The sequence below is a fragment of the Pseudoduganella sp. SL102 genome, from assembly GCF_027856995.1.
GTDB lineage: Bacteria > Pseudomonadota > Gammaproteobacteria > Burkholderiales > Burkholderiaceae_D > Rugamonas > Rugamonas albidiflava.
The window spans coordinates 115,343-173,013 of record NZ_CP115554.1; the positions used below are offsets into that span (position 1 = coordinate 115,343).

General features: G+C 62.8%; 41 protein-coding genes (1 of these 41 cut by a window edge). 14 read left to right on the plus strand and 27 right to left on the minus strand.

Annotation, left to right across the window (positions count from 1 at the left end; genetic code table 11):
* Positions 1-102 precede the first annotated feature (102 nt).
* Positions 103-588 carry a cyclic nucleotide-binding domain-containing protein gene (locus OU994_RS00490; RefSeq protein WP_131148672.1) on the plus strand — a complete coding sequence of 162 codons (486 nt, stop codon included), beginning with the start codon at positions 103-105 and terminating at the stop codon, positions 586-588.
* Complete coding sequence (locus OU994_RS00495) at positions 588-1,703, plus strand: AI-2E family transporter (protein ID WP_281609189.1); 1,116 nt, start codon at positions 588-590, stop codon at positions 1,701-1,703. The genes OU994_RS00490 and OU994_RS00495 overlap by 1 nt, the downstream gene beginning before the upstream one ends.
* A 252-nt stretch (positions 1,704-1,955) precedes the next feature.
* Here the strand turns inward: OU994_RS00495 and ahpF are convergent, their stop codons facing one another.
* From ahpF to OU994_RS00575, 16 genes are all read right to left on the minus strand, one after another.
* Positions 1,956-3,548 (minus strand): alkyl hydroperoxide reductase subunit F, encoded by a 1,593-nt coding sequence (gene ahpF, locus OU994_RS00500; protein ID WP_131148670.1) that lies wholly within the window; start codon positions 3,546-3,548, stop codon positions 1,956-1,958.
* Positions 3,549-3,614: 66 nt separating this feature from the next.
* A complete protein-coding gene (gene ahpC / locus OU994_RS00505; protein WP_131148669.1) occupies positions 3,615-4,178 on the minus strand; it encodes an alkyl hydroperoxide reductase subunit C in 564 nt (187 codons plus the stop codon).
* Between the two features lie 311 nt (positions 4,179-4,489).
* Positions 4,490-5,410 carry a hypothetical protein gene (locus tag OU994_RS00510; RefSeq protein WP_281609190.1) on the minus strand — a complete coding sequence of 307 codons (921 nt, stop codon included), beginning with the start codon at positions 5,408-5,410 and terminating at the stop codon, positions 4,490-4,492.
* Between the two features lie 188 nt (positions 5,411-5,598).
* Positions 5,599-6,402, minus strand: a complete 804-nt coding sequence (locus OU994_RS00515) for a hypothetical protein (protein WP_281609191.1) — start codon at positions 6,400-6,402, stop codon at positions 5,599-5,601.
* A gap of 362 nt (positions 6,403-6,764) precedes the next feature.
* Positions 6,765-7,709, minus strand: coding sequence for a DUF6708 domain-containing protein (locus OU994_RS00520; protein WP_281609192.1), 945 nt, complete (start codon positions 7,707-7,709; stop codon positions 6,765-6,767).
* A gap of 239 nt (positions 7,710-7,948) precedes the next feature.
* On the minus strand, positions 7,949-8,908 hold the full coding sequence (locus tag OU994_RS00525; protein WP_281609193.1) for a DUF6708 domain-containing protein: 960 nt from the start codon (positions 8,906-8,908) through the stop codon (positions 7,949-7,951).
* 2 nt (positions 8,909-8,910) lie between these two features.
* Positions 8,911-10,596: a type VI secretion system Vgr family protein gene (locus OU994_RS00530; RefSeq protein WP_281609194.1), complete on the minus strand. Its 1,686-nt coding sequence runs from the start codon at positions 10,594-10,596 to the stop codon at positions 8,911-8,913.
* 12 nt (positions 10,597-10,608) lie between these two features.
* Positions 10,609-11,646, minus strand: coding sequence for a DUF6708 domain-containing protein (locus OU994_RS00535; RefSeq protein ID WP_281609195.1), 1,038 nt, complete (start codon positions 11,644-11,646; stop codon positions 10,609-10,611).
* Positions 11,647-12,225: 579 nt separating this feature from the next.
* Positions 12,226-13,131, minus strand: coding sequence for a DUF6708 domain-containing protein (locus OU994_RS00540; RefSeq protein WP_281609196.1), 906 nt, complete (start codon positions 13,129-13,131; stop codon positions 12,226-12,228).
* 151 nt (positions 13,132-13,282) lie between these two features.
* Complete coding sequence (locus OU994_RS00545; protein WP_281609197.1) at positions 13,283-13,591, minus strand: hypothetical protein; 309 nt, start codon at positions 13,589-13,591, stop codon at positions 13,283-13,285.
* 303 nt (positions 13,592-13,894) lie between these two features.
* A complete protein-coding gene (locus tag OU994_RS00550) occupies positions 13,895-14,842 on the minus strand; it encodes a DUF6708 domain-containing protein (protein WP_281609198.1) in 948 nt (315 codons plus the stop codon).
* Between the two features lie 84 nt (positions 14,843-14,926).
* On the minus strand, positions 14,927-17,920 hold the full coding sequence (locus tag OU994_RS00555) for a T6SS effector BTH_I2691 family protein (protein ID WP_281609199.1): 2,994 nt from the start codon (positions 17,918-17,920) through the stop codon (positions 14,927-14,929).
* A gap of 37 nt (positions 17,921-17,957) precedes the next feature.
* The gene (locus OU994_RS00560) at positions 17,958-18,911 is read right to left on the minus strand and encodes a hypothetical protein (protein ID WP_281609200.1); all 954 of its coding nucleotides are present in this window, start codon (positions 18,909-18,911) and stop codon (positions 17,958-17,960) included.
* Positions 18,901-21,663 (minus strand): type VI secretion system Vgr family protein, encoded by a 2,763-nt coding sequence (locus OU994_RS00565; RefSeq protein ID WP_281609201.1) that lies wholly within the window; start codon positions 21,661-21,663, stop codon positions 18,901-18,903. Before OU994_RS00565 ends, OU994_RS00560 begins: the two co-directional genes overlap by 11 nt.
* A gap of 86 nt (positions 21,664-21,749) precedes the next feature.
* A complete protein-coding gene (locus OU994_RS00570; protein ID WP_281609202.1) occupies positions 21,750-24,542 on the minus strand; it encodes an EAL domain-containing protein in 2,793 nt (930 codons plus the stop codon).
* 283 nt (positions 24,543-24,825) lie between these two features.
* On the minus strand, positions 24,826-27,150 hold the full coding sequence (locus OU994_RS00575) for a YgiQ family radical SAM protein (protein WP_373922525.1): 2,325 nt from the start codon (positions 27,148-27,150) through the stop codon (positions 24,826-24,828).
* Positions 27,151-27,341: 191 nt separating this feature from the next.
* Here OU994_RS00575 and OU994_RS00580 point away from each other — a divergent pair, with 191 nt between their 5' ends.
* Positions 27,342-27,854 (plus strand): DUF1269 domain-containing protein, encoded by a 513-nt coding sequence (locus OU994_RS00580; RefSeq protein WP_229420625.1) that lies wholly within the window; start codon positions 27,342-27,344, stop codon positions 27,852-27,854.
* A gap of 209 nt (positions 27,855-28,063) precedes the next feature.
* Here the strand turns inward: OU994_RS00580 and OU994_RS00585 are convergent, their stop codons facing one another.
* Positions 28,064-28,348, minus strand: a complete 285-nt coding sequence (locus OU994_RS00585) for a DUF4404 family protein (RefSeq protein ID WP_130187109.1) — start codon at positions 28,346-28,348, stop codon at positions 28,064-28,066.
* 252 nt (positions 28,349-28,600) lie between these two features.
* Between OU994_RS00585 and OU994_RS00590 the strand changes: the two genes are divergently transcribed.
* A complete protein-coding gene (locus tag OU994_RS00590) occupies positions 28,601-29,194 on the plus strand; it encodes a DUF1444 domain-containing protein (protein ID WP_281609204.1) in 594 nt (197 codons plus the stop codon).
* 92 nt (positions 29,195-29,286) lie between these two features.
* Positions 29,287-30,975, plus strand: a complete 1,689-nt coding sequence (locus OU994_RS00595) for an alkaline phosphatase (protein WP_281609205.1) — start codon at positions 29,287-29,289, stop codon at positions 30,973-30,975.
* Between the two features lie 203 nt (positions 30,976-31,178).
* On the opposite strand, the gene OU994_RS00600 is transcribed toward OU994_RS00595, so the two are convergent.
* The gene (locus tag OU994_RS00600) at positions 31,179-33,317 is read right to left on the minus strand and encodes a M3 family metallopeptidase (RefSeq protein ID WP_281609206.1); all 2,139 of its coding nucleotides are present in this window, start codon (positions 33,315-33,317) and stop codon (positions 31,179-31,181) included.
* Between the two features lie 17 nt (positions 33,318-33,334).
* On the minus strand, positions 33,335-35,476 hold the full coding sequence (locus OU994_RS00605) for a M3 family metallopeptidase (protein WP_281609207.1): 2,142 nt from the start codon (positions 35,474-35,476) through the stop codon (positions 33,335-33,337).
* Positions 35,477-35,616: 140 nt separating this feature from the next.
* Here OU994_RS00605 and OU994_RS00610 point away from each other — a divergent pair, with 140 nt between their 5' ends.
* From OU994_RS00610 to OU994_RS00620, 3 genes are all read left to right on the plus strand, one after another.
* Positions 35,617-36,918: a GMC family oxidoreductase N-terminal domain-containing protein gene (locus OU994_RS00610; RefSeq protein WP_281609208.1), complete on the plus strand. Its 1,302-nt coding sequence runs from the start codon at positions 35,617-35,619 to the stop codon at positions 36,916-36,918.
* Positions 36,919-37,020: 102 nt separating this feature from the next.
* Positions 37,021-38,229, plus strand: a complete 1,209-nt coding sequence (locus OU994_RS00615; protein ID WP_281609209.1) for a sensor histidine kinase — start codon at positions 37,021-37,023, stop codon at positions 38,227-38,229.
* Positions 38,226-38,852, plus strand: coding sequence for a response regulator transcription factor (locus tag OU994_RS00620; RefSeq protein WP_281609210.1), 627 nt, complete (start codon positions 38,226-38,228; stop codon positions 38,850-38,852). Before OU994_RS00615 ends, OU994_RS00620 begins: the two co-directional genes overlap by 4 nt.
* Positions 38,853-38,883: 31 nt before the next feature.
* On the opposite strand, the gene OU994_RS00625 is transcribed toward OU994_RS00620, so the two are convergent.
* The 4 genes from OU994_RS00625 to OU994_RS00640 form a co-directional block, all read right to left on the minus strand.
* Positions 38,884-39,435 carry a porin family protein gene (locus tag OU994_RS00625; RefSeq protein ID WP_281609211.1) on the minus strand — a complete coding sequence of 184 codons (552 nt, stop codon included), beginning with the start codon at positions 39,433-39,435 and terminating at the stop codon, positions 38,884-38,886.
* 141 nt (positions 39,436-39,576) lie between these two features.
* The gene (locus OU994_RS00630; RefSeq protein WP_281609212.1) at positions 39,577-40,161 is read right to left on the minus strand and encodes a transglutaminase family protein; all 585 of its coding nucleotides are present in this window, start codon (positions 40,159-40,161) and stop codon (positions 39,577-39,579) included.
* A gap of 28 nt (positions 40,162-40,189) precedes the next feature.
* Entirely contained in the window at positions 40,190-40,402 is a 213-nt protein-coding gene (locus OU994_RS00635; RefSeq protein ID WP_281609213.1) for a SlyX family protein, read from the minus strand.
* Entirely contained in the window at positions 40,399-42,471 is a 2,073-nt protein-coding gene (locus tag OU994_RS00640; RefSeq protein WP_131148646.1) for a UvrD-helicase domain-containing protein, read from the minus strand. The genes OU994_RS00635 and OU994_RS00640 overlap by 4 nt, the downstream gene beginning before the upstream one ends.
* A 147-nt stretch (positions 42,472-42,618) precedes the next feature.
* On the opposite strand from OU994_RS00640, the gene OU994_RS00645 reads away from it, so the two are divergent.
* Entirely contained in the window at positions 42,619-43,101 is a 483-nt protein-coding gene (locus OU994_RS00645; protein ID WP_281609214.1) for an SRPBCC family protein, read from the plus strand.
* 7 nt (positions 43,102-43,108) lie between these two features.
* Here OU994_RS00645 and OU994_RS00650 read toward each other — a convergent pair whose 3' ends face one another.
* The 4 genes from OU994_RS00650 to hemE all read right to left on the minus strand — a co-directional run bounded on the left by OU994_RS00650 (position 43,109) and on the right by hemE (position 49,988).
* The gene (locus tag OU994_RS00650) at positions 43,109-44,233 is read right to left on the minus strand and encodes an HD-GYP domain-containing protein (protein ID WP_281609215.1); all 1,125 of its coding nucleotides are present in this window, start codon (positions 44,231-44,233) and stop codon (positions 43,109-43,111) included.
* A gap of 397 nt (positions 44,234-44,630) precedes the next feature.
* Positions 44,631-46,076: a dihydrolipoyl dehydrogenase gene (locus tag OU994_RS00655; protein ID WP_281609216.1), complete on the minus strand. Its 1,446-nt coding sequence runs from the start codon at positions 46,074-46,076 to the stop codon at positions 44,631-44,633.
* A gap of 96 nt (positions 46,077-46,172) precedes the next feature.
* The gene (locus tag OU994_RS00660; protein ID WP_281609217.1) at positions 46,173-48,221 is read right to left on the minus strand and encodes a primosomal protein N'; all 2,049 of its coding nucleotides are present in this window, start codon (positions 48,219-48,221) and stop codon (positions 46,173-46,175) included.
* A gap of 687 nt (positions 48,222-48,908) precedes the next feature.
* Positions 48,909-49,988: a uroporphyrinogen decarboxylase gene (gene hemE, locus OU994_RS00665; protein ID WP_281609218.1), complete on the minus strand. Its 1,080-nt coding sequence runs from the start codon at positions 49,986-49,988 to the stop codon at positions 48,909-48,911.
* Between the two features lie 70 nt (positions 49,989-50,058).
* Between hemE and OU994_RS00670 the strand changes: the two genes are divergently transcribed.
* The 5 genes from OU994_RS00670 to OU994_RS00690 all read left to right on the plus strand — a co-directional run.
* Positions 50,059-52,032: a prolyl oligopeptidase family serine peptidase gene (locus tag OU994_RS00670; RefSeq protein WP_281609219.1), complete on the plus strand. Its 1,974-nt coding sequence runs from the start codon at positions 50,059-50,061 to the stop codon at positions 52,030-52,032.
* Positions 52,033-52,058: 26 nt separating this feature from the next.
* Positions 52,059-56,204, plus strand: a complete 4,146-nt coding sequence (locus OU994_RS00675) for a DEAD/DEAH box helicase (protein ID WP_307731780.1) — start codon at positions 52,059-52,061, stop codon at positions 56,202-56,204.
* A 95-nt stretch (positions 56,205-56,299) separates the two neighbouring features.
* Positions 56,300-56,659 (plus strand): hypothetical protein, encoded by a 360-nt coding sequence (locus OU994_RS00680; RefSeq protein ID WP_131148637.1) that lies wholly within the window; start codon positions 56,300-56,302, stop codon positions 56,657-56,659.
* A 38-nt stretch (positions 56,660-56,697) separates the two neighbouring features.
* Positions 56,698-57,186 carry a hypothetical protein gene (locus OU994_RS00685; protein ID WP_281609221.1) on the plus strand — a complete coding sequence of 163 codons (489 nt, stop codon included), beginning with the start codon at positions 56,698-56,700 and terminating at the stop codon, positions 57,184-57,186.
* Positions 57,187-57,278: 92 nt separating this feature from the next.
* Positions 57,279-57,671, plus strand: the beginning of a protein-coding gene (locus OU994_RS00690) for a DUF885 domain-containing protein (RefSeq protein WP_281609222.1). It continues 1,485 nt past the right edge of the window; the window shows 393 of its 1,878 coding nt (coding positions 1-393); it begins with the start codon at positions 57,279-57,281; the stop codon falls past the right edge of the window.

Here is a 57,671-nt window from a genome sequence, read left to right on the forward strand (position 1 = left end):
CGCCTTTTTTGCTTTCCGTACCACTATGTGCGTCTTGCAACACCAACGTCACCGCAAAACCGGCGACAATGGCAGCGCAACCATCCTTTCCTGGAGCTTTTCGTGATTTTCGGTTTTCTGAAGCCGCCGCCGCTGTCGCCACGCCTGGCCAGGCTGCGCGAAACCGTCCTCCTCAATTCCCTGACACCGCTCGAACTGAAGATCGTCGACGGCCTGATGCATGAACGGCGCTATCTCGCGGGCGAGATCATTTTCGACGAGGGCGAGGAAGGCCAGGCGCTGTACCTGATCACGGCCGGCCACGTGCAGATCAACCGCAACGTCAACGGCATGCCCGAGATCATCACCGAACTGTCGCCCGGCGCCTTCTTCGGCGACCTGGCCCTGCTGGACAACTCGCCCCGCACGGCCCAGGCGCGCGCGTGGGACGACTGCGAACTGGCGGTCTTCTTCCGCGCCGACTTCATGGGCCTGATGGAAACCGACGCCGTGATCGGCTACAAGATCTCGCTGGCGCTGGCACGCCATATCGGCTCCCGGCTGCGCGAACGGATGTCGATCGACTCGCCGCACATCGAGGTACTGTGATGGTCGAGCGGCAGCAGTCCGGGCCCATCGTCTGGTGCGGCATCATCGCCGCCACCTGCGTGCTGCTGTACCTGATGCAGCGCGTGCTGTGGCTCTCGGTGCCGTTCCTGCTGGCGATCATCCTGTATTACATGCTGCTGTCGCCATTCCAGCGGCTGCTGCGGATGGGATTCACGCGCAATACCTCCGCGATGCTGGTTGGCGCCGCGTTCGGACTCTTCATGCTGCTGGCGATCCTGGTGGCGGCGATCTGGATCCCGGCCCCGGCCACCGACTGGCAGGACATGCCGGGCCGCTACCTGGACGCCGGCGTGCGCTTCCTGCGCAACATGCTGGGCGCGCTGGAACGGCAGTTCCCCATCCTGCGGCAGGCCCGGCTGGGCGATTCGGTGAACCTGAACCTGGCCGAGTACACGCGCGAATTCTTCCAGCGCCACCTGACGGACGTGGTGGTGGCCGCCGCGGCATGGGTGCCGTCGCTGCTGCTGGCACCGTTCCTGGCCTTCTTCTTCCTGCGCGACGGCCGCCGCTTCAAGCGCTTCCTGGCGCGCGCCGTGCCCAACGCCTTCTTCGAGAAGACCCTGTTCCTGCTGCATGAAGTCGACCAGACCGCGCGCCGCTACTTCCACGGCATGCTCAAGCTCACGCTCATCGATACCGTCGTGCTGGCGGTCGGCCTGTGGGCCATCGGCCTGCCCTCCCCGCTGCTGCTCGGCTTTATCGCCGCCATGCTGGCGTGGGTGCCGTACGTGGGCTCGATCGCCGGCTGCCTGCTGGTGGTGCTGGTGGCCTCGGCCGATGCGCCGGACAACAATTTCGCCGCCTACAGCGCGATCGTCGTCTTCATCATCGCCCGCCTGCTCGACGACTTCGTCTTCATGCCGATGACACTGGGCCGCAGCCTGCGCATGCATCCGCTGGTAACGGTGGTGATGCTGTTCGTCGGCGGCGCGCTGGCCGGGGTAACGGGCCTGATGCTGGTGCTTCCGCTGCTGGGCGTGGCGATGGTGGTCGGCGAAACGATCGGCGTGCTGATCACCGACGCACGCCTGCAGGCCCGGCACCGCTACGCCCGCTCGCTACGGGTGAAACAGGCCAGCGTCGACCTCAAGTAACTTTCTCAGAAATGGGGTGGCGGCCCCTAATGCCGTTCAATTAAGCGTTAGCCGATACATTGAAAGCGCATGCTTCCACCCCAACAGCGAAGGGCTGGGGTCAGACCCGCCGGGTCGGACCCCGGATTTTGCACTTGGGGTTTGCTTAACGAAGTGGCATTTGGGCAGCGCCCAAAAACAGGGAAAGACCCTGTTCTTGAGAAAATAAAAAACGGGAGCCGAGGCTCCCGTTTTGTCTGCTGCGATGCCGCGTTACGCCACGGCGGCGATGGCGGCCTGCTCGGCTTCCACTTCATCGTCACCCGAGCGGATCAGGTGGTCGAAGGCGGACAGCGCGGCCGTTGCACCGGCGCCCACGGCGATCACGATCTGCTTGTACGGCACGGTGGTGACGTCGCCGGCGGCGAACACGCCCGGTACCGAGGTCTGGCCCTTGGCATCGATCTCGATCTCGCCATGCTTCGACAGCGCCACGGTGCCCTTCAGCCACTCCGTGTTCGGCACCAGGCCGATCTGCACGAACACGCCTTCCAGGTCCACGCGGTGCAGCTCGTTGGTGTTGCGGTCCTTGTACGACAGGCCGTTCACCTTCTTGCCGTCGCCGTGGATCTCGGTCGTCTGCGCCGACAGGATCACCTTCACGTTCGGCAGCGAGCGCAGCTTGCGCTGCAGGACCGCATCGGCACGCAGTTCGTTGCCGAACTCGATCAGCGTGACATGCTGCACGATGCCAGCCAGGTCGATCGCCGCTTCCACGCCGGAGTTGCCGCCACCGATCACCGACACGCGCTTGCCCTTGAACAGCGGACCATCGCAGTGCGGGCAGTACGCCACGCCGTGGTTACGGTATTCCTTCTCGCCCGGCACGTTGATCTCGCGCCACCGTGCGCCGGTGGACAGGATCACGGTCTTCGCCTTCAGCACCGCGCCGGTCGCCGTGTGCACTTCGGTGACCCTGCCCGGCACCAGCTTCACGGCGCGCTGGGTATTCATGATGTCGACTTCGTATTCCTTGACGTGCTGCTCCAGCGCCACGGCGAATTTCGGGCCATCGGTTTCCTTGATCGAGATGAAGTTCTCGATCGACAGCGTGTCGAGCACCTGGCCACCGAAGCGTTCCGCCAGCACGCCGGTCTGGATGCCTTTACGGGCCGCGTAGATCGCCGACGCCGCACCGGCAGGGCCGCCGCCGACGACCAGCACGTCGAACACGTCTTTCTTGTTCAGTTCAGCCGCCTGGCGGGCACCGGCATTGGTGTCCAGCTTGGCGAGGATTTCTTCTACATTCGTGCGGCCCTGGCCGAAGTGCTGGCCGTTCAGGAACATCATCGGTACCGCCATGATCTGGCGCTCTTCGACTTCTTTCTGGAACACGCCGCCATCGATCGTGGTGACCTTGATGCGCGGGTTGATGACCGACATCGCGTTCAGCGCCTGCACCACTTCCGGGCAGTTATGGCACGACAGCGAGATGAAGGTCTCGAATTCGAAATCGCCTTCCAGGTTGCGGATCTGTTCGATCACGGCTTCGTCGAGCTTGATCGTGTGGCCGCCCACCTGCAGCAGGGCCAGCACCAGCGAGGTGAATTCATGGCCCATCGGGATGCCGGCAAAACGCACGCCAATGTCGGTGCCGGCACGGTTGATCGAGAACGACGGCTTGCGCACGTTGGCGGCGTTGTCCTCGACCAGGGTAATCTTGTCGCTCAAGCCATCGATATCGGCGAGCAGTTCCTTCATTTCCCGCGCCTTCGCGGAATCATCCAGCGATGCAACGATCTCAATCGGCTGCACCACTTTTTCCAGATAGGCTTTCAGTTGGGTTTTGAGATTTGCATCCAGCATGACTTTTTTCCTTTTCAATGCGCTGCCGGCACATGCCGGCAGCGGTACTGCTCAATAACTACTTACTTAGATTTTGCCGACCAGATCCAGCGACGGGGTCAGGGTTGCCGCGCCTTCGGACCACTTGGCCGGGCACACTTCGCCCGGGTGGGAAGCAACGTACTGGGCTGCCTTCACTTTGCGCAGCAGTTCCGATGCGTCGCGGCCGATGCCGTTGTCATGGACTTCCAGCACCTTGATGAAGCCTTCAGGATTGATCACGAAGGTGCCGCGCAGTGCCAGGCCTTCTTCTTCGATCATGACCTGGAAGTTACGGGACAGCAGGCCGGTCGGGTCGCCGATCAGCGGGTACTGCACTTTCTTGATCGCGTCGGACGTGTCGTGCCATGCCTTGTGGGCGAAGTGGGTATCGGTCGAGATACCGTACACTTCCACGCCCAGCTTCGAGAATTCGGCGTAGTTGTCGGCCAGGTCTTCCAGTTCGGTCGGGCAGACGAAGGTGAAGTCAGCCGGGTAGAACACGAACACGGACCACTTGCCCTTCAGGGACTCTTCGCTCAGATCGATGAACTTGCCGTTGTGGTAAGCAGTTGCCTTGAACGGTTTGACTTGGGTGTTGATCAGAGACATTTGTGTTTTCCTCGTGAGGGTTGTGAATCAATGAGATGCTAGTTTAGAGGGATCTCGGCTATTTGCAAAATTGATTGTCGCAATAGTTTCAATTGAGTTTGGCTATCGCGACGGCATAGCGAGACCGGTATTATCGTCGTTCCTGTCAAAACGTGAAGATTGGGAGGACGGCAATGACGCGGTGAAGTACTTGCGCAGTGCCATCTTGGCAGGCCCGTTTGCGAGCACCTGCGGGGCTGTTTCCAATCATCCGTACAGCCCGTCATGGGCCAGGGGGAATCTGCCCCGGGAGCAGGCTGCCGCCGTTCCCATCAAGGCGCCACTGGCATGGCGACGCGCCTTTTTCCTTCGAGCCAGGCATCGGGCAGCTTGCCGAGCAAGGGGTCGCCGCGGCCCACATTCCGCCAGGTCTTGCCGCCATCCGAGGTATGGATCAACAGTGGATCGTCATCCTTGAATGGTGGCAGGATACCGGCCAGCCACATCTCCTTGTCGTCGACGACATGACTGCTGATCAGGGAAGAAATACCTTCCGGCAGCCGCATCGTCTCCCAACGCCTGCCATCCTTCGAGCGCAACAAGGTTTGTTCGATCGAGCCGGTCAGCCACCATCCCCCATGGCGGGAGCGGCCGAGTTCGACCAGCAGGTCGGGATTGCCAAGCCCTGTCTGCCTGATATGGCAGAATGGAAGGTCGATATCGTTGACGACATATTGGCTGTCCCGGCTGTCTTCCTCGAGCTTGACGGCAAGCGCGAGCAACTGGCGCGCCCGGGATGCGAACTTGATATTCCCATCCTTGAATGCATCGGCAGTGGATTTCCAGCCCAGCAGGCCAAGCTGCCCGCGCGTGAACGTGCACGATTTGTTCCCCTGCGTGATGCGGAACCGCTGCTTGACCACCTCGACGCGGTAACCCGAGGGTAGCGCCTGCACCATGCCAGTCTTCGGCCCAATCCGCGACAGCACCTTGCCCGTTCGGTAATCGACGACGGTCCCACCGATATAGAGATAGCCGTCGTCATCGAGGCCGAGATGCGGCCAGATCGATCCGCCCGGCAGGATTTCGGCCGTTATCGGGACGGCAGCGTCAACGATCAAGGCGCTGCCGTTTTCTGTCATGGAAACCGCGCCCGCCTGGTAAGTGAATGGCGGGACTTGGGCCCTGGCTGAGCCGAGCCCAAGCCCAAGCCCAAGCCCAAGCAATAGCATAAGCGATATGGATTTTTTCACGCCGGTTTCCTATGGCTGATCTCGTGTACGGTTACTCCCTGGTCCCTGGCAATGGAGGCGGTAGGGCATCCATTCTTGTCAAAATAGATCGGAGCAATCATGGCGGTGGCGTAGGTCGTCTGCACGTTGCACAAGCCCTTGCCATCTGTCGGCATCAACAAGATCATTGGCGCCTTTATCGAACACCGCTAGCGCTTGTTACCGCGCTTCGCCCGACGCTCGGCGGCCCGAAGACGTTCGATTCCCGCATCGTCCATAAGTGCGATCGGGCAGCCCTGGGAACGCTCCAGTTGGCGCAGCTTCAGCGCAATCAGCACGGGAACCAGCGTGCGCTGGATGAAATAGGTAATGATCGACAGCGATGCGATACCGCCGGCCACCAGGGCGAACTCGAAATATGTTTCGTATAGCGCAAAGCCGAGTAACAGCGCCAGTCCCAGCAAGAGCGAAACGATGGCAACCGCAGTCTCGTCCCAGTCGGTCAAGAACAGCGTTTCATGCAGATACAGGCCGCGTACCAGCGGCTTTACCGCCACCATTGCCCGGCCAGGGTCGAAGCAGCGCGCCAATGCCGCCGCGTGATGCTTGCTCCACTGCTCATTGAAATGCCGCCATGTACTCCAGAGCTGGTAGCCAAGCGCCACAAAGAAATATTCGAGCAATACCAGCCCAGCCATGTAGCCGATACTCGGCATCAAGAAAATTGGCGCGAACAGCGCGACAGCAAGCGTACTGATACCGGCAAGGCCTGCCCATGCCGCATACAGCGCATACACCGACGCGCGCCGCGTAGCCCATTTTCGTAAAGCCAGCAGCCCGATAGTTCCAAGCAATAGCCAGGTTGCGCCTGTGAGCAGGAATATCAACGCCGCATCGCTGCCCATGGTTTCGTGCGCGATGGCCGAACCGCCCAGCACGGCAAATGCGCAAGGGAGACTTGTGAAGAGGACCAGGCCCCGTTCGAAATGATGCGTGAAAGTGGAGGAAATCATGGGTTGGCTCTGCAACGATATCCTGTCTCGGTTCCTGGGCAGGACATCTTTGCTGAGCGTCGCCTGCTCTACGGGTTCAGCCTGCAATCAAGAGACATCTGATCGCCAGGGCGCCTTCGACAGCGGCAATGGAAACGAGGCCGATCGATCAATCGCATCCGGCCTGGATTGCCTTGCCAGAAGTGCCCACATAATAGCAGCGCGTTCGAACCTGGATATACTGCTGAGCAAGTGGATCATATAGGAAGTAGAACTCTTTCCACGCCTCTGCGGACTCCCTTTCCACAGCGCGGAGCATGTAATAACCGCCGTACCTTGCAACACTATCTATCACCGGATTTTTGGAAAAATTTCGACAGGTTTTACTGCAACGGGTTTCCAATCTTTCGCTTGATTTCCTCTGGCCAGACAATCGGCTTACTTGTTTTATATCCTAACCATACGAATAATCCTAATAGCGTTAGTACGGGGTATAAGATGGGCGAGAAAATCAAGGCAAGAATTGTGAGTGCGCGCTCAGATCTCCACCACTTTCTAAAATTTTCTCCGTATAAACCTACGGCAAGAATGGAATCCAGAAGCGATGCAGGCTTTTTCATTTCAATCACACTTTCGCTGTTGGGCAGGTGGTCTCCATTTTCCTCCATAAACCGTCGGATATACTCCCAAACTGCCGGAACAGTTAGCTCGCCCAACTGCAGACTACTTCCCACAGCGAAACCGTCGACGATCTCAGCACTAGCTCGACTCTTTCGCATTTGAAATATTAGTGCATGCACTCTTGATATGGTTGCAGTATTTGCATTTACCGAAACGTGGTGTTCGGCCTCGGCCAGATCCCAATCGTGTTCTGCTACACGAACTGGCCATGGCCGTAAGATTCCTTTCCAGCTTGAATCGCTATCCATGAACAACCTATAAATCTTACGATTCTTTCTGTCAAATATTATCGGCTCATCCTCTGGTTTGAATAACTCCAGCCTGACACAAAAGGCTGTTAGGTAAATAGAAAGTACAATAAAGGCAAGGTAACCTATGCTTGTAATTATGTGCGAAACCCTGCGCATTTCATGTACTAAGACATTCTCTGCTATCTGATTAGCGGAGATTGCTGCTATAAATACAAAGAAACATGCGACAAGCAGAAGCATTCCACGTGTCCCTGGGGGCGTTCCAGTCAGCTCTACAGCGTCTGGATATGTTTTTTTGACGAGAGAAAATGTAGTAGCAGCTTCAGATGCCGATCTTTTTTTACTATACCGTGACACCACGTCAGCTTCACGGTTTTGCTTATCTTTAGTGACCATATAAAACGCTGAATTACCCCCGCCAATGATCCTTACGGTGGAGCCTTAAGCCTCACAGCCGTCACCCTTATCGCTGCTCCTAGCAGTATTGCAGTGCAAGTCGATTATCGTCCCCACTCTTTAATACGGCACCCAATTTTACCAACTAATAAGAGCGAGCACGCTATTGCCTTGCCCGCTTACATCCCCGTTTCCGGCATTGCTACAATCATTTTTGGTATTTGATGTGGTATCTGATATTAAATACGTTCCACGTCGTCTTCTAGCGGTAGGCCAACCCTTTCCCGAATGGCATCGGGCCAATCAACCGCCGTGCTGGTCTTATATCCCAACCAAATAAATATACCTAGCAAAGTCAGCACAGGATAAACAATAGGGGATGCAATTAAAGCCAAAATCGTAAAACTGCGCTCAGTTTCCCACCATTTTTTGAAATTTTCTCCATATAGCCCAACAGCTGAAATAGATCCCCATAACGAACTTGGTCGCTGAGCCTTCACCACATATTCGCCGGCGGGCAAATGATCTCCTCCCTCCTCCATAAAACGCCGAATATGCTCCCAGACTGCTGGCACTGTCAGCTCGCCCATCTGCAGACTACTTCCGATAGCGAATCCATCTACTATTTCCGTACTATTTTTGTTTTTTCTAACTTGAAATATCAACGCATGGACTCTTGATACCAGTGATGTATTTGCATTAACCGAGACGTGGTGCTCAGCAAATACTAGATCCCAATCATACTCCGCTATAGCGAGAGGCCATGACCGAAATACGCCTCTCCAGCTCAGATCCCGTATTCTAAAAATCCTATAAATCTTATTATTTCGTCTATCAAAAATTACAGGCTCATCCTCAGGCTTAAACAATTCCAAACGTACACATATAGCAGTTGTGTACAGACTAAATAGAATTATAAGAAGCAAAAAAATATCGCCTATTACCCGATAAAGATATAGCTCCCTGCTCCCCAGAAGATCTTTTAATATCTGATTTCCAGCCACTCCCGCTATCGCGATGCCGAACAACCCCAAGAGCAGCAACTTTCCACGTGTCCCATGGGGTACACCAGTAATTTCTATGGCATCCGTATATATTTTTTTTACGAGTGAGAAAGCCGTTGGAGAAATTGATGCAGCTGTATTCTTGCCATACCTGGAGACCACATTGTAGTCTTTACCGATATTCTGATTGGTCATGTTCAAACCTTCTTGACGTCAACTGAACTATAACTGAAAAGAACAAGCTTATAAGGCATGTTCAATTGCGTTAGCACGCTGGCCTTGCCGCTGGCCGCATGCGAGCGGATACCCGTCTCCTGGTTCGGCTTCGTCGCCGCGCTGGCCTTGCCGTATGTGAACAGGCCGATGCCGCCTTTCACCTGGTGCAGCAGGTTCGCCTGCGAAGCGAAGTTGATGTCCTGCCCCGCAGCGAAGCTGGTCGTGGTGCCGGCGGAGACGATCGTACTGGCAGGCGTGGTGGCGGCAATACCGGCAGGGCTGGATAGCTGCAGCTGCGGCTCGGTGAAGGCGATGGCATTGCCGCCGCCGCCTTCGTCCGCGCCGCCACCGCCGGCGGTCGCATCCAGCACGCCGGGTCCCTTGCGCAGTTCCGCGATGGCCAGCAGCTTGTCCGGTGCCGGTTCGTCCTTCAGCTTGGCGTTGTGCTTTTGCGCCGTCTCGGCCAGCGATTGCAGCATTTCCGCGCTGGCGCCGATCTGCGATACCGCCTCGCGCGCGGCGAGCTGCTGGCCTCCCGCGGTCTGCGCCTCGGTCGACAGCAGCAGGCCCTGGCCGGCGCGCAGCGCGGCGCTGTGGGCCGTTTTCAATTCCGCGCCCAGGCCGGCCGTGTCGAGGCGCTGGTTGTCCGTCTGGTGCCGCAGGTGGCCCAGGTTCAGTTCATCGGTGCCTTCATGCGCGCCGGCGTGGCGTTGCAGCGCTACGCGCGGTTCGCCCGGCGCGTCGTCGAACACCAGCTGGTTATAGGCGCCGGTGCCGCTCTGGCTGGCCTGCAGTGCCTGCGACTTGAAGCCGGACAGCACCGCCGCGTGCGCGTGCGCGCCGGATTCGCCAGGGAACCACGCCGGGGCGTTGCCCGTGGCGGCGCCAGTACCGGCGCTGATGCGGTTGCTCTGCGCATCGGTCTCGCCACCGCCGTTGTACAGGCTGCCGATCACGATCGGACGGTCGATGTCGCCGTCGATGAAATCGACCAGCACTTCGCTGCCCACGCGCGGCACGGCGTGGGTTCCCCAGTTGGCGCCGGCCACTGGTGCCATCGGCGTGGCGATGCGTACCCATGTGCCGCTGCTGTCGTCGGCGGGGGCGCCCGTGTGGCCATCGGGCACCGGGTGCTCGAGCCGGCTGTGGCTTTGCACGCCGCGCTGCCAGTGGAACTGCACCTTGATGCGGTGGTCGCGGTCCGTATGGATCACCGCGCCCGGCGGTCCGACGACGATGGCGGTCTGCTGGCCGCGGACCGTCGGTTTCGGCCGCAGCACCAGGCCATGGCCGTCGCTGTCGGCACTGCGGTACGGCACGCTGCTGCGGATGGCATCGATGCGGTTGCGGTACAGCGGCCGCTCGCCCTTGTCCTTGCCGGTGGCATGCAGGCTGCCGGCCTGCTCGCGCTCGATCAGCCGGGCCAGCGGGTTCTCGCCCAGCCGCTGCGCCACGTCCTTGACCTCGGCGCTCAGGTTGTTGTGGGCCAGGTGCAGCACGCGCAGCACGACAAAGCTCTCGTCTTCCGCCACCGCGGAATGTTCGCTCAGCGTGAACGTGGTGCCGGGGCTGAGCGTGCGCACAGTGCCCGCGCCGATGAAGGTTTCGCGGCTGGCGCGCAGCGCTTCGGCCTGCCGGTCGGCAATGCGCTGGACATGCTCGGGCAAGACTTTATAAAACTATACGCTCCGTCTGAATTCTATTCCGGCAGACCTTGCCGCTTCAGGGAAAAGTGGCACCCTGTCGCCGTTGGGTGCACCATATATTGCAAAAGGATCATTGGCATGAATCGTTGAAGTAGACTGCACCTCTGCAGGCCATTCCGGAATTTTACTAGTGCGCATCGCAAATATCCGGCAGATGCCAAGCACAACCAGAAATGGAAACATCACGCAACAAATAAAGACATTACCCCCGGCTATATTCGCAAAGGCACGCTCGAAACCACCTCTTACAGTCTCATGATGTCGATTGACTGGCATGCAAAACTGCACTTGGTCTAAAACTGCATGCGGTCCCTCTTCCATATAACGCCGTATGAATTCCCAGTGTGCGCGTACATAGTCATCCGGGGATGGCTCTGTCCCGATGTTTTTCCTGTCATTCTTGTTCATTGAACCTATGTAGCTCAGCGCAAAGGTTTCCTTTACAGTCGCTTGATCTGACTCAAGAATATGGCCCTGCACCTCCCAATCATCCCAGAAAGGCATATGACCTAGGGTAAAAAATATTTCGTCCCACGGCACCGAAAGTATTGTTCCATCTGGACGGAACACATGAACAATCCGGGTCAATCTATTAAATCGCATTGGATAATGTGTGAATGCAAAGGAATCCTTTTTCAACAACCAGATCGAAAGTATGGTTGGTGGAAGAGCAAGTACAACAAGCATTCCGATATCATTCCAAAGGTAAAACTTAGTATCGTCATCCATCGCATCACTCGACACCAAGTAGCTTATTACATCTAGTAAAAGATTCCCGCCTAACAACCCACCAAAAATGGAAAATATTGCAACTGCCAAAAGTGTCAAGAAACCCTTCCAGCCGAACCATTTATCAACTGATTCCAGATAGGTTGAATTCATCTCGACGACAGATAATTGATATCGCGGAAATATATTAAGGCGAATTTTCTGAGTTAACTTATGCTCAATCTCCTGATCAGACAACGGGCGATTGTTAGGATACTTCCTTAAAAGACCTAAAAAATCCATGGAAAACCTACTTTAATGCTTGCGCAAGCTGCTGTTGTTCAGTTTCGATATCATCGTACGGCCCCGTTTGTCGGAAAGTTAGGAAACTTTCCACGCTTCTTCCGGTTTCTCGTTCAAGTGATAGCACTAAATCGCTACCCCAGAATGCCAGGTGCAGCGCTCATTCGCCCTACCAGCACGATCATTCCCGCTTTTCCCGCTATACGCGCCGAAAATTCATTTGCGTCATGATATGTCCGGCTGATCAGGCCAAGGCAGATGGTACTTGGGCCGATCGAGGGTTTATTGTCGAATCGCCGAATTACTTTGGTATCGGACTTTGCGGTAGAGCCTGGAGTTCATACAGGCAACTCATATAGTAGTTTTTGAGAAAAAAATAATGCTGGAATCGATTCCCCGTTAGCTTAGCCAGTGCGAATGTGGTGCCGGGGCCGAGCGTGCGCATGTGCCTGAGCCAATGAAGATTTCGCGACTGACGCCTAGCGCGTCGAACTGCCGGTCGGCGATTCGCTAGGCATGCTCGGGCGATGTTTCCACGTAGGCGCAATGATTGCCGAGGTTAATGCCATTTCATTACCCTTAGAAAGCCTTGAATCCGACCCCTGCACATTTGGCCGCCTCAGGAAAAAGCGGCATCCGGTCGCCGTTAGGTGCGCCATGGATAGCATAAGGGTCATTTGGTTCGATTACACAGGATGCTTCAACATCGGCAGGCCACTCTGGGATCTTGCTGGTTCTCATCGCGATGAATCTTGCGAGTCCCAGCAATACCAGAAACGGGAACATGGCAATGTAAATCAGGCTAGGTGCGCCAGAAATATTAGCAAAAGCTCGCTCAAGGCCGCCGCGGAAACTTTCGCGATGGTTTTGAACTGGCATACAGAATTGAACTTGTTCTGAGACAGATTGCGGACCTTCCTCCATGTAACGCCGCACAAATTCCCAATGCGCCCGGACAAAATCGTTCGCGGAGGAATCTGCCACCTTCGGATCCCTATCGTTCAATTCCATGGAACCTACGTAACTCAATGCGAATGTCTCTTGCACGGTTTTTCGATCAGACTTCAGAACATGACCTCGCACCTCCCAATCGTCCCATTGGGGCATATGTCCGAGAGTAAAAAATACCTCGTCCCATGGCACCGACAACACTGTACCATCAGTGCGAAGAACATGTACGGTCCGTGTTTTTCGGTTGAATCGAATTGGGTAATGGGTAAACGCGAATGAATCTTTTCGCAGCAGCCAAATTAGGCCGATTGCTACCGGAACCACCAGAACTGCAAGCATTGCGATTCCATTCCAAATATAAAAAGAGCTATCCTCCTCAGCGCTTCCCGTCGCTGACAGCCCCGTCAGAATTAGTTGAAGCGCGCCGATACTTATACCAATTACCAAAATACAGAAAAGACTTAAAGCAATCAGTGTTAGAAAACCCTTCCATCCAAACCATTTATCAACGGACTCAAGGTAAGTGGAGTTCATCTCAATCACACTTAGCTGATAATGTGGCTCATTGCTTAATCGCTTACTTTGCTTCAAATGACGCTTTACCTCTTCTTCCGAAAGGGCGCGTTGTTAGGATATTTTGTCAGCAAACCCATGAGATCCATTCCACACCCCTACTTCAATGCGTTTAGCAATTGTCCCTGTGGATGACGGCACCCGGCGGACCGGCCACGATGGCGATCTGCTGGCCGCGAACCGTCGGCCTCGGCCGCAGTAACTGGCCATGGCCGTCGCTGTCGGCACTGCGGTACGGCACGCTGCTGCGGATGGCGTCGATGCGGTTGCGGTACAGCGGCCGCTCGCCCTTGTCCTTGCCAGTCGCATGCAGGCTGCCGGCCTGTTCGCGCTCGATGAGCCGGGCCAGCGGGTTTTCGCCCAGCCGCTGCGCCACATCCTTGACTTCGGCGCTCAGGTTGTTGTGGGCCAGGTGCAGCACGCGCAGCAGCGCGAAGCTCGTTTTCGGCCACCCCGCATACTCGGCCAGCGTGAATGTAGTCCCCGGGGACTAGCGTGCGCACGGAGCCGGCGCCGATGAAGGTTTCGCGGTTGGCGCGCAGTGCTTCGAGTTGCCGATCAGCGATGCGCCGACAGGCTTGAGGCCCCATCTTTATGCCGATTTTCTTGTGCTTGTGCAATCACACCCTAAGAGCCGTCTTACTTTCGAACTGACATTTCACCGTTAGATAAATAATCGCCATCTCCTCAATAAATTTCCGCATATATCCTTAAATTTCGGCAATTATCGAATCGCATCTAGGACGTAAGAGGGCCACACAACTGGCCGTGCAGTTTTGACTGCCATCCAGCTAAATATTCCCATTAAGGTCATCATGGGAAATGTGATCGGAAAAAACAACAAGCCTACGATCATCATCGCAGTATGATCTCGCCACCAATTTTTGAAGTTGCTTCCATACGGCCCCGTTGCAGCCATACATTGGAGAAACGTCTGCGGCTCGCGGCGTTGTTCTATCACCTCTCCTGGGGGGAGATGCGGGCCATTCTCTTCCATAAATCGGCGGATGTGTTCCCATACGGCTGGCACCGTTACCTCGCCCATTTGAATACTGGTTCCAATAGCGAAACTATCTACCACCGTCGGATCTGATGTACTTTTCTGAACGTTGAAGATCAAACTATGCATCCGCGTGACAGACGAGCCGGTTGCATTTACGATGGCATGATGCTCGGCATAGATGAGATTCCAATCATGCTCTGCCATCTTCATTGGCCATTTTTTGAAAGTACCTAACCATCCAGGATAGACTTCGCGATAAATCCTATATACTTTCCGGTTATACCTGTCGAAAATAGTAGGCTCATCTTTTGGCCGATATAGTTCAATACGGGTATATTTTATTGCAGAGTAAATTCCGTGAAAAAAAACAATAATCACAAATGGAAACGATAAGAAACTTATCACGCTTCTCCCGTTTTCCAGTTCAAGTGTAAGCACTTGATCACTAACCCAGAATGCGAATGCAGCGCTCATTAAGCCTATAAGCATTATCATCCCTGTCATTCCTGCCGCACGTGCTGAGAATTCAATTGCGTCAGGATAGGTTCTGGCAATCATGCCAAGACTTGTCGTACTTGGGCAGGCAGAAGACTTATTGTCGAAACGTTGGATTACCCCTGCTGCCGGCCTTTGCGGTAGAGTTTTAGAGTCCACGTCCACGGCTTTCATTGCTATCCTCTACTTTAGCGACTGTTGAAACCGACTCTTTTTTGCTCTGACTATAAATTTTCATTTCATGGAACTTACAAGTTGTTAATTTTTGTTCTGCTTTTTTTCAGCCTGAGCGATCATTTCCTCGAGAGCAGCCTTCTCGGAACCCCAGTCACCTTTCTTGAATTTATCGGCTCTATCCTGCATTGAGAACAACCCGCCACCTCCTTTGCCAAAATAACTGCGGGCAAGCCAGCGTTCAAAATCGCTAGGTGTAAGTACGATTGCGGTAATTTGAGCCACCACACCTACCCCAAGAAGTAATAGACCGACGCCTGATACAGCGGAGGCGAAAACAGTCCCTACACCAATACGGGTTGCAACAGTTCGGACGACTGCGCCACCGACTACACGGGCCTCCAAAGCGCTTGCTATCGCTCCAGCTGTAAGTGTGAAAGATGTAACAGCTGTTCCGTAGAACGCTAATACAGACAGAAGATATAGGTCAGCTGGTACCTTGTTTCCATCTCCTTTTTGCTGGCGGTACTTCTTGGTAGATGCAATTCCGTTAATTACCCCGCCGGCTATACCAGTAAGGTTGCCAGCCACCCTCAACAGGCCTATCTTTGCACTTGTCCCCACGGCTTGCGTTCCCAACCTCTTGGCAATATCAATTTCAGCCGCAACTACCCACAATGCAAATGCCCCGCCCATGAAGCCGAACACACTGTCCATGACTCCATATTCAGCATCTTCCACAGCGGAGGCCGAATCAGCTTTACTTGCCGTGGCCAAGCCATTGACTACGCCAATAGTTTGAATCACCATGCTCGCCAGTGCCAGACGAGCATCGAGCGTCTTGGCAACAGATATAGCGTGCGATGCATGGCTATTCTGTGCAATATCTGGAATTACACTGCGAAGCCGATTCGCGGCATTAGCAGCTCTCCCCGCTTGGGTTTGGTAAAGCCGCAAGAAAGTCTCTTCCGACATGGCCACTGTCGATAGCGGCCTGGCGTCGACAGTTGAATCGACTGCCTTTCCCATCTTGACGGACGAACCTTGAGAGCCTCTAGCAAGGATGTCCAATTTACCGTTAGCGGCCTTGATCGCCTCTGTATCCGTAATCAACACCAATGGAATTGTTCTGTTTTTTTTCGCAAACTGCTTGATGCGCCTTTTACTGGTACCCAATACTTGCCCAGGGCGGGCTTTCAAGATTTTCAGCGCATTTTCGGCACTGACTTTCATCGTAATCATTACTGGAATTTTAGGAGCTGGTCCTTTAATTGCCCCCTGTACTGCGCACTCAAGTGCGCTCTGCACTAATGCCAGATTCTGGAGCTTCTCAAGCATTCGCGCAGTGGCTCCTGTCACAGTCGCTTGACGCGCGGCAATCGTCAACACCGCGCCGCTGAGCGCGGCGTACTGATTGATACTGAAAAGCGCCAGTGCATGCCCGATCCAGCCGTGGGATTGCATAGCTGGCTGTGACATGGTCAGTTCGCTAAAACCTTTGACAAGATCAAATGTCTTATCTCGCATGCCGCCGTCTTCCAACCCTGGAGAACCGGTCAACTGCTTATGGACAATTTTGACGACCAAATCCTTGCCACCTACCATTGAACGTATCGTATGCGCATTCTCATCAGTTACTGGCAGGTCGAGTTCGGACACATAATCGTCCATCACAGGGCCATCTACGAACGGCATTGGTAGCGATATATATTCGTGTTCCTTGGCATCAACTAGGAAGTCGACAGGGTACTGCAGAGACTTGGGCGTGCATACCCTATCAAAATGGCGCTTGAAGTACGTGCTGATCTGCTGGCCCTTGCGAGCAGCATTCCAGTCCTTCTCCAATGCTTCTAACGGAGCATAGTGCTCCGCCTTCATTTTTGCGTCGAATTTTCTTACCCACGCAGCACGAGCACCCTCATCATAATAGTCTTCGTATTTTCTCCAGTTTTCCTTGACCTTCTTTTCTGTCCAAGCTGCAGCACGCTCATCGTGATCAGGATAAATAACACGTCCAAGGTCTGGCCGCTCGAACACTTTCTTGTAGGGCGAAAGTAATAGCTGGCCAATAGTGGAGTCGCTCTTTGATCGCTCCAGGAGCTTAGCTCGGTCCGCTTCCGTCAGAGGCTGCCACTGTGTTCCTTCTGGCCACTGAGCAGCTTCGAAATCCTTGAGTGAACGTACAGGGCTTACCTGCTCGTAACTGTGTAGATCCTGCTCATCCACCAGGCATTTCCGCAATCCCAGGATGGTGTGCGAACTGCTCAGAGGGTGCAAATTTTCCGGTTTTGCGATTTCCCTTTTTACGATTTCGTTCCGCCGGATTCGCAGTGCGTTCAACTCTGTCGCGATTCCAACCGGATCGTTCAGCACGACAGCCAACTCTTTCCCTGCCGTCTTAGGATGCTTCGCCGCCGCGCGCGCCAGATTGGCAGCAAGGTCGTTCACCTGGCCCGCAAGGCTGGTAAATGGAAAATCATGATCTGTTGCTTTATCGATTGACAATTGAGTAAGCGCGCATTCCAGCACTTTCGCTTTCAGATTTTCTGCCGTTGGAACAAAACTGTTCAGTCCGCAACTTTGCAAGGAGATCTTTTGCATGACAGCCGGGTCGGCCTTATTGCTCCCACGCAGTGTTTCATTCCAAAGATTCGCGCTGAATGCAATCCATATTTCGCTTACTTTATGTGCTTGGGGGATGTTGAGTACTTTCATGCCCGTTGCAATATGCTCAGGACGCCTGCACGGAGCCGAAGCATCAGCTTGTGAAAACATCGCATGGCCCTCTGGAATCAGATCGGCCCGTTCATTAACTCGGTAAATCAGCCAGTTTTTTACACCAGCCGGAGGTTGCGGTATATAAACATATACGTAGCCAGGCCTCAGTAACCGCAAGGCAAAACGCGACTGGGCTGGAGGTGATTCCGGCAGGAGGCCTTGCACATCTGCAGGATCAGCCGAGACATTCTTCGATCCAGGCGCAGCAAGCATGGGACTTTTGGCTATTGGGCTTGGCCGAAGCAAGAGCAAGGAAAGAGAACTTTTATTGCAGATATCGCAACCCGAAGTCGTGACCATCGTAACCCTGAAATTGAATTATTAGTGAGAGCGAATATTAGACGGCGGTTAGTCGCACGATTGCGCGTATGTCGTCATAAAGGTAGCGTAGTGGTTCCGCCGGCTCGTCTTTACTGCCTGCATCGTCCAGCAGCCTTGCAATTCCTGGCAACTGAAGGCCTGACTGGTACAGCAGAAACAGAGCTGCCCATTTGGCTTTATCGTGATTGTTGATGAAGCGATGAGGCCAGCGTCGGGCTGCGTCCTTTGCCGCTGACGCTGCCAACTCGGCGTTGCGATATGGGGTGTTCAAAATAGCCACCTTCCCATTGCTACTTTCACCTAGATACTGTGCAATAGATCGATGCAATAACTCACCGTCTTCAAGTATCAACCATTCGCTTCGGGAAAGACGCAACGGTTCAATAGGCTCCGAAGGCGAACGTAGGTACCTGAGCTGGCCACATGAGTCCAGATATATCCAGGTTTGCAAGCGTCCGAATTGTCGTTGAACCCTTGCTACGCCCGCCACATGACACAACAAATCAAGTACCCGCCGGTCTGCAAGCCTCAAATAAGTCGCGTTGGTCCGGGCATCGGTATTCACGCGGCACATTGCCGAAACGAGCGCCGCAAGTTCTTCATGCCGCATTGAACTCTGCAACCAGCCGCCGATACGATGCGCGGCGCGCCCATCTCCGCCAAGCCCACCTGCCTGGGAGGCAAGTCGCTCTTCTTCGGCGATATCGAACGTCAGGTCGATCAACGGGTCATCGATTCCATGCAAGGGAACCAGGTATGGGTGCTGGTGCGGGGGAAGTGCCACGGTTTTCGACAGTTCCACGGGTACGATGGCACGGCCCCAGCCTTCCTCGCGCACGGCCGTTGCGTCGGCGCTTGCATCGGGTAGCCCCAGCCCGGGCAGCGGCTCTCCGACCATTGGATCGACAAGCACGAATATCGGCGTAAGTGGATCGAACCCTTTCCGTAGCTGCTCGAGTCTAGATTGCACTCGCGCCTCCCGTTGCAGCATCCGATTGCGCGGACGGGCATTCAGCCAGCTTCCCAACTGGTGGCAATTTCAGCTGGCTCGATGCACTCGCCGGCCCCGCCAACTCCTTCATGCTCGCCTTGAACGACATCGTCCCAGGCCCATGAATCATGATGTTGCCACCCTCGATCTTCAGGTAAGCCCCCTGCGCAGTCAGCATCACGTGCTGCTTGGCACTGACCGAGACGCTCTTGGCAATGCTGGCCACGGTCACCAGCTTGTCGGCCGTGATGCGCACGGCATCGGACTGCGCCTGCACGCTGGCCTTGCCGCTGGCCGCATGCAGGCGGATGCCGATTTCCTGGTTCGGCTTCGTCGCCGCGCTGGCCTTGCCGTATGTGAACAGGCCGATGCCGCCTTTCACCTGGTGCAGCAAGTTCGCCTGCGAAGCGAAGTTGATGTCCTGCCCCGCCGCGAGGCTGGTGGTGGTGCCGGCGGAGACGATCGTACTGGCAGGCGTGGTGGCGGCGATGCCGGCAGGGCTCGATAGCTGCAGCTGCGGCTCGGTGAAGGCGATGGCATTGCCGCCGCCGCCTTCGTCCGCGCCGCCACCGCCGGCGGTCGCATCCAGCACGCCGGGTCCCTTGCGCAGTTCCGCGATGGCCAGCAGCTTGTCCGGTGCCGGTTCGTCCTTCAGCTTGGCGTTGTGCTTTTGCGCCGTCTCGGCCAGCGATTGCAGCATTTCCGCGCTGGCGCCGATCTGCGATACCGCCTCGCGCGCGGCGAGCTGCTGGCCTCCCGCGGTCTGCGCCTCGGTCGACAGCAGCAGGCCCTGGCCGGCGCGCAGCGCGGCGCTGTGGGCCGTTTTCAATTCCGCGCCCAGGCCGGCCGTGTCGAGGCGCTGGTTGTCCGTCTGGTGCCGCAGGTGGCCCAGGTTCAGTTCATCGGTGCCTTCATGCGCGCCGGCGTGGCGTTGCAGCGCTACGCGCGGTTCGCCCGGCGCGTCGTCGAACACCAGCTGGTTATAGGCGCCGGTGCCGCTCTGGCTGGCCTGCAGTGCCTGCGACTTGAAGCCGGACAGCACCGCCGCGTGCGCGTGCGCGCCGGATTCGCCAGGGAACCACGCCGGGGCGTTGCCCGTGGCGGCGCCAGTACCGGCGCTGATGCGGTTGCTCTGCGCATCGGTCTCGCCACCGCCGTTGTACAGGCTGCCGATCACGATCGGACGGTCGATGTCGCCGTCGATGAAATCGACCAGCACTTCGCTGCCCACGCGCGGCACGGCGTGGGTTCCCCAGTTGGCGCCGGCCACTGGTGCCATCGGCGTGGCGATGCGTACCCATGTGCCGCTGCTGTCGTCGGCGGGGGCGCCCGTGTGGCCATCGGGCACCGGGTGCTCGAGCCGGCTGTGGCTTTGCACGCCGCGCTGCCAGTGGAACTGCACCTTGATGCGGTGGTCGCGGTCCGTATGGATCACCGCGCCCGGCGGTCCGACGACGATGGCGGTCTGCTGGCCGCGGACCGTCGGTTTCGGCCGCAGCACCAGGCCATGGCCGTCGCTGTCGGCACTGCGGTACGGCACGCTGCTGCGGATGGCATCGATGCGGTTGCGGTACAGCGGCCGCTCGCCCTTGTCCTTGCCGGTGGCATGCAGGCTGCCGGCCTGTTCGCGCTCGATCAGCCGGGCCAGCGGGTTCTCGCCCAGCCGCTGCGCCACATCCCTGACTTCGGCGCTCAGGTTGTTGTGGGCCAGGTGCAGCACGCGCAGCACGACAAAGCTCTCGTCTTCCGCCACGGCGGAATGTTCGCCCAGCGTGAATGTGGTGCCGGGGCTGAGCGTGCGCACGGTGCCCGCGCCGATGAAGGTTTCGCGGCTGGCGCGCAGCGCTTCGGCCTGCCGGTCGGCGATGCGCTGGGCATGCTCGGGCGACGTGTACGCGTAGGCACCCGGCGTGTCGCGCAACAGCGGGCCTGTGCCATCTTCGGTGCCGGCCCGGCGCATGCCGACATTGCGGTAATCCCAGCTGCCGATGTCCACGCCGCCGGCGGTGGCGCGTACCTCGCGGCGCCAGCGGTCCATGCTGTCCTCGCGCATCACGGCGCCGGGCTGGGTGAAGCGGATGGCCGGCTGGGCGTTCGGCTGGAAGGCGCCGTTATGGTCGGCGATCACGAGGGTGTGGCCGCCGAAGGCGGCGCTGGCCGGGTCGCCGTCGTGTTCGAAGTAGTAGAACAGGCCTTCCTCGTGCATCAGCCGCTCGGCGAATGCCCGGTTCGATTCCTGGTACTGGCACGTCAGCGAGCGTTGCGGGTAGATCGTGCGGTCGGCGATCTCATAACGCCATTGCGGCACCAGCGTGCCGGGGCTTTGCCAGCCGGTGAACAGGGTGTCGAGGATGTCGAACACCGTCATGTCCTGGAACACGCGGCTGTCGCGGCCCAGGTCCATGAACGCATACCACGGGCCGATCGTCAGTTCGTAGCGGGCCAGGCCGCCGTCCGCGCCGAGCATGCTGGCGGCTGTCACGTGCCCGTGGAAGACACGCATCTGGCCGCTCGTTGCAGTCAGCAATTCCAGCAGCACCGGCTGCCCGAGCAGCGTCTTGAGGGCGATGCCGGCATCGGCCGACAGCGCCGTCACGGTCAGCTCGTAGGGCTGGCTCATGGCTTCCTGGGCGCGCAGGCATTCCGGTATCAGCCGGTCGGGTCCCAGGGGGGTCGTCAGTCGCAGGATACGGGTGTCCTGCCGCAGCATCGGGTCGGTCAGTGCAAGCATGTGGGTGCTGTACCAGCAAGGTAGTTATTGCAAAATAACCAGCATTTTAACCTCGCTCGGCAATTAAAGACGCACCGATAAAATGCTTACTGCGCTGCCAGCATCGCGGCGTGGGACCGCAGCAGCGCATCGAATTCCCCGGCCGGCAGCGGCTTGTCGAACAGGTAGCCCTGGCCATAATCGCAGCCGGCGGCGGCCAGCAGGTCGCGCTGCTGGGCCGTTTCCACGCCTTCGGCGATCACGTGCAGGCCCAGCTTGTGCGCCATGACGATGATGGCTTCCGACAGTGCCAGGTCGCTGGAATCGGGCGCCAGGTTGCGCACGAAGCTGCGGTCGATCTTCAGGTAATCGATGTCGAACTTGTTCAGGTAGGACAGCGACGAGTAGCCGGTGCCGAAATCGTCCAGCGCTACCTGGATGCCGCCGTCGCGCAGCTGCAACAGCTTGTCGGTGACCATCGTGCTGGCATCGAGCAGCAAGCCCTCGGTGATTTCCACCACGATGGCCTGCCCCGGCACGCCGGCCTGCCGCAGGGCGCTCAGCCATACGTCGTAGCTGCCGCCCTCGCGCTGGAATTCGACCGGCGACTGGTTCAGGCTGACCTGGAAGTCCGGGTGCACGTCGCGGCGCCAGCGCTGCACCCAGCGGATCGATTCGTTGAAGACCCACTGCCCGATGTCGACGATCAGGCCGGAGCTTTCCGCCAGCGGGATGAATTCGAGCGGGCTGACCATGCCGCGCTGCGGATGCTGCCAGCGCAGCAGGGCCTCGGCCTTCCGGATGCGGCCCGTGCTGAGGTGCACGATCGGCTGGAAATACAGCCTGAGCTGGTCGCCCTTGAGCGCGCTGCGCAAGTCGTTGGTCAGCCGCATGCGGTTCAGCGCCGCCACCTGCAGCGCCGGCGTGAAATAACTGAAGCGGTTGCGGCCGGCGCCCTTGGCCGCGTACATGGCCTGGTCGGCATGCTTGAGCAGGTCGCCCACGCTGGCCGCGTCGTCCGGATAGAGCGTGATGCCGATGCTGGCGGAAATGAAGGCCTGTTCCTGGCCCAGCTCGAACGGCGCCAGCAGGCTGTCGATGATGTCCTGCGCGATCGCATCGGCCCGGTCGGTCAGCTGCAGCTCGGTCAGGATCACGGTGAACTCGTCGCCGCCCAGGCGCGCCACCGTGTCGGACTGGCGCACGCAGCCGGCAATGCGGCGCGCCGCCTCGACCAGCAGCACATCGCCCTGGTGGTGGCCCAGCGTGTCATTGACTTCCTTGAAGTGGTCCAGGTCGATGAACAGGATGGCGATCCGCGTGCCGTCGCGCCGGCTCTTCACCACGTCATGCTGCAGCCGGTCGAGGAACATGCGGCGGTTCGGCAGTTGCGTCAGCTGGTCGAAGTTGGCCTGCTGCCAGATCAGGGCCTCGGTCTTCTTCTGGTCCGTCACATCTTCGATCATGCACAGCTTCAGGTGCGGGCCGGCCTGCAGCGGCACCACGGAAGCTTCCACCCACACGGTCGTGCCGTCGCTGCGCACCAGCCGCAGCGTGGCGCGGAACTCCTGCACGTCGCCGGCGGCCAGCCGGCCCATCTGCAATGTCCAGCCAGCCACGTCTTCCGGGTACACGAAATCGAGCCAGCTGTGGGAGGCGAAGGCGTCTTCGGAGCGGCCGGCAATTTCGCGGTAGCGGGGATTGACGTCGGAAAAGGCACCGGTCACGCCGTCGATCAGCGCGATGCCGATCGGCGAGGCTTCGAACATGATGCGGAAGCGTTCCTCGCCGGCCCGGATCGCATCGGCCGAGCGGCGCCGTTCGCGCGCCAGCAGGGCGAAGTGGATCGCCGCGCCCAGCAGCAACAGCAGCGCCGCACCGCCGCCGATGCGGTACAGCCACGCCAGGTTGGCGCCCGGCTCGGCGTTGTACAGGAAGCCGTTGAATGTGACGCCTTTCGGCAGCAGCCCCAGGTCGGTATAGACGTCGGCGATGTGCTGCCAGCGCTCCGGATTCATGTAGCCGATTTCCACCAGCACCGGCTGCACCAGCGGCACCATCTGCCGCGCTTCGTAGAGCAGGTGCTGGCGGTCGTGCCGGCGCGAATACTTCGCCAGGATCAGGTCGGCGACTTCCTCCTGGTGGCTCATCGCATATTGCCAGCCGCGCAGCGAGGCGGCGCGGAATGCCCGCACCCGCTCCGGGTTCGCATTGAGTTCCTGCTCGCTGGTGAACAGGTTGTCGCCGTAGAAATCCACCCCCGCGGCGCGCGGGCTGTGGATGTCGTACGGGAAGCCGGCACGGTCGAAATAATCCGTTTCGTTGGTGGTGTGGATCGACATGGCCTCGACCCGGCCGTCGATCAGGTCGGAAGGGTCGTAGCTGTGCTCGACCCGCTGCAAGCCCTCCATCGGCACGCCTTCGCGCTTCAGGTAGGCGGACAGTTCGTCGGCATGGTTCAGCGGCGCCGAGAGTGGCCCCAGCATCACGCGCTTGCCGGCCAGCCGGCGCGGATCCGGCGTTTCGCCCTGCTGCCGCGAGGCCAGTGCGTAAGGCGAATGCTGGAAGATCACGCCCAGCACCACCACGGGCTTGCCGGACAGCCGCGCCAGCAACAGGGAACTGCTGCCGGTGCCGTACTGGGCGCGGCCCGACAGCACTTCGCGCAGCGGCGCTTCGGCATCGGTGCCTTCGACGATCTGCACGTCCAGCCCCGCATCGCGGTAATAGCCTTTTTCCACCGCCGCGTAATAGCCGGCGAACTGGAACTGGTGGGTATGTTTCAGCTGGAGCACTACCCGGTCTTGTGCGTGCGCCGGGAATACGGCGATGCCCAGCACCAGCGTCAGGCTGGCGAAGACACGGCGCACGGGAAGCAGGAGGATGGGTTCGGGAAGCACGAGAGGCGCCGGCACGTTCGAGGGACGGCCCATGGCCGCGGTTCGCCGATTGTAACGCCGATGAGCGCGCGCCCCCGGTCGGGCCGGGCCAGCGGTGCCCAAGTGTGGCTTGGGGGCCGCAATTGCGCCATCCGGCTGGCCGGGCCGACAACAAATGATCGAGAACGTTGTCGGAACAACTGAGCGGAACAGCTGATCGGAACAGCTGATCGGGCAGGTGTCCGTAATGGCCAGCCGGACGGACGCCAATGACCGGGCGTCCGCCCTTCCAACGCACAGGCTGCTAGCGGCGTCCCTTGGTGGTCGACGCCGTTGGCTTCGACGCGGTTTTCGGCTTGACCTTGATGGTATCGAGGATCGACGGGCGCGCCTTGGTTTCCACCGTTTCGCGGGCCGTCATCGAACCGGTCAGCGCATTCGGACGGCCGCCACGCGGCGCGGCGGTGCGGCCGCCGGCCGGCTGGCCCGGCCGCGCGCCACGCTGGGCGCCCGGTGCCAGGGTCGGCATGGCACGCTTGCCTTCCGGCGCCGCTGTCATGTTTTCCTCGCCCGGCGTCCACGCGGGGATCAGGTGCTTTTCGCCGTTGCCGATCAGGTCGCCACGGCCCATCGCCTTCAGCGTCTCGCGCAGGATCGGCCAGTTGGCCGGATCGTAGTAGCGGAGGAATGCCTTGTGCGCCTTGCGCACCTTGGCCGTGCGGGGCGTTTCCACCACTTCCGAGTCGTCCGTGACTTTCTTCAGCGGGTTCCTGCGGCTGTGGTACATGGTGGTCGCCATCGCCATCGGCGTAGGCATGAAGGTCTGCACCTGGTCGAGCCGGAAGTTGTTTTTCTTCAGCCACAGCGCCAGGTTCAGCATGTCCTCGTCCGACGTGCCCGGGTGGGCCGCGATGAAGTAAGGGATCAGGTACTGCTTCTTGCCGGCCTCGAGCGAGAATTTCTCGAACATGGCCTTGAACTCGTCATAGGCGCCGATGCCCGGCTTCATCATCTTCGACAGCACATTGCTTTCGGTGTGCTCCGGCGCGATCTTCAGCAGGCCGCCCACATGGTGGGTGACCAGTTCCTTCACGTATTCGGGCGAGCGCACGGCGAGGTCGTAGCGCAGGCCGGAACCGATCAGGATCTTCTTCACGCCGGGAATCGCGCGCGCCTTGCGGTACAGCTGGATCAGCTTGCTGTGGTCGGTGCCCAGGTTGGAGCAGATCGACGGGTACACGCACGACAGCCGGCGGCACGATTCCTCGATGGTCTTTTCCTTGCAGGCCAGCCGGTACATGTTCGCAGTGGGGCCGCCCAGGTCGGAAATGGTGCCCGTGAAACCCTTGGTCTTGTCGCGGATGTGCTCGATCTCGCGCAGGATCGACGGTTCCGAGCGGCTCTGGATGATGCGGCCTTCGTGTTCCGTGATCGAGCAGAACGTGCAGCCGCCGAAGCAGCCACGCATGATGTTCACCGAGAAGCGGATCATTTCCCAGGCAGGGATGCGCGCATTGCCATACGCCGGGTGCGGCGCGCGCGCGTAGTTCATGTCGTACACGCCATCCATCTCATCCATCGCCAGCGGCAGCGGCGGCGGGTTGATCCAGACGTCGCGGTCGCCGTGCTGCTGCACCAGCGCGCGCGCATTGCCGGGGTTCGACTCCAGGTGGAACACGCGCGAGGCGTGCGCGTACATCACCGGATCGGTGCTGACGGTGTCGTACGACGGCAGCCGCACCACGGTGCGGTTGTGCTTTTCCCGCGCCATCGCCTGGCGTTCCTCGCGGCTCATGATGCGGATCGGCTTGACCGTCGGTTCCGGAGCGGCGTTCTCGGTGGCGCAGGCTTCCTTGTCTTCCTTGGCCATCGCGTACGGATCGGGATGCGCATCGATGCGGCCCGGCACGTCCACGCGGGTCGAATTGTGCACGCCCCACTCTTCCGACGGCAGCCAGCCTTGCGGGACCAGGAAGGCGGTGCCGCGCAGGTCCTTGATGGACTTGATGTCCTCGCCCTTGGCCATGCGGTGCGTGAGGTCCACCAGCGCGCGCTCGGCGTTACCGAAGATCAGCAGGTCGGCCTTCGAATCGATCAGCACCGACTTGCGCACCTTGTCCGACCAGTAATCGTAGTGGGCGATGCGGCGCAGCGATGCCTCGATGCTGCCGATGATCACCGGCGTGCCCGGGAACGCTTCGCGGGCGCGGTGTGAATACACGCTCACCGCGCGGTCCGGACGCTTGTTCGGCTCGCCGTTCGGGGTGTACGCGTCGTCCGAACGGATCTTGCGGTCCGACGTGTAGCGGTTGACCATCGAATCCATGTTGCCGGCCGTGATGCCGAAATACAGGCGCGGCTTGCCCAGCGCGCGGAAGGCGTCGGCCGATTGCCAGTCCGGCTGGCTGATGATGCCCACGCGGAACCCCTGCGCTTCCAGCAGGCGGCCGACCAGCGCCATGCCGAAGCTGGGATGGTCGATATAGGCGTCGCCCGTGACGAGGATGACGTCGCACTCGTCCCAGCCCAGCTTGTCCATTTCGGCGCGGGTCATGGGCAGGAAAGGCGCGACAGGGGCGCGGGCAGACCGCTTGGGCACGGTCGCGAAAAGGTTCAGGGGGGCATTCATAAGGCAGGATTGTACCAAAAAGCGTGCCGCGGCGCGCATCGCCACACTTTTTCTCGGCCAAAAAGCTTTTATTATTCAATAACTTGTGTTGCAGCCAGGGGAAAGCCCGGAAAAGTGTCCGGGGCGCCATTGCAATGTGCCGGCAGCGGCCTATAACGATTAGATAAGCCCGATGCCCTGAGGAGAACACCATGCGCCGCAGACTCTACTACATGCTGCCCGACATCCCCTCCGCACGCGCCATGCTGGACGAGCTCCTGCTGGCGCGCATCGAGGAGCGGCACATCCGCTTCCTGGGCCGCGAAGGCTCCCTCCCGGACGACATGCCCGGCGCCAGTTTCATGCTGAAAACCGACCTGGTCCACGGTGCCCAGCTGGGCATGCTGATCGGCGGCATCGTCGGCTTCATGGCCGGCATCATCCTCGTGCTGATGCCGCCGGAAGGGTTGACCATGCGCACGGCCACGATCCTGCTGATGGCCCTCGGCGGCGCGCTGTTCGGTGCCTGGGCGTCCGGCATGAACGGCTGCGCGATCCCGAACAAGCGGCTGGAACAGTTCACGGAGCGCGTGCAGCAGGGGCAGGTGCTGCTGATCGTGGACGTGCCCGTGCGGCGCGTGCGCGAGATCGAGGCGATGATCGCCGAGCGGCATCCCGACTTCAACTTCGGCGGCGAAGAACCGCCCATGGTGGCGTTTCCCTAGTTGTTCCGCGGGAAATCACGCCAGGGAATCAACACCCGGGTATGGGAATCCAACACCCGGGTATCACGCTTCGAACACCACCGCCCGGTTCGCACTGCCCGGCTCACACCGCCCGCCTCACGTAGCCCGCTTCACAGCGCTCCTCACTGACGCGAGCCGTGTGAACCGGGCTTCTTGCTTCATCTTTCTTCATCTTGCCGTATCTTGCCTCAAATACCCATATTCCCAAGGATACGGCCCAGTTCACGGAGCGTCGGCTCCAGCGCCGGGTGCCTTGCCGCGAACTTCGCCGAGATCTCCTGCGTGCGCTCGGCCAGGCCATACGTGGTGGTGCCTTCATCGCTGACGGCACCGTCCGCCGCGCGCTGCTCCAGCACGCGCTCGATGTCGCCGTCGAGCTGGCGCAGCAGGTCCTGCAATTCCTCGTCCACCGGTGCTCCACTCGCCAGCGCGGCGTGCACTTCGCGCAGCGATGCCTTCAGGTTGTTGTCCATGTTCATCTCCTCGAATGACGGCATTGCAAATCCAGCCCTCGAAGTTATACACGTTTTCGCTCTTCGGTGGCCACCCGTTCGGGCACGGCCATCACCCGGCAAGCCCATGGCTGCCGGCACGCGGCGGCGCGGGCGCGCGCCCGGTTGACTTCGTGTTTTTCGGCCATTAACATCGCCCGGCCTTATTGCATTTTTAACACCCCCGCACACGACGACTCCACGCAGCATCCCCTCACCAAGGAGCAGGCACACATGTTTGGCTTTTTCAAGAAGTCCTCCCCGAAGACGCCCGAGCTGCTGGCCAGCCAGCTGCAGCCTCGCATCAAGCATCACGCCTTCGTCCATGCCCTGCAGGAAGCCGGCATGACGGAAGACCAGGCGCCGCTGATGCAGAGCTTTTGCGGCGAATTGCTGGTGACGTATGCCTTCGACCAGCCGGACCAGTTCGTCATGGCCACGCCGGACTTGCTGGAACAGGTGGGCGTCACGCAGGACGACTTGCCGGATGTCGCCATGAGCAACCTGGTGAAGGCGATGCGGTGGCCGCCCCGGTTTACCGCGAAGGCCGGCGTCCACCAGCTCGACCTGGGCGGCAACCACGAGGCCGTGCTGCTGATCGTCAGCAGTGCCTTCGACCAGATCGAATCGCACCTGAAAGGTCCGGCCATCGCCACCGCGCCGCACCGCGACTGCCTGCTGCTCTGCGACGGCAGCGACAGCGATGCGGTCGCCGAACTGCGCAGGCAGACCGGGGAAGAGTTCGACCGGCGCCAGGACAACCATCGCCTGTCGAAGCAGCTCATGATCCGGCGCGACGGCTTCTGGCGGCTGTTCGAAGAGGGCTGAACGCCTCCGTCGCGGCACGGCGGGCCATGTCATGAGAGGGTAATGTTGTCAAATTAAGATGCGCCGTCTTTCACTTTCGGCAATGGCCATCCATGACCCAATCGAATGCGCGTCGCAAATTCATCCGTAACTTTTCCCTCGGCACCGTTGCCGTTTCCACCATCCCGCTGACCGCCTGTGGCGGCGACGATGCCTCGTACGAGCCGATCACCTACGCCCATGGCGTGGCCAGCGGCGACCCGCTGGCCGATCGCGTGATCCTGTGGACACGCATCTCGGCACCTGCGGGAGCGGACGACCTGGACGTGGGCTGGAGCGTGGCGGAAGACAGCGGCTTCACGAAGGTCGTGGCATCGGGCTCCACCCGCACCGGGGCTTCGCGCGACTTCACCGTGAAGGTGGATGCGACGGGGCTGGCCGCCAACCGCCGCTATTTCTACCGCTTCCGCTGCCAGGGCATCGATTCGCCGGTGGGCCGCACGAAGACGCTGCCGACCGGTTCCGTCGCCCAGGCGCGCTTCGCGGTGTTCAGCTGCTCGAACTACCCGGCCGGCTACTTCAACGTGTATGGCGACGCGGCGACGTTCGACGATATCGACGTGGGCCTGCACCTGGGCGACTACATCTATGAATACGCGGCCGGCGGCTATGCCTCGCAGAACGCCGCCGCGATGGGCCGGGTTTCCCAGCCGGCCACCGAGATCATCACGCTCACCGATTACCGCCGCCGCTACCAGCAATACCGCACCGATCCGGACCTGCAGGCCGTGCATGCGCGCATGCCTTTCATCACCGTGTGGGACGACCATGAGCTGACCAACGACACCTGGCGCGACGGCGCGGAAAACCACGATCCGGCCACCGAAGGCCTGTGGGCCGCGCGCCGCCAGATGGCCATCCAGGCTTATCACGAATGGATGCCGATCCGCCAGCCTGACGCGGCGCGGCCGGAGCGCATCTACCGCTCGTTCGACTTCGGCAACCTGCTGTCGCTGCACATGCTCGACACGCGCGTGATCGGCCGCGACAAGCAGCTGGCCTATGCCGGCTACGTGGGCGCCGACCGCAGCTTCAATGCCGCCGCGTTCACGGCGGACGTGACGAACCCGGCGCGCCAGCTGATGGGCGCCGAGCAGACCACGTGGCTGCAGGGCCAGATGGCGAAGTCGACGGCCACCTGGCAGGTCCTCGGCCAGCAGGTGCTGATGGCGCGCATGATGCTGCCGGCACCGATGGTGCTGGGCACCGTGGGCTACGCCGCCTACTTCGCCATCGCCGCCAAGGTGCAGGCCGGCGTGGCGCTGTCCGAGACCGAGCAGCAGCAGCTGGCCGCCGCGCCGGTGCCGTATAACCTGGACGCATGGGATGGCTACGCGGCCGCGCGCGAGACCGTGCTGAACATGGCACGCACGCTGAACAAGAACCTCGTCGTGCTGGCCGGCGACACGCACAATGCCTGGGCCAGCGACCTGGCCGATGCCAATGGCCAGGCGGTCGGCGTGGAATTCGGCGTGCCATCCGTCACGTCGCCCGGCTTCGAGGGCTACTTCCCCACCGCCGCCCCAACCACGGTCGCCGCCGCCATGGAACAGCTGATCGGCCCGCTGCAATATGCCGAAACGGCATCGCGCGGCTTCGTGGTGCTGACGGTCACCCCGGCCGAAACCCGCGCCGAGTACCGCTACGTGGACACCATCCGTTCGCAGACCTACAAGGCCTCGGTCGGCAAGGTGCTGCGCATGCTGCCGGGGGCGGCGAACCGGAAGCTCGTGGCGGGCTGACGGCCGGTGTTGTAAAACATCAGGGGACTGTCCCTGCCGTGGGGACTGTCCCTGCCGTGGGGACTGTCCCTGCCGTGGGGACTGTCCCCGCTGTTGTAAAAAAACGGGGGACTGTCCCCCTGTTGTAAAGCGACCAGCTCTGCAGTTGCGGGGCGTAAAAAAACCGCGCCGGGTGGCGCGGTTCTGTTTGGTGGTGGGGCGGATCAGTCGGTCAGGCCGCGCCGTTCCAGCAGCGGTTCGACTTTCGCGTCGCGCCCGCGGAATTCGCGGAACATCTGCATCGCATCCATCGTGCCGCCCTTCGACAGCAGCTTCTGGCGGAACCAGTCGCCGTTCTTGCGCGACAGGCCGCCGTTTTCCTTGAACCACAACACGCTTTCGGCATCGAGCTTTTCGGCCCACAGGTAGCCGTAGTAGCCGGACGAGTAGCCGCCCGAGAAGACGTGCGAGAAGTACGTGCTGCGGTAGCGCGGCGGCACGGGGGCGAAGTCGACGCCGGCATCCTTCAGTGCCTGCGCTTCGAACGCCAGCACGTCAGTTGGTATCTGGCTGGCGGACAGCTGGTGCCATTTCTGGTCGAGGATGGCCGCGGCCAGGTACTCGGTGGTGCGGTGGCCTTCGTTGAACTTCTGCGCGGCCAGTACCTTGTCCAGCAGCTCTTTCGGCATCGGCGCGCCGGTCTGGTAGTGCTTCGCGTAGTTGTTCAGGATGTCCGGCCAGGTGGCCCACATCTCGTTGACCTGCGACGGGAATTCCACGAAGTCGCGCGGCACGCGGGTGCCGGAGAAGCGCGGATACTTCACGTTCGAGAACATGCCGTGCAGCGCATGGCCGAATTCATGGAACGCAGTGCGCACCTCGTCGTACGTCAGCAGCGTGGGCTCGCCGTTCGCCGGCTTCGGAATGTTCAGGTGGTTGGCCACCACCGGCTGCGTGCCGAGCAGCTTGTTCTGGCCGACGTAGGCATTCATCCACGCACCGCCGCGCTTGTTGCCGCGCGCATAAAAATCGCCGATGAAGATGGCCAGCTGCTTGCCATCGGCATCGAACACGTCCCAGACCCGCACGTCGGCCTGGTACACCGGCAAGTCCTTGCGCTCCTTGAACGTCAGCCCGAAGACCTTGTTCGCGGCGAAGAACACGCCGTTCTCGAAGACGCTGTTCAACTCGAAGTACGGCTTCAGTTCGTTCCCGTCGAAGGCGTAGCGCTCCTTGCTCACCTTGTCCGCGTAGAACTGCCAGTCGTGCGCGGCCAGCTGGAAGCCACCTTGGCCGTTACTCTTCTGTTCCGCATCGATGACCTTCTGGATATCGGCTGCTTCGCGGCGCGCGTTGCGCACCGCCGGCTGGGCGAATTCGGCCAGCAGCTGGTTCACGGCGCCGGTGTTCTTGGCCGTCTGGTCTTCCAGCTGGTAGGCGGCATGGCTGGCATAGCCCAGCAGCGCGGCGCGCTCGGCGCGCAGTTTCGCCAGTTGCAGCACCAGTTCGCGGTTGTCGAAATCACCGCCGCGGCTGCCGCGCGCCATCGAGGCCGCCAGCAGGCGTTCGCGGGTGGTGCGGTTCTTCAGCACCGACAGCGGCGCCTGGCCTGTGGTGTTGACGACCGGGATCGCGAACTTGCCATCCAGGCCGCGCGCCTTCGCATCGGCCGCGGCCTTGGCGATGGCCGCGCCGGACATGCCGTCCAGCTCTTCCTTCGTGTCGACCACCAGCGCCGACGCATTCATTTCCTTCAGCACGTTCTGCGCGAACGCCGTCTGCAGTTCGGCCAGCTTCGCGTTGTAGGCCTTGAGTTTCTCCTTGTCCGCCGCCGACAGCTTGGCACCGGCGCGCACGTAGTCGGTGTGATAGCGCTCGAGCAGGTACTTCGATTCCGCGTCCAGCTTCAGCTTGTCGCGCTTGTCGTACAGGGCCTTGATGCGGGCGTACATCTTCGGATTCAGCAGCATCGCATCGCTGTGCGCCGACAGTTTCGGCGCCAGGGAGCGGTCGAGCGCCTGCAGCGTGTCGTTGGTATTGGCGCCGTTCAGGCTGAAGAACACGGTCGATACGCGGCTCAGCAGGCGTCCCGAGCGCTCCATCGCCACGATGGTGTTCTCGAAGGTGGGCGCGGCCTTGTTGTTGGCGATCTTTTCGATCTCGGCAGCCTGCGCCTTCATGCCTTCGTCGAAGGCCGGCGCATAGTCGGCATCGCCGATCTTGTCGAAGGCCGGGTATTGCAGCGGCAGCGTGCTGGGCGCGGCGAAAGGATTGGCGGCCGGCAGCGCGGCCTGGGCCAGGCCGGCGAAGGCCAGGCCGACGGCCAGCGAGGTGGCCGAAACGATCAATGTGGGATAGTTCAAGATAGTCCTTACCTGGCTTATTTGGCTGGCTTGGTATTCAGGCCGCGGCGTTCCAGCAGCGGTTCGATGGCGGCATCGCGGCCGCGGAAGTTGCGGAACAGTTCCATCGCATCGGCGGTGCCACCGCGCGACAGCAGCGTCTTGCGGAACCAGTCGCCGTTCTTGCGCAGCAGGCCGCCGTTTTCCTTGAACCACAACACGCTTTCCGCATCGAGCTTCTCGGCCCACAGGTAGGCGTAGTAGCCGGCCGAATAGCCGCCGGAGAAGCTGTGCGAGAAATACGTGGTGCGGTAGCGCGGCGGGACCAGCGCGTAATCGACGCCCGCTTCCTTCAGCGCGGCCGCTTCGAAGGCCAGCACGTCGTCCGGCACCTGGTCGGGCTGCAGCTGGTGCCATTTCTGGTCCAGCAGCGAGGCGGCCAGGTATTCGGTGGTGGCATGGCCCTTGTTGAACTTGCGCGACGCGGTGATCTTGTCCAGCAGTTCCTTCGGCATCGGCGCGCCGGTCTGGTGGTGCTTCGCGTAGTTGGCCAGCACTTCCGGCCACACGGCCCACATCTCGTTGACCTGCGACGGGTACTCGACGAAGTCGCGCGGCACGCTGGTGCCGGAGAAGCGCGGGTACTTCACGTTCGAGAACATGCCGTGCAGCGCATGGCCGAATTCGTGGAACATGGTCGTCACTTCATCGAACGTGAGCAGCGTGGGCTCGCCGGCCGGCGGTTTCGGGATGCTCTGGTGATTGCCCACCACCGGCTTCTCGCCCAGCAGCGCGGACTGCGCCACGTACTCGTTCATCCAGGCGCCGCCCTGCTTGTTCGGCCGCGCATACAGGTCGGCCAGGAAGATCGCCAGCGGCTTGCCGTCGGCGTCGATCACGTCGAACACGCGCACGTCCGGGTCGTACACGGGCAGGTCCTTGCGCTCCTTGAAGGTGATGCCGTACAGCTTGGTGGCGGCGAAGAACACGCCGTTCACCAGCACGTTGTTCAGCTCGAAGTAAGGCTTGAGCTGCTTTTCATCGAAGGCAAAGCGCTGGGCGCGCACCTTGTCGGTGTAGAAGTCCCAGTCGGCGGCGGCGATCGGGCTGCCGGCGATGGCGGCAAGGTCGGCACCTTCGCGGCGCGCGTTGTCGACCGCCGGTTTCGCCAATTCGCCCAGCAGCTTGTTGACGTTGGCCGTGTTCTTCGCCGTCTGGTTCGCCAGCGAATACGCGGCGAAGTTCTCGTAGCCCAGCAGGCGGGCCTGTTCGGCGCGCAGGCGCGCCAGTTTCTTGACGACTTCGCGGTTGTCGAAGTCGCCGCCGCGGCTGCCGCGGGCCAGCGATGCCGCCATCAGCCGCGCGCGCACCTGGGCATTGGTCAGCTCGGCGAGCTGTGCCTGGCCGGTGGTGTTCTGCAGCGCCAGCAGGTACTTGCCCTTGTGGCCCTTCTCTTCGGCGGCCTTGGCGGCCGCGTTGATCGCCGCTTCCGGCATGCCGGCCAGTTCCTCGCGCGTGTCGACCACCAGCGCCGAAGCGTTGATTTCCTTGAGCACGTTCTGCGTGAACGTGGTCTGCAGCGTGGCGATCTCGCCGTTCAGGCGTTTCAGCTTTTCCTTGTCCTGCGCCGACAGTTTTGCACCGGCCAGCACGAAGTCTTCGTGATAGCGCTCGATCAGGTAGCGCGATTCGGCGTCCAGCCCCAGCTTGTCGCGCTTCGCATACAGCGTGTCGACCCGCTTGAACAGTTGCGGGTTCAGGTGGATCGCATCGCTGTGCGCGGCCAGCTTCGGCGACATCTCGCGGTCGACCGCATCGAGCTTGTCGTTCGTGTTCGCGCCGACCAGGTTCGAGAAGATGCTCTGCACGCGCTGCAGCGTGCGCCCGCCCCGCTCCATCGCCACGATCGTGTTCTCGAAGGTGGGCGCCGCCTTGCTGTTGGCGATCCGGTCGATTTCCTTCAGTTCCTCGGCCATGCCGGCTTCGAACGCGGGCAGGAAGTGCTCGTCGCGGATCTGGTCGAAGCGCGGATAGTGCAGCGGCAGGGAACTGGGTTGCAGCAGCGGATTCATCGTGGGCACCTGGGCGGAAGCGGCGGTGGCGGCGGGCGCGGCGTGCACTGCCGGGATGATGGCCAGTGCGAGGCTGGCCGCGAGAACGAGCATACGTGGTGGGGTCATATCGTCTTTCGATGAACCGTTGCCGCCGGCGAGATCGTCGCCGGCGCCATGTCGGGAAACGCCTGCCCGGTGGCAAGCATGAAGGCAAGATAATAATGCAAACTCCGGGGTTCCTTCCATCAGCGTGTAGCATGGCGATCATGGACTCCTTTCCTTCCTCCTGCGATGCGATCGTCGTCGGCAGCGGCCCCGGCGGTGCCAGCGTGGCGCGTACGCTGGCCGCGGCAGGCGCGCGCGTGCTGGTCCTCGAACGGGGCGGCGCCGCGCCCGTGGCGGGCACGCTCGCGCAGATGGCGGCCATGGCGGCGATTCCCGGCAAGGGCGCGTTCTTCCACCGCGATGCCTCGCTGCTGGTGCGCGGCGTCACGGCCGGCGGCAGTTCCACCATCAACTTCGCCACCGCGGCATCGCCGCCGGCATCACTGGCACGCCTGGGGATCGACCTGGCCGACGATGAACGCGCGCTGCGCGCCGAACTGCCGCTGGGTCCCCTGCCCGACGCGCTGATCGGGCCGATGGCGCAGCGCATCATGGCGGCCGCGCGCGACGCCGGCCTGGGCTGGCACAAGCTGGACAAGATGATCCGCCCGGCCATCTGCCGTACCGGCTGCTGGCGCTGCGTGTACGGCTGCCCGTTCGGCGCCAAGTGGACGGCGCGCGATTTCCTCGACGAAGCCTGCCGCCACGGCGCGCGGCTGGTGGCCGATGCGCTGGTGGAAAAGGTCATCGTGGAACAGGGCCGCGCGGCCGGCGTGACGGTGGCTGTCGGGGGTGCCGTGCACACGGTGCGCGCGCCTGTCGTGGTGCTGGCCGCCGGCGGCATCGGCAGCCCGCGCCTGCTGCACCAGTCGGGCCTGGCGCCGGCAACCGTGCCGTTCTTCAGCGACCCGGTGGTGGCGGTGATGGGCAGCGTGGACGATCTCGACGGCGGCGCCGAAGTCCCGATGGCGGCTGGCCTGGCACTGCCGGACGAGGGCTTATCGTTCGCCGACCTGGCCTTGCCGCAGCCGATGTACAGCGCCTTCGCCGCGCAGGTGGGCCGCTTCGACCGGCTGGGCGCGCACCGCCGCACCTTGTCGATCATGGTGAAGATCGCCGACAAAGCCGGTGGCGCCGTGGGACCGCGCTGGGTGGACAAGACGCTGACGACGGCGGACAAGGCGAAGCTGCGCCGCGGCGTGGACATCGCCCGTGGCATCCTGCGGCAGGCCGGCGCGAAGCACGTCTTCGACAGCCATCACTTCGCCGCGCACCCGGGCGGCACCGCGCCGGTCGGCACCGTGGTCGACACCGGCCTGCAAACCCGCACGCCGGGCCTGTATGTGTGCGACGCCGCCGTGCTGCCGGCACCCTGGGGCCTGCCGCCCACGCTCACCCTCCTGTGCCTGGGCCGGCGGCTGGGCCGGCGGCTGGCCGCTGCCACGGAGCGGCCAGCCGCCTGAGGCATCGGTGCATCCGGGGCCTCATATTTTTGCTTCGGCAAGCACGCACCCGCACTACAATGCGCTTTTCCAATTGCCATTGCGACAATGCGCACATTCGCCATGAAACTGAAAGCCCTCCAGCTGCCGCCGTGGGCGCTCGCGGTCGCCGGGCCGCTGATGTTCGGCTCGCTGGACGTGGCGGCCGTGCTGACCGAAACGCCCGAACGGCTCACGATGCACACCTTTACCGGCTGGTTCGCGGTCGGGCTGCTGAAGCTGCTCGGGATGCCGGTGGCCATGCATGCCCTGGCGCTGTACGTGGCCACCAAGTGTGCGGTGGTCGGCCTGTGCGCCGCCCTGGCATACGGCGCCTGTACCACGCCCCTGCCGCACCGGCGCCGCCTGTTCCTGGGCGCCCAGCTGGCCTGCGCACTGGCGATGGACTCGCTGGTCTTCAACATGCTCGTGGCGGCCCAGCTGGCGATGCTGCTGCCGGCACGCACCGGCTTGCGCTGGCTTGCCGCGCAATACCTGCTCGGCGTTGCCGCCGATACCACGCTGCTCCTGTCGGCCACCTTGCCGCCGGGGCGCGTGGTGCCCATGCTGGCCTACCTGTCGGCGGAACGGCTGCTGATCGGCGCGGCGTTCTTCGTGGGCAGCCTGGTGCTGCGCGAGCGCCGTTCGCGCCTCGCGCTGGCCGCCGCCCATGCCCAGGTGCTGGCCACGCAGACGCTGCTGGGCGAGACGGTGCGCGGCGCCGAGCGCCTGCGCATCGCGCGCGACCTGCACGATACCCTGGGCCATCACCTGACGGCGCTGAACCTGCATCTCGACCTGGCGGTGCGCCAGGCCGGCAGTACCGCGCCGGCCTCGCTGGGCACCGCACATGCGCTCGGCAAGGACCTGCTGGTCGAAGTGCGCGGCGTGGTCACCCATGCGCGCCAGGACCGTCCGATCGATCTCGCCGAGGCGCTGCGCGTGATGTGCGCCGGGCTGCCGGCGCTGCAGACTGAATTGCACATCGATGCGCGGGCGGCCCGCCATCCGCCGCACGTGGCCCACGCGCTGTTCTGCTGCATCCAGGAAGCGGTGACGAACACGCTGCGCCATGCGCAGGCCACGGCGCTGACGATCCAGCTCGACACCAGCGCGGGCACCACGGTCGCGCGCGTCACCGACAATGGCCTGGGCACGCCGGCGATCGCCGAAGGCAATGGCTTGCGCGGCATGCGCGAGCGGCTGACGGACATGGGGGGCGAGTTGCGCATCGCCGGCGGCATGCCGCGCGGACTGGCCCTCGAGATGCGCCTGCCGGGGGTGCCGGCATGATCCGCGTGGCGCTGGTGGACGACCAGACGCTGGTGCGCAGCGGCATCCGCGGCTTGCTGGACCTGACCGACGATATCCGCGTGGTGGCCGAAGCAGCCGACGGTATCGACGCCGGCCGCATGCTGGCGCAGACGGCGGTAGACCTGCTGCTGCTCGACGTGCGCATGCCCGGCCGCGGCGGCGTGGAACTGCTGCGCGAGGCCGAAAAGCTGCCGCCGACGATCATGCTGACCACCTTCGACGACGACGATGCGCTGTTCGATGCGATGCGCGCCGGCGCGCGCGGCTTCCTGCTCAAGGATATTTCACTGGAACGGCTGGCCGACGGCATCCGTGCCGTGGTGGCGGGCGAGACCCTGTTCCGTCCCGCGCTGACGGAACGCACGCGTGCCTCGTTCCGCCGCAACGGCGAGCCCGCCGAGGCCAGCCTGGCCACCCTGACCGGCCGCGAAACGGAAGTGCTGGCATTGATGGCCGGCGGCCTCTCCAATGCCGAAATCGCCGCCAGCCTGGGCTGCGGCGAAGGCACCGTGAAGAATCACGTCTCGAGCATCCTCGCCAAGCTGGGCGTGCGTGACCGCGTGCGCGCGGTGTTGCGGGGCATCGAGCTGGAAATCATCTGACGGAAATCCCGCGCCCGGGAAGATGCGTGGCTCAGAAATCGAAGCGCAAGCCCAGTTGCGCCACGTTGTGCCGCATGTACGCTTTCGATGCCCTGACCTTGCCGTAGGCGGCAAACTCGGCCACCGCGGCGACGCGCGGCGTAAAGCGGTATTCGATGCCGACCGCCCCCATCGGCCGGAAGCTGTGGTCCTTTTCCTCGCGGCCATCGGGAGTCTCGATCACCAGGTAATTGCGGGCGATCCCGCCCTTCAGGTACCAGGCCAGCCGGTCGTTGATGCCGAAGGTGGCCTTGCCGGCGACGTAGAGCGCGCCGGAGCGTGCGGACGTTTCGCCGCCGGCGGTGGCGAAGTCGGCATCCGACAGCCGCGCATAGCCGGCTTCCAGCGCCAGCATGTCGGTGAACCTGTAGCCGCCGTACACGGTGACCGGCAGGTCGCGGTTGTCGGGTTTCAGCACGGTGCCCGAATCTTCGCGCCATTGCTGGTTGCCGCGCTTGCCGAGCGACACGCCGGCATACGATTGGGCGAAGGCGGAAGATGCGCCGAAGGTCAGCACCAGCGCAACGAGGATCGAACGTTTCATGGTTTCCTTTCACTTGCGTGCCGCCGGACCATCCGGCTGCATCGCTGCGCAAGTGTAGGAAAAGGGACTGCATGCCGCATGTGCCGGTCGGCATGGTGCGGGACCATGACTTTCGGCACTGGCACGCCGCTCATGTGCCGCTCATGGGCGGGGCAGCAGATCGATATCGGGCAGGTGCGCCGCCACGTCTTCTACCGTGGCATGGCCGGTCAGCGCGGCCACGACCACGCCCAGCGGCTCGGCCCAGATCTCGGGCAGGTCGCGCTCCTCGCGCGCCAGCACGGGAAACGCCAGCCGCTCGACCGGCGGGGTGAAACGGGCGTCGACGCCTTCCTTGTTGCCGCGCGCATCGATGCGGTACCAGCCGTGTTCCGGCAGCCAGACAGCATTCAAACCGTGCAGGCAGAACGGCGGCCCTTCGGTGCCGACCGCGAGGCGCTGGTAGCACAGGCCGGCCGGGATGCCGTTCGCGCGCAGCAGCGCGGCCAGCAGGTGGCTCTTGGCGTAGCAATAGCCGGTGCCGTGCGCCAGTACATCCGAGGCGCGGCAGGTCACCGGGTTTTGCCTGTAGTCCCAACTGTGGCGGATCTCGTCGCGCACGAACTCGAAGCAGCGGCGCACCGTGTCGCCGATGCCGGTACTCCCGTGCGCCAGCGCGTCGGCCCGTGCCTTGACGCGCGGGTGGTCGAAGTCGATCCATTCCGATGCGGCGAGATAGGTTTCCATCGGCGGGCGCTCCATCACACGCCTTCCATCAATAATGCGGCGGCCGCTCGTTGACGGGCGCCTGGGTGGTGTCGCGCGTGCGCATGTGCTCGATCAGCCGGGCCACCATGGCTTCCAGCTGGTCGATCTGCTTTTGCTGCTCGTAGACGCGCGCGTTCAGCGATTCGACCAGGTCTTCCTGGTGCGCCAGCTTGATCTCGATGTCGACGAAGCGTGCCTCTTGTTCTTCTTGCGGGTTCACGTGATTTCCTTTGGTTTCGAAGTGGCCAGCAATTCCTTCATGCGGGCCAGGCGTTCGCGCGGCGAGATCACCTCGGTTTCCTTCGGCGGCGCATCGCCCACGTCCAGCTGCATCTCGGCGATGAAGCGGGAAACGTCGCAGTGTACCTGCTCGCCGGCGCGTTTCCGCTTCTTGCACCAGGTCAGCTGCAGCGTGCGCTGCGCACGCGTGATGCCCACGTACATCAGCCGCCGTTCTTCCTCGATGCGCTGGGCCAGCGTTTCGACCGGCGCATCCGGATCGCCCTTGTGCGGCAGGATGCCTTCTTCCACGCCGACCAGGAACACGTGCGGATACTCCAGGCCTTTCGACGCGTGCAGGGTGGACATGCGGATCGCATCCGGGTCTTCGTCCTTCCCCTCGAGCATCGACATCAGCGCCACCATCTGCGTCAGCTCCAGCACGTTCTTTTCCTCGCCGTCGCGATCCTTGCCGCCGCGGCCCCGCTCCTTCAGCCAGCCGATGAAGTCCAGCACGTTCTGCCACTTGCCCTGCGCGGCGCGCTCTTCCAGCGTGTCGTACAGGTAGTGCTCGTAGTGGATCGCCTCCATCATGTCGTCCAGCACCTGCGCGGCGTTGTCGCCGCTGCCGGCCTGGCCCGGGCGGCTGGCGCGCGATTCCAGGTCGTTGATGAAATTGCAGAAGTCGCGCAGCGGCTGCAGCTGGCGGTCGGTCAGCTTCGCTTCGATGCCGCCCTTGAACACGGCTTCGAACAGCGAGCATTGCCACTGGCCGGAAAAGGCGCCCAGTACTTCCAGCGTGGACTGGCCGATGCCGCGGCGCGGCGTCGTCACGGCGCGGATGAAGGCGGGATCGTCGTCCTGGTTGGCCAGCAGGCGCAGGTAGGCGATGATGTCCTTGATCTCGGCCTTGTCGAAGAAGCTCTGGCCGCCGGAGATCGTGTACGGGATGCGCTGGTTGCGCAGCGCCTGCTCGATGATGCGGGCCTGGTGGTTGCCGCGGTACAGGATCGCGTAGTCGGACCACTTGTTGCGGCGCTCGAAGTGGTCGGCCGAGATCATGATCGCCACCTGGTCGGCTTCCTGTTCGTCGTTGGCCATCGCGTGCACCTTGATCGGCTCGCCCAGGCCATGCTCGGACCACAGCGCCTTCTCGAACAGCTTCGGATTGTTCGAGATGACGGCATTGGCCGCCTGCAGGATGCGCGTGGTGGAGCGGTAGTTCTGTTCCAGCTTGATCAGCCGCAGGTCGGGGAAATCGACCTGCAGGTTGGCCAGGTTTTCCACCGAGGCGCCGCGCCAGGCGTAGATCGCCTGGTCGTCGTCGCCCACCGCGGTGAACATGGGCTTCTTGCCGATCCCCGTCACCATGAGCTTCAGCAGCTCGTACTGGCAGGTGTTGGTGTCCTGGTATTCGTCGACCAGCAGGTAGCGCAGGCGGCGCTGCCACTTGTCGCGCACCGGGTCGTTGTCGCGGAACAGTTCCACCGGCAGGCGGATCAGGTCGTCGAAGTCGACCGCCTGGTAGGCCGACAGCGTGCTCACGTAGCTGGCGTAGATGCGCGCCGACTGCGCCTCGTCCTCGTCCTTGGCGTTGCGGATCGCCAGTTCCGGCGTGACCAGGCCGTTCTTCCACAGCGAGATGTCGTTCTGGATGCGGCGGATCAGCTGCTTGTCCGTGGTGATGGCCAGGTCCTGCACCAGCGAATAGCAATCGTCGCTGTCCATGATGGAAAAGCGGTCCTTCAGGCCCAGGTGGTTGGCTTCCTGCCGCAGGATCTTCACGCCCAGCGAATGGAAGGTCGACACCGTCAGCTGCTTGGCCTGCTTCGGCTGCTTCAGCAGCTTGGCCACGCGCTCCTGCATTTCCAGCGCGGCCTTGTTGGTGAACGTGAGCGCTGCGATGGTGCGGGGATCGTAGCCCCGCTCCTCGATCATGTAGGTGATCTTTTGCGTGATCACGCGCGTCTTGCCCGAGCCGGCGCCGGCCAGCACGAGGGCCGGTCCGTCGAGGTACAGCACGGCTTCGCTTTGCGGCCCGTTCAGGCCGAATCTGGGTGCATTGGACATGTTGAAAGAAGATCTAAGGCGAGGTTGAAAACGCGGATAAGGCAGGCACAGCCGGACACGCAGCCGGCCATTCTACCGCCTCGGCATTGATATTTCCCGCTTTGGAGGAATATAGTGGCATTCGGCTCACGACTTTTTTGCCACGCTATGAAATTTGAACATCTGATAGAAATCAATGATCCGCTGAATCCGCTGATCGATATCCTCACCCACGAACAGGTCTGGCGCGGGCTCGTGCTGCGCGCCGAATCGCCCAAGCTGTTCGTGCCGCACCTGGACGAGGTGCGTATCGGCGAGCGCACGAACAATGGCTTCAAGCGCACGCAGCGCTATGGCGACCTGGTGATCGAGGATACGGTGGTGCTGGAATATCCGAACCTGATCCGCTACGAAGTGGCGCCGCAGGGCGAGATCAGCAAGTCGAGCCTGACGATGACGATCGAGTCGCATGGCCAGGACCGCCTGTTCGTGCGCTTCGAGTACGAAGATGCGCACAACGCCCGCGAGGACGAGGAAAACGCCATGTTCGACGAATTCCGCCGCTCGGCCTACCAGGAATCGGATATCGACACGATCCGCGTGCTGCGCGAACTGGCCGAGGATGGCCGGCTGGATGCGACGCTGAACTGAGTGCGTCCTAGGGCAGCGCCGCCTTGCCCCACACCTGGTCCATCCGGATGCTGCCATCGACCTGCTCGGCGCGGAGCACGTCGCGGATGCCGGACAGCTCGCCGCGGGTATCGCGCTGCAGGAACACGTCGAGCGGCGCGCCGCGCGGGCCGATGAACGACTGCACGTACGGCGTCGTCGAATTCAGGCCGCGGCGCGATACGACGCCCACTTCGCCATTGAGCAGCCGCACGAAGGTGCCGACGGGATAAATCCCCAGTTCGCGGATCAGCACGGCTCCCAGCTGGGCATCCAGCGCTTGCCGCGCATCGAGCAGGATGTCGCGCAGCGCCGCGTTCGGCAGCATCGGCTTGCGGTACGGCCGGTCCGACACGCGCGCACAATAGCGGTCGGCCAGCGCGATCAGCTTGGCCGGGAAGGCGATCGCGTCGCCGACCAGCGCGCGCGGATAGCCGCTGCCATTTTCGTTTTCATGGTGCGACAGCACGCAGTCGAGCCATAGCGGGTCGGTCACGCCGGCCTGGCGCAGCAGCGCCACGCCCTGTTCCGGGTGATTGCGCACCAGCGCTTTTTCCTCGGTGGACAGCACGCAGCGGTCGTCCTGCAGCCGCAGCATTCCCACGTTCATCGTCAGCGCGGCCAGCGACATCGATTGGCGTTCGATGACCGGCCGCTTGACCGCGCGGGCCAGGATCTGCGCCACCACGGCCGTGTCGATGCAGTGCCGTATCGCGTAGGGCGCGGCGCGCTGGTTGTGCAGGATGCAGGCGGCAGCCACCTCGGCGTTGATTTCAACGGCTTCCTCGACGAGCAGTGCCACCTGTTCCAGCTCGGCCTGCACGCCGCCGCCGCCGGCCGCGATGCGGTGCAGCAGCGGTTCCAGTTCCGCGACCGCGTGGTTCAGCAGCCGCAGCACCGACGGCGGCTCGACACTGGCGGCGCGCGCCTTCACACTGGCCACGCAGGGCGACGCATCGTCGACATAGCCGCGCTGGACGATGCTGTCGACCTGCGCCTCGGATGATGGCGTGAAGCCCTTGCGCACGAGCAGTGCGCCATTTTCGCCAAACACATCCCAGGCAAGCCGTTCACCCGGACGGATGTCATCGCTGGTTAATCGCCGTATCGTCATGATTCCCCCAAATATTGCCTGCGCGTATGACTTTAGATTGCCCATCACGCGACAGCTTTGCTTTCTATCAATAGTCTATAGCAGCAAGGTAAGACACCGGCGATTGCTTTTGGGGAAAATCAAACGGCGTTGCTTTTTAGTTCAGCTAAATCCGGCCACGGATCATGCTGCTTAGATAAGCCCACCCCAAGTGCAAATTCCGGGGTCAGACCCGCCGAGGTGAAGCAGGGGTTTCGCGAAGCATGCTTCGCGCCTGCGGAACAGTGCTGGCCTGCAGGCCGGCACACCCTCCTGACCCCAGCCCTTCGCTGTAGGGGTGAATGCATGCGCTTTCAATGTGCCGGGTAACGCTTAACTAAGCGGTATCAGCCACAAATTGGACCAGCTGTCCGGCTACTCATGTGCCCGGCGTGCAGTCCGGGCAGGGTTGCGGCGGCTCCGGTGGCGGGTGCTTCAGGGCTTCGGCCAGGTCGCGCAGCGCGGTGCGCAGCCCTTCTTCCACCACGGGATGGTAGAACGGCATGTCGAGCATGGCGGCCACCGTCAGCCCGGCCTGCACGGACCAGGCCAGCAGGTGGCCGATGTGTTCGGCGCGCGGACCGATCATCTCGGCGCCCAGGAACCGGCCGCTGCCGTATTCCCCGTACACCCGCAGCATGCCGCGGTTCTGCAGCATCACGCGGCTGCGGCCCTGGTTGTCGAACGATACTTCACCGACGGCAAAGCGCCCCTCGTGGCTCTGGGCCAGCGCGCGCCAGCCGGCACCGGGGGTGGCGATCTGCGGCTCGGTGAACGCGATCGCCAGCGGTGTGCGGCGCAGGCCGGGCTGCACGTCGGGATAGAGCGCGGCATTATGCCCGGCGATTTTTCCCTGGTCGGCCGCTTCCGGCAACAGCGGCAGTTCGTCGTTGGCGTCGCCAGCGATGAAGATCGGGCTGGTACCGCACTGCATGGTGGTGTGGTTGTACAGCGGCACGCCGCGGCGGTCGCGCTCGATGCCAGCGAGATCCAGGCGCAGCGCCTGCACGTTCGGCGCGCGGCCGATCGCCACCAGCACATAGTCGTAATGTTCGCGCAGTTCGTTGCCGGCGGCATCGCGCGTGACCAGCGCGAGCTGCTCGCCATCCGGCTGCACCGAGACCACCTGGGCCTGGAAGCGCACGTCGAGCTCCTGCTTCAGCACGGTCGTGGCCTCGGCCAGCACGGCCGGATCGCTCAGCTGGGCAATGCTGTTGCCGCGTGCGTACAGCGCCACGCGCACGCCCAGCCGGTGCAGCGCCTGCCCCAGTTCCAGCCCGATCACGCCGGTGCCGATGACGGCCACCGAGCCCGGCAGGTCGGTCCACTCGAACACGGCGTCGCTGTGGATCACGCGGGGCCCGGCGCGCGCCCATTCCTCGGGCACGATCGGCGCCGACCCGGTGGCGATGACGATCCGTTCCGCATGCACCTCGGTATGGTCGTCCACCAGCAGGCGGTCGGGCGCCGCGAAACGGGCGTAGCCGCGGATCCTGTCGGCGGCCGGCAAGCCCTCGATATTGTCGACGACAAAGCCGGTGAAGCGGTCGCGTTCGCGGCGCACGCGGTGCATCACGGCCGCGCCGTCGATGCGTACGGTACCGGCGTGCACGCCGAAGCCGGGGGCCGCCTGCAGTGCATGCGCGGCCTCGGCTGCCGAGATCAGCAGCTTGCTGGGCATGCACCCCACGCGCGCGCATGTGGTGCCATACGGGCCGCCTTCGATCAGCACCGCGTGCTTGCCGGCCGCGCGCGCGGCGCGGTAGGCGGACAGGCCGGCGGTGCCGGCCCCGATCACCGCTACATCGCAACGAATCGTGTTCATGGTTCCTCCAGGAATTCTGACGGCATCGTACACCAGGAACCCGGCAAGCCAGCGGAGGAAACTGCTTCGGGCGGCGCGCCGCACCGCGTGAACTGCTCAGATATCGACCGGATCCACTTCCAGCGACCATTTCACGCGCGACTTCATGTCCCGCAGGCGCGCCATCCATTCTTTCAGGAAGACTTGCAATGCCGGGCGCGACGGCGACTCCGCCAGCAACTGCGCGCGGTCCACGTTGTACACCCGCGTCATGCTCATCGGGATGGGATCGTTGAGCGTAATGCCTTGGGCAATGTCCTCGCCCTGCATGCAGCCACGCGCGGCCTGCAGGAACTCCAGCGCCTTCGCCAGTTCCGGCGCCTCGGCCCGCAGCATGGCCTGGTACAGGTAGGGCGGCAGGCCGGCCTGCTCGCGCTCGGCCAGCAGCGCGCCGGCGAAACGGTCGTAGTCGTGCCTGACCAAAGCGGCATACAGCGGATGTTCGGGATAGCGCGTCTGCACCAGGACTTCGCTGGCGCTGCCGCCTTCGGCCTGCGCGGTGCGGCCGGCGCGGCCGGCCACCTGCATCAGCTGCGCGAACAGCCGCTCGCTGGCGCGGTAATCCTGCGAGAACAGTGCCGTGTCCGGGTTCAGGATGCCGACCAGCGTCAGCTTCTTGAAGTCGTGGCCCTTGGCGACCATCTGCGTGCCGATGAGGATATCGACGTCGCCCCGGTGCACGGTGTCGAACGCTTCCTGCGCGCTGCCCTTGCGGCGCGTGGAATCGGCATCGATGCGCAGGATGCGCGCCTCGGGAAACCATTCGCGCAGGTTTTCCTCGATGCGCTGGGTGCCGCGGCCCAGCGGCTGCAGGTCGATGTTGCCGCAGGTGGGGCAATGGCGCGGAATGCGCATCTCCAGGCTGCAGTGGTGGCAGCGCAGCTTGAACTCGCCCTTGTGCAGCACCATGAATGCCGTGCAGCGCTGGCAATCGCTGACCCAGCCGCAGGAATCGCAGCAGATCACGGGGGCATAGCCGCGCCGGTTCAGGAACAGCAGCGATTGCTCGCCCCGTTCCAGGCGCTGGCGCAGGGCCGCCTTCAGCTGCATCGTCACGCCGCCATCGGGCTTGTCGTGCTCCATGTTGATGAGCTTGACGGCGGGCAGCACCGCCTGCTTCACGGCGCGTTCGCGCAGTTCGAGCTTGCGGTAGCGCTTCGACTGCGCGTGATGCCAGCTTTCCAGCGATGGGGTGGCCGAGCCCAGCACGACAGGAATCTTCAATTGCCACGCGCGCCACACGGCCAGGTCGCGCGCCGAATAGCGCAAGCCTTCCTGCTGCTTGTACGACGGATCGTGTTCCTCGTCGATCACGATCAGCCGCAGGTGCGGCAGCGAGGCCAGGATCGCCAGCCGCGTGCCGAGCACGATGCGGGCCTGGCCCTGGTGCGCGGCCAGCCAGTGCAGCATGCGCTCGCCTTCGGCAAGGCTGCTGTGCAGCGTGGCCACCATCACGCCGGGGAAGCGGGCGCGGATGTTCGATTCCAGCTGCGGCGTGAGGTTGATCTCGGGTACCAGCACGAGGATCTGCGCATGTTCGTCGCGCGCCAGCACCTGGGCGCAGGCCTGCAGGTATACCTCGGTCTTGCCGCTGCCCGTCACGCCGTACAGCAGCATCGGTGCAAACCCCTCGGCGCCGCCGATCGCATCGGCCGCGCGCTGCTGTTCAGGATTGAGTTCCGGCATGCCGACCGGTGCGGGATCATGCCCGATGGCCGTCTTCGCCAGCTTCTTGATCGCGCGGTCCAGCGCCACGGTGGTCGGCAGCCGCAGGTTTTTCGGCACGCCCGGCAGCGCCACCTCGCCCAGCGGGCGCTGGTAATACTCGGCGGCGAAACCGGCCAGCGCCAGCCACTGCGCCGGCAGCGGCGCCAGTTGCAGGCGCACCGCCAGCGCATCCTTGAGCTTTCCCTCGGGCACGTCGGTGTCGTCGGCCACGCCGACGATGATGCCGACCACTTCGCGCCTGCCGAACGGCACCAGCGCCAGGTGGCCGACCTGCGGCCGCTCCGTGGCCGCGCATGGCCAGCGATAGTCGAAGACCGCGTGCAGTGGCGTATCGAGCGCGATGCGCAGGATGCAATGCGGGAGTATGCAATGCGACATCAGATTACCCGTGAACTATCCACAAATTCTGGGGATAACTTTGTGGACATTGGACCCGTAATTCCCGGAAACCCACGTTATCCAGCCAATGATGAAGCAAGGAAACGCCAAATTTCACAATTTTTTTCTTTTAAAATCATGGAGTTATAAATAGCCTCCGAGAGCGGCCGTTTTGCGCGATTTTTTAATCTTGCTGTGCATAAGTCACCTCTGCTCAACCGCCTGAGCGGTTGGAAACGGGGTGCATGCGGCACACGGAACCGGCTATTTTACCAAGCGGGCTCGACGATGGCGAGCCCGCTTGCGCGTTCTTTCCTTGCCCAAAATTCGTGCAACTCCCCAAAATGAAGCATAAGTCGCGGTTTACTAAGCGCTTTTGCCTTTTTTCCACAGTTTTTGTGGATAACTTTGTGGAGAATGCCGCGACAACATTTGCCGGACCCGGGGATAAGGTTTACTTATCGCAAAGAACACTAACTTCCATGCTGGATTTTATCCTGTCAAATCAAGAGCTTGGATTTTTTGCTGCGATTAAACTTTCCTGGCTGCCTTTTACTTTGGCAGCCAGAAAAATTGTGCATAAGTCGGGTTTGCCTTTGTGCTCGCGGCCTCGCCAGGCGCCGAAACGCGGCGCACGGCGATGGAGTGAAGCGTTTCCACTCTCGCCACCGCCGGACCTGCCAGGAATTACGCTCCGAAACGGAGCTTGCGGCTGTGCGAATGCACCGTGTCGACCATCACCGCCACCGATTCCGGCGGGGTGAACTGGGAAATACCGTGGCCCAGGTTGAAGACGTGGCCGGTGGTATGAGGACCGTAGGCGTCCAGCACGCGGCGCACTTCGGCCTGGATCTGCTCCGCGCCGGCAAACAGGATGGCCGGATCGAGGTTGCCCTGCAGCGCCACCTTGTCGCCCACCGCCGCGCGCACCTTGGCGAGGTTGGCCGTCCAGTCCAGGCCGATCGCATCGGCGCCGATCGCGGCGATCTCCTCGGCCCAGTGCGCGCCGCCCTTGGTGAACACGATGGCGGGAATGCGCGCGCCGTCATGCTCGCGCTTCAGCTGCGCCACCACGCGCTGCATGTAGTGCAGCGAAAACTGCTGATAAGCCCCGTCGGCCAGCGCGCCGCCCCACGAATCGAAGATCATCACCGCCTGGGCGCCCGCCTCGATCTGGGCGTTCAGGTACTCGGCCACCGCGCGCGCGTTGATGTCCAGGATGTGGTGCATCAGGTCCGGCCGGCTGTACAGCATTTTCTTGATGGTATGGAACTCGCGCGAACCCTGCCCTTCGACCATGTAGCAGGCCAGCGTCCATGGGCTGCCGGAAAAGCCGATCAGCGGCACCCGGCCGTTCAGCGTGGTACGGATTTGCGTGACCGCCTTGAACACGTAATCCAGCGAGCCCGCTTCGGGCAGGCGCAGCGCCTGCACGTCCGCCTCGGTCTTCAGGGGGCGTTCGAACTTCGGGCCTTCGCCTTCGACGAAATACAGGCCCAGGCCCATCGCGTCGGGCACCGTCAGGATGTCGGAAAACAGGATCGCCGCATCCAGCTCGTAGCGGTCGATCGGCTGCAGCGTGACTTCGGTGGCCAGGTCCGGATTCGTGGCCAGCCCCATGAACGAGCCCGCCTTTTCGCGCGTGGCCTTGTATTCCGGCAAGTAGCGGCCCGCCTGGCGCATCAGCCACACAGGCGTGTAGTCGGTCGGCTGGCGCAGCAGCGCACGCAGGAAGGTGTCGTTCTGGAGCGGGGCGAATTGTGGCATGGATGACAATGAAAGGCGGGACGAAAGAAGGTATTATCGCATCCCCCCGTTCTTTTCACTCGTCCCGGAAATGACCGCCCCGACCTCCTTGCAAACCGCTTCCTTCGGTACCTGGCCTTCGCCGATTTCCGCCGCCATGGTGGCCGCCGGTGCCACACCGCTGTCATCGCTGGCGATCGACGGCACGGCTATTTTCTGGCTGGCCGGGCGCGCCAGCGAAGGCGGCCGCAACACGCTGCTGCGGCTCGACGGCACGCGGGTGGACGAGCTGACGCCGCTGCCGCTGAACGTGCGCAGCCGCGTGCACGAATATGGCGGCGGCGCCTTTGCCGCCGATGGCGGCACCGTGTTCTTTTCCCATGCCGGCGACAACCGCCTGTACCGCAAGGAAAATGGCAAGGATGCGGTGCCCGATCCGGTGCCATTCACGGCGCCAGGCCGGCAGCGCTTCGCCGATTTCATCGTCGACCGTGCGCGCCAGCGGCTGGTCGCGGTGCGCGAGCAGCATCCGGACGATCCGGCATCGCATGCCCAGCCGGAAAACACGCTGTGCGCGGTGGCTTTCGACGGCACCGAAACCGTGCTGGCACGAGGCCACGATTTTTACTCGTCGCCCCGCCTGTCGCCGGACGGCCGGCAACTGGCCTGGCTGACCTGGGATCATCCGCGCATGCCGTGGCAAGGCACCGAGCTGTGGCGGGCCGACATCGCGGCCGACGGCACCCTGGCGGCCCCGGTGCTGGTCGCGGGCGGCCCGGAAGAAGCCATCTGCCAGCCCGAGTGGTCGCCGGACGGGCGCCTGTACTTTGTTTCCGACCGCAGCGGCTGGTGGAACCTTTACCGCGATGGCGACGGGATCGAGGCGATCTGCCCGCTGGAAGCGGAATTCGCCGGCCCGCACTGGACCTTCGGCAATGCCATGTACGGCTTCCTTTCCGCCAGCGAGATCGCCTGCACCTATATCGAGCAAGGCATCAGCCGGCTGGCCCGGCTGGTGATCGGCAGCGCCAGGCTGGAACCCATCGCCAACCCGTACCAGGAAATCCGCGAGCTGCGCATCGGCGACGGCTGCATCGTGCTGCTGGGCGGCAGCCCCACCATCCCGGCCGAGATCGCGCGCATCGACCTGGGAGACGGCACCGGCAGCGGCGAACCGCAGGTGCTGGCCAGGTCGATCGACACGCTGCCGGACCTCGGCTACCTGTCCGTCCCGGAAAGCGTCAGCTACCCCAGCGCGAACGGCCGCACCGCCTACGCATTCTTCTACCCGCCGAAGAATCGCGACGTGCAGGCCCCGGCCGGTGAAAAACCGCCGGTGATCGTGATCGGCCACGGTGGCCCGACCGGCATGGCGGCCAGCACGCTGAAGCTGGCCACCCAGTTCTGGACCAGCCGCGGCTTCGGCGTGCTGGACGTGAACTATGGCGGCAGCACCGGCTTCGGCCGCGCCTACCGCGACTTGCTCAAAGGGCAATGGGGCGTGGTCGACGTGGAGGACTGCGTGGCCGGCGCGCGCTGGCTCGTCGAACAGGGCCGCGCCGATGGCGAGCGGCTGATCATCCGCGGCAGCAGCGCCGGCGGCTATACCACGCTGAGCGCGCTGGCATTCCACGACGTGTTCAAGCTGGGCGCCAGCTATTACGGCGTGGCCGACCTGCAAGGCCTGGACGACGATTCGCACAAGTTCGAATCGCACTACAACGAATACCTGATCGCCCCGCAGCCGCAGGCGCGGCAGGTGTACCTGGAGCGCTCGCCCAGCCACCATGTCGACAAGCTCGATTGCCCGATGATCTTCTTCCAGGGCCTGGACGACAAGGTGGTGCCGCCGCCGCAGTCGGAGAACATGGTGAAGGCGCTGCGCCAGCGCGGCGTGCCGGTGGCCTACCTGGAGCTGGAAGGCGAAGGGCACGGTTTCAGGAAAGGCGAGTCGATCGTGCGCACCCTGGAAGCGGAGCTGTATTTCTACCAGCGCATGTTCGGACTGCACGATGCCACCGCACCGGCACCGGTAGCCATCCATAATATGGACGGCGCGGCATGAGCGACAGTGTTTTGCAGGATCAGTCATTGCAGGATCAATTCGGCGCGCTGCACCCGAACGAGAAAACGGTACTGGCGCTGCTGGCCCTGGTGGGCGAGCCGATGGGCAAGTCGGCGGTGCACGAGCATGTCGTGAAGCTCGGACTGCGCGACGACGATGGCGCGGCTTGTGACAAGGCGCGCAGCGACGAGATCCTGGCGCACCTGGAACGCCTGGCCTTCATCAGCCTCGTCGTGGGCCGTGGCTATATCTGCAATGCGAAGCTGCGCTGGCCGGCGATCCGCGCCGCCATCAGCGCGCACATGCTGGCCGACCTCTGCGCGGTGTACGACCACCTGAACCCGATGCGCCGCAGCTGGGACGGCACGCCGGAACCGCGCAGCTACCGGCACGGCGTGGCACGGCTGCGCATGGCGCTGCTGCGCGGCCAGCCGCCGCAGGACGTGGCGCCCTTGCTGGCCGCCTGCCTGCGCTCCTACGAAGCGGCCCAGCTGCATCCGATCGTCGACATCTTCGCGCGCCCGTTCGAGGCCGGCATGCTGCTGCTGGTGCACCCGTCGATGCAGGACGACATCCTGATGCTGCTGCTCCAGCATGCGCAGCGCGAACCAGCGCTCGCGCCGCCGGTGCGCGGCGCCGCCGGACGGCACTTCGAACGCCGTCTCCAGGCTGGCGACGACGTGTCCGGCGCCCTGCGCCTGGCACTGGGCGAGGATGCGATCCTGTGCGGCAAGCTGCCGCAGGCGGCCGCCTACCTGGAAGGGGTGCAAAGTCCGCTGGCGCTGCTGTTCGCCAGCACGCTGGCGCTGCTGCGCGATCGTGTGGCCGACGCGGTGGCCGGCTGCGAGGGAGCCTTGAAATCGGTCCGCCGCGAAACGGGCAAGCGCAAGCAGGTGTTCGCCGGCTTCGGCGGTTACCTGTACGTGCTGGCGCTGCTGCGTGCCGGCGATGCGAAAGCGCTGAAGACGGCCGAGAGCTACCTCGAACTGGCCGTGCACGCGCAGCAAAACCCCGACAGCAATACCTACAGCATGCTGTCGATGCTGCGCCAGGTGCGCGCCGGCACGCTGCAGGCCGAGGTGGTGCTGGCCCGTGCCTGGGACACGCCGCTGCAGGCGCAGCTGTTCCAGGCGCTGGTGTACTGGTGGCTCGGCCTGCCGCAACTGGAAAAGCGCCGCGCCGAATTGCAGGACCTGGCGCAGAACGCCGGCGCCGCCGGCTACCTCCTCATCGCCGTGCAGGCGGAAAGCCTGCTGGGGCACCTGGGCGACGAAGCGGCCGAAGCCCGCGCGAACGACATGCTGGCGACGCTGGGCCTGCCGGACATGGCCACCTGGTTCGAGCGGCAGGAAGGCTGGCAGCGCCAGCTCGACGCGCTGATCAACCTGCACCAGGCCGCGCCGGCGGCGGCGAGCGAGACGCGCCTGGCGTGGATGATCAACTGGAGCGACCGGTTCGGCATCGCCGAGCTGGAACCGCGCGAGCAGAAGCGCAATGCCAAGGGGCAGTGGAGCAACGGCCGGCCGATCGCGCTGAAGCGGCTGTCCGAGGATGCCGCGGAGCTGGAGTTCCTGACGCCGCAGGATATCCGCCTCAGCACGCACATCGCCCCGTCCCGGCAGGCTTATTCGTCCGGCCTGCGCTACGACATCGATCCGGACGAAGCGGCGCCGGCACTCGTCGGCCATCCGCTGGTGTTCTGGATGGATGCACCGGAAACCCGCGTGGAAATCGCCGGCGGCGAACCGGAACTGCTGGTGCAGGAACGCAAGGGCAAGCTGCACCTGTCGCTGCACCCCGGCCTGTCGGGCGCCGACCGGGTGGTCACGTTGCGCGAAGCGCCGAACCGCATCCGCGTGGTCACCATCAACGACGAGCACCGACGCATCGCCGCCATCGTCGGCGACGGCCTGACGGTGCCGCTGCACGCGAAGGACCAGGTGTTGAAAGCCATCGGCACGGTGGCCACCAGCGTGACCGTGCAGTCCGATATCGGCGGCGGCAACGCCGGTGCCGGCGCCGTCGATCCGGATATCCGCCTGCACGTGCACCTGCTGCCCTACCAGCAAGGCTTGCGCATGCAGGTGCAGGTGCGCCCGCTGCCGGATGCGGGGCCGTATTACGCGCCCGGCGCGGGTGCGGAGACGGTGATCACGGACGTGGGCGGCAAGCAGGTGCAGGTGCGCCGCAACCTGGCGGGCGAGCGCGATGCCGAGCGCCAGCTGGTGCTGCGCTGTTCCGCGCTGGAAGGAGCTGAACAGGAACACGGCGAATGGCTGATCGGCCAGCCGGCGCTGTGCCTGCAATTGTTGACGGAACTGCAGGAGCTGGGGCCGGAGCGGGTGGTGGTGGGCTGGCCCGAGGGAGAGAAATTCAGGGTCACGCCGGCCGTGCACACCAAGCAGCTGAAGCTGTCGATCAAGAGCAAGAAGGACTGGTTCGCCGTCAGCGGCCAGTTGCAGGTGGATGAAGAGCGCGTGATGGACCTGCGCTCGCTGCTCGACCTGATCCGCGCCGGCAAGAGCCGCTTCATCGAATTGAAGGACCGGCAATTCCTGGCCCTGTCGGAAGAGCTGTACCGGCGCCTGTCGGAACTCGATGCCTATGGCGAGGACGACGATGCCGGCGCGAAGGTCCACCAGCTGGCCGCCTTCGTGCTGGAAGAACTGGCCGGCGAAGTGGGCGGCCTGGAAGCGGACCGGCTGTGGCGCGAGCATGTCGCCCGCATCGCCGCCCAGGCGGAATACCAGCCGCAGCTGCCATCCACCCTGCAGGCCGAGTTGCGCGACTACCAGCGCGAAGGCTTCGAATGGCTGGCCCGGCTGGCCCACTGGGGCGTGGGCGCCTGCCTGGCCGACGACATGGGCCTGGGCAAGACCGTGCAGGCGCTGGCCCTGCTGCTGCTGCGCGCCCCGCAAGGCCCGGCGCTGGTGGTGGCGCCCACCTCCGTATGCCTGAACTGGGTCAGCGAAGCGGCGCGCTTCGCGCCGACGCTGAACGTGAAGGTGTTCGGCAGCGGCGACCGGGCCGAAATGATCGACAGCGCCGGCCCGTTCGACCTGGTGATCGCCAGCTATGGCCTGCTGCAGCTGGAATCCGAGCGCTTCACCAGGCCGCGCTGGCACACCATCGTGCTCGACGAGGCGCAGGCCATCAAGAACGCGGCGACCAAGCGCTCGCAAGCCGTGATGGCGCTGTCGGGCGACTTCCGCATGGCCTGCACCGGCACGCCGCTGGAAAACCACCTGGGCGAACTGTGGAACCTGTTCCGCTTCATCAACCCGGGGCTGCTGGGATCGCTGGACCAGTTCAACCTGCGCTTTGCCGGGCCGATCGAGCGCCAGCAGGACCGCAAGGCCGAAGTGGGCGCGCGCAACCGGCTGCGCCGGCTGATCGGTCCATTCATCCTGCGCCGCACCAAGGCACAGGTGCTGGCGGAACTGCCGGCGCGCACCGAGATCGTGCTGGAAGTGGACCTGTCGGCGGAAGAAACCGCGCTGTACGAATCGCTGCGCCGCGAGGCGCTGGACAAGCTGGCGTCCATCGATGCGCCGGCCGACAAGAAGTCGATCCAGATCCTGGCCGAGATCATGAAGCTGCGGCGCGCCTGCTGCAATCCGAACCTGGTGGCGCCCGAACTGAAGCTCGACAGCAGCAAGCTGGCCGCGTTCGCCGAGCTGCTGGCCAGCCTGCTGGAAAACCGGCACAAGGTGCTCGTGTTCAGCCAGTTCGTCGACCACCTGGCGCTGATCCGCGCGCACCTCGACCGCAATGGCATCCCGTACCAGTACCTGGACGGTTCGACGCCGCCGGCGGCGCGCAAGGCGCGCGTGGATGCGTTCCAGGCCGGCGACGGCGACGTGTTCCTGATCAGCCTGAAGGCGGGCGGGGTGGGCATCAACCTGACAGCGGCCGACTACGTGATCCACATGGACCCATGGTGGAATCCGGCGGTGGAAGACCAGGCGTCCGACCGCGCGCACCGGATGGGCCAGCAGCGCCCCGTGACGATCTACCGGCTGGTGGCGCGGCACACGATCGAGGAAGGCATCGTCGACCTGCATGCGCACAAGCGCGAACTGGCCGACAGCCTGCTGGACGGCAGCGAGATGGCCGCGCGCATGAAGGCCGAGGACATGCTGGCGATGCTCGAGGAGGGGTTGCGGCGCTGACGTTATCCTGAATTTTTCCTGAAGCTAACGGGACGCTGCCGCCCCGCCGCCTTCGCTATGATGACTGCAATCACCAATGCACCCAGGAGCACATCATGGCCGATACCTTGCTGCGAGTATTCGACAGCCTGACCCAGGCGGAAGGGGCACGCGAGGCGCTGATCGCCTCCGGCATCGACGCTTCCGCCATCACCCTCGATTCACGCAACGATGAAGCGGGCCCGGTCGAGGGCAACTTCGCGCTCGACCTGACCGAGAAGCCCACGCCGTCGATGGACAACCCGAACCGCGCCGGGCAGAACTCGGAAATCCGCGCCGCCGTGCAGCGCAGCACCTGCATCCTGCAAGTGGAAGTGGACAACGACCGCGACGGTACCCGCGCCAACAATATCCTCGACCGGTTTGCCGCCGGCGACCAGGCCGAGCGGATGACCAGCCGCCAGGATCCCGCCTGACCCTTTGCGGAACTGGCATTCCATGCAATCATCCGGGCATGGAACGACTCAAGGAAAACGAACTCTCCGCCGCCTCGCACGGCATCCCCCTGTGCCGCAAGGCGTGGACCGCCTACATCGGCTGCCTGCTGGCGGCCGTGGTGATGACGTTCGTGCTGCGCCTGGCCTTCAACCATTCGGAACTGGCGGCCGCCGGCGTGCTGGCCGCCTCCACGCTGCTGATCGGCTACCGCGTGCTGCTGATCCGCAGCGTGCAGCTGTATTACGACGACGTGGGCGTGTGGCTCTATTCGGGCGTGCTGCCCTGGCAGCGCGGCGTCCGCGGCATCAAGTGGCGCGACCTGGACCAGGCGACCTATGTGCAGTCGTTCCGCAGCTGGCTGCTGCGCTCCTGGAAGATCCGCGTGGCGCACCGCTTCACCGATGCCAGCCACATCGTGCTGTCCGACATGGCGCGCGGCCGCGAAGCGGCGGCCATCATCAACGAACGCCACCAGCAGATGCTGCGCAACGACCAGCTGGCATGAGCGTTTGTACTGTCGTGTAACATGCCGGGTCCAGGCGAGCTGATTAATGATAATCTCGCCCCCTGCATGACCCGGTAAGAGAAAGTTACACGATGATCAAGACAAAACTCGCGCTGGCGGCCATGATGATGGCGCTGGCGTTCGCACCTGTTGAGGCGGCCAAGAAACCGTCGAAGGCCAAGACCAGCAAGACCGTCTCCGCCAAGAAATCCTCGAAGTCCAAGCCGAAGTCCAGGAAAGCGGTCGCCGCCGCCGCTGCCACGGCTGCCACTGCGGCCACCGTAGCGGCAGCGGCTCCGGCGGAAAGCCGCGCCGACCGCACATTCAATTCGCTGTCCGGCCAGTTCCTGACGGCGCTGTGGCGGATGGACCCGGAAACCGCCATCACGGTAGGCAAGTACGATACCGCCGCCACGCTGACGGTGCCCGACCTGGCCACCCGCCAGCTGCAGCTGGCCTTCATCGACGAATGGCTGGGCCGCTTC

Coding starts and splice junctions, on each gene's coding strand:
- OU994_RS00495 (WP_281609189.1), top strand. CDS start 588: ATGGTCGAGCGGCAGCAGTCCGGGCCCATCGTCTGGTGCGGCATCATC.
- ahpF (WP_131148670.1), bottom strand. CDS start 3,548: ATGCTGGATGCAAATCTCAAAACCCAACTGAAAGCCTATCTGGAAAAA.
- ahpC (WP_131148669.1), bottom strand. CDS start 4,178: ATGTCTCTGATCAACACCCAAGTCAAACCGTTCAAGGCAACTGCTTAC.
- OU994_RS00515 (WP_281609191.1), bottom strand. CDS start 6,402: ATGATTTCCTCCACTTTCACGCATCATTTCGAACGGGGCCTGGTCCTC.
- OU994_RS00520 (WP_281609192.1), bottom strand. CDS start 7,709: ATGGTCACTAAAGATAAGCAAAACCGTGAAGCTGACGTGGTGTCACGG.
- OU994_RS00525 (WP_281609193.1), bottom strand. CDS start 8,908: ATGACCAATCAGAATATCGGTAAAGACTACAATGTGGTCTCCAGGTAT.
- OU994_RS00535 (WP_281609195.1), bottom strand. CDS start 11,646: ATGGATTTTTTAGGTCTTTTAAGGAAGTATCCTAACAATCGCCCGTTG.
- OU994_RS00540 (WP_281609196.1), bottom strand. CDS start 13,131: ATGAACTCCACTTACCTTGAGTCCGTTGATAAATGGTTTGGATGGAAG.
- OU994_RS00550 (WP_281609198.1), bottom strand. CDS start 14,842: ATGAAAGCCGTGGACGTGGACTCTAAAACTCTACCGCAAAGGCCGGCA.
- OU994_RS00555 (WP_281609199.1), bottom strand. CDS start 17,920: ATGGTCACGACTTCGGGTTGCGATATCTGCAATAAAAGTTCTCTTTCC.
- OU994_RS00565 (WP_281609201.1), bottom strand. CDS start 21,663: ATGCTTGCACTGACCGACCCGATGCTGCGGCAGGACACCCGTATCCTG.
- OU994_RS00575 (WP_373922525.1), bottom strand. CDS start 27,150: ATGAATGCCCCCCTGAACCTTTTCGCGACCGTGCCCAAGCGGTCTGCC.
- OU994_RS00580 (WP_229420625.1), top strand. CDS start 27,342: ATGCGCCGCAGACTCTACTACATGCTGCCCGACATCCCCTCCGCACGC.
- OU994_RS00585 (WP_130187109.1), bottom strand. CDS start 28,348: ATGGACAACAACCTGAAGGCATCGCTGCGCGAAGTGCACGCCGCGCTG.
- OU994_RS00590 (WP_281609204.1), top strand. CDS start 28,601: ATGTTTGGCTTTTTCAAGAAGTCCTCCCCGAAGACGCCCGAGCTGCTG.
- OU994_RS00595 (WP_281609205.1), top strand. CDS start 29,287: ATGACCCAATCGAATGCGCGTCGCAAATTCATCCGTAACTTTTCCCTC.
- OU994_RS00605 (WP_281609207.1), bottom strand. CDS start 35,476: ATGACCCCACCACGTATGCTCGTTCTCGCGGCCAGCCTCGCACTGGCC.
- OU994_RS00610 (WP_281609208.1), top strand. CDS start 35,617: ATGGACTCCTTTCCTTCCTCCTGCGATGCGATCGTCGTCGGCAGCGGC.
- OU994_RS00615 (WP_281609209.1), top strand. CDS start 37,021: ATGAAACTGAAAGCCCTCCAGCTGCCGCCGTGGGCGCTCGCGGTCGCC.
- OU994_RS00620 (WP_281609210.1), top strand. CDS start 38,226: ATGATCCGCGTGGCGCTGGTGGACGACCAGACGCTGGTGCGCAGCGGC.
- OU994_RS00625 (WP_281609211.1), bottom strand. CDS start 39,435: ATGAAACGTTCGATCCTCGTTGCGCTGGTGCTGACCTTCGGCGCATCT.
- OU994_RS00630 (WP_281609212.1), bottom strand. CDS start 40,161: ATGGAAACCTATCTCGCCGCATCGGAATGGATCGACTTCGACCACCCG.
- OU994_RS00640 (WP_131148646.1), bottom strand. CDS start 42,471: ATGTCCAATGCACCCAGATTCGGCCTGAACGGGCCGCAAAGCGAAGCC.
- OU994_RS00645 (WP_281609214.1), top strand. CDS start 42,619: ATGAAATTTGAACATCTGATAGAAATCAATGATCCGCTGAATCCGCTG.
- OU994_RS00650 (WP_281609215.1), bottom strand. CDS start 44,233: ATGACGATACGGCGATTAACCAGCGATGACATCCGTCCGGGTGAACGG.
- OU994_RS00655 (WP_281609216.1), bottom strand. CDS start 46,076: ATGAACACGATTCGTTGCGATGTAGCGGTGATCGGGGCCGGCACCGCC.
- OU994_RS00660 (WP_281609217.1), bottom strand. CDS start 48,221: ATGTCGCATTGCATACTCCCGCATTGCATCCTGCGCATCGCGCTCGAT.
- hemE (WP_281609218.1), bottom strand. CDS start 49,988: ATGCCACAATTCGCCCCGCTCCAGAACGACACCTTCCTGCGTGCGCTG.
- OU994_RS00670 (WP_281609219.1), top strand. CDS start 50,059: ATGACCGCCCCGACCTCCTTGCAAACCGCTTCCTTCGGTACCTGGCCT.
- OU994_RS00680 (WP_131148637.1), top strand. CDS start 56,300: ATGGCCGATACCTTGCTGCGAGTATTCGACAGCCTGACCCAGGCGGAA.
- OU994_RS00685 (WP_281609221.1), top strand. CDS start 56,698: ATGGAACGACTCAAGGAAAACGAACTCTCCGCCGCCTCGCACGGCATC.